Genomic DNA, 48516 nt, shown 5'->3' on the forward strand with positions numbered 1-48516 from the left:
GGTATCCAAGTTTTGGAATGGATAATTTTAAAAGTCAACTTGGAACCCTATATAGGGAAACAAGCTCCAATTTAAATTTATTCAATAATCTTAAAATATTTTCATACAAAATACAGTGTTGAATTTGAGTAATTCGGAGTATGTCTCAATGTTTTGGGTATCCAAGTTTTGAAACCCTATAATAAATCTAATAATTTGATATAAGTAAATAAAATTTTCTAAAAGGGCTAAGTAGGCATTAAAAAACATTTTAAGTGAATTTAGAAAGGAAAGTATAGATTGAAAATCTATTTTATTGGGAGATGAGATTTTGTATTTTTTGGGTATAGATGGAGGGGGAAGTAAAACAAAAGCAGTATTATGCGATGAATATGGAAAAATGAAATATACGATGTATAAAGGAAGTTTAAATTATTATCAAATAGGAAAAGATGGTATAAAAACAGTACTACATCAGTTGTTGGAAGAGATTCTATGTAATGTAAATGATATAAAGAGAGATGATATTGTTGTAGGTTTAGGAATACCAAGTTATAAGGAGGTATTCAATATAACAAAAATTATAGATCAAATAGTTAAAGATGAGTTTTATTGCGTTAAAAAATATATAGTTGAAAATGATGGAATAATAAGTATCAATGGATCTCTTGCTGGAAAAGATGGTATTCATATTGTAAGTGGAACTGGTTCAATTGGTATTTCTTTAAATGAGGAGGGCGTAATAACTCGAGTTGGTGGTTGGGGACCAGTGTTTGGTGACGAAGGCTCAGCATATTGGATAGGAAAGAAAACTTTAGAGACTTTTTCAAAGCAGTGTGATGGAAGGCATGAAAAGACCATGTTATATTATTTGATTAAAGAATATTTTAATATAAGTAATAATTTTGACATTATAGATTATTTTGGTAACAAATTAATAGATAGAAGAAAGGAAATAGCAAAAATATCTAAATTGTGTTGTGAAGCAGCAATTAGAGGGGATGTTTTCTGTAAAAACATATTTATTGAAGCTGCCTTAGAGTTAAGTATTATTATAAAGGCACTTATTAAAAGTCTGAAAATGGATAAAGAAATACTTTTGTCTTATTCAGGGGGAGTATTTAAATCAGAAAGTTTAATACTTACGCCATTAATGAATAATTTATGCTATGAAAATATTACTTTAGTAAAGCCGATACTATCTCCAGAATTAGGAGCTTGTTTAATGGCTTTTAAAAGTGTTAATAGTGATGGCAATAAGGTCAATGATTTTATTAATAATTTAATGTTATGTAAGCAAAATAAATAGATTATATATAGGAGGAATATATGAAGAGAGCAGGAATTTCATTAGAAAAATTAAAACAAAGAAACTCTTATTATACACTAAAAGAAATATTTCAACAAAGTAAGGCGTGGATGCAAAGTTTATATGATATAGAAAATCAAGCATGTGAAATAAAAGAGTTTTTAAAGAAATTTAATAATAAAGAAACCAGAATAATTTTAACTGGTGCTGGTAGTTCTGCTTTTGCTGGACAAGTCATTGGGCCATATTTAAATAAAAGGTTGAAAAAATCTGTAGAATGTATAGCTACAACAGATATAGTATTAAATCCATTAGAATATTTGTATGAGGATACAGAAACTATAATGGTATCTTTTGCAAGGTCTGGGAATAGCCCTGAAAGTATTGCAGCAGTGAGCATTGCTGAAAAAGTAGTGAAAAATTTAAATCAACTAATTATAACTTGCAATGAAAATGGAAACTTATATAAAAGATTTGAAAATAGTGATAAGGATTTGATTGTATTAATGCCTCAACAATGTAATGATATAGGATTTGCAATGACTAGTAGCTTTACTACAATGCTTTTAACAGCAATTGGAATATTTGATATTAATAATATAGATAATATTATGGATAGCATTAAATGTTGTATAAATTCAAATGAAAAGTTTATAGAAGATAATATAAATTATATAAAAAATATAGCAATGAAAGATTTTGAAAGAATAGTTTATATAGGAACAGGAGTTTTAAAAGGAATAGCCAGAGAGTCTGGACTTAAAATGCTAGAGCTCACTAATGGAAAGGTAAATTCTAGTTATGATACTGCATTAGGATTTAGACATGGTCCAAAGTCAGTTATAAATGATAAAACGGTAACTGTTTTTTATATTTCAAAAGATAAGTATAAAAGAAAATATGAAATTGATTTATTAAAAGAAATGCATAGTGAAAAGAAAGAAAATATTATAATTGCAGTGGGAGAAGAGTTAAATGAACTAGAAGGATTTTGTGACTATTCATTAAATTTTAATACTCATATAGAAGATAATTATACTGATATTATACAACCACTACAATATATAATAGTTGGACAACTTTTAGCTTTTTATAAATCATGGAATTTAGGAATAACTGTTGATAATCCTTGTCCAAGTGGAGTGGTTAATAGAGTTGTAAAAGGAGTTAATATATATGAATTTGACTTTAAAAGGTGAGGTTATATAGGAAATAAGTTCAAAATAAAATTTATTCAATTTTGGGCACCCAAGCTTTGGAATGAGTAATTTTAAAACTTAACTTGGAACCCCATATTTTGAAAAATAAAAAATTAAGTTGAAGGTTTATGAGGTGTTATATGGAATTTATTAATAGTAAGAAGTTGCTTTTAGATGCAAAAAAAAATGGTTATGCTATTCCAGCTTTTAATTTTTATAATATGGAAACACTGCAAAGTATAATAAAAGGATGTGAATTTTTAAAGTCACCAGTAATTTTAGCTATAAGCCCATCAACTATAGAATATTGTGGAAAGGATTATATACTGGGATTAGCCAATAGTGCTATGAAAAAAAGCACTATACCAATGGTATTTCATTTGGACCATCATGAAGGCATAGATGACTTAAAAGAAAGTATAGATTTAGGATTTAAATCTATTATGATAGATGGTTCTAAATTAAATCTAGAAAAAAATATAGCTGTAGTGAAGGAGATAACAGATTATGCACACTTAAAAGGTGTAACTGTTGAAGCAGAACTTGGAAGAGTAGTTATGACTAATGATTTAGAAAAACTAGAAGGAGAAGAATTTTTTACCAATGTAAAAGAATCTATAAAATTTGTTAGTGAAACCAATATAGATTCTTTAGCTATTTCTATTGGAACTGCTCATGGATTATATATAAAAGAGCCCAAATTGAATTTTCAACGATTAAAAGAAATAAAAAGTAATGTAGATCTACCACTGGTACTTCATGGTGCATCAGGAATAAATGAAAAAGATATAAGAAAGTCTATATCTTTAGGAATAAGTAAAATAAATATAGCAACTGAATTAAAAGTCCCTTTTACAAATGCTATAAAGAATTATTTATTTAAAAATCCTAATTGTATAGATTTAAGAAAATATGTTCCTTATGGCAAAGAAGCAATTTGTAATGTTGTAAAAGAAAAAATAATTCTTTGCAATAGTTATAATAGGATATAAAAGTTATGATAACTATTATAACAATGAATCCTTCAATTGATATTTCTTATTTTATTGATGATTTAGAAATCGGACAAGTTCATAGATGTTTAAAATATTACAAAACACCAGGGGGCAAAGGAATAAATGTTGCAAAGGTTTGTAATGAAATAGGTGAGAAGGTAAGCTGTATAGGTTTTTTAGGCGGAGTGAATGGTAATATAATAAATAATCAGTTAAAACATAAAAAAATAAATACAAATTTTGTAAAAATCAATGATAATACAAGGCAATGTATTAATATTATCACTGCTAAGGGAATATCTACAGAAATATTAGAAAGTGGTCCAACTATAACAGTAAGAGATAGAGAAAAGTTTGAAAATGTATTAGAAGCTGAATTGATTAAAAGTGATATATTAGTAGCATCAGGAAGTTTACCTAAAGGGTTACCTGAAAATTATTATAGAAATATAGGAGAAAAATGTAAAGAATATAATGTAAAATTTATTTTAGATACAAGTGGAAAATTTCTTGAATATGGATTGAATAGCAAACCATTTTTCATAAAACCTAATAAGAAAGAATTAGAGCAATTACTTAAAATAAAAATAAATTCAATTGAAGAAGTAATTAATGGCGCTAATATTGTGAAAAGTATGGGAGCAAAAAATGTGGCGGTATCTTTAGGTGAAGAGGGAATGATTTTCGTAGGTGATTTAGGAAATTATTTAGTAAAAATACCTAAGATAAATATAACAAATACTGTTGGTTGTGGTGATGCTGTTGTTGCTGGATTAGCTGTAGGAATTGAAAATAAATATCCTATTGAAGATATCTTAAAATTAGCTAATAGTTGTGGAATAAGCAATGCTATGTATTTAGAAACAGGAAAGGTAGATTATAATATGGTAAATAAAATAAAAAAAGAAATAGATATAATAAGACTTTAGTTTTTCACTTATATAAAATTGCTTTAGCTTTAAATTGAAGATTCTCTAACTATAGAGATACAATCACAGGAGTGAAGATAAGTCTGAAAATTCCAAATTTATAGTACTAAAAAGTAATAATGAAAAAATTTAAAATGCTAGTCTGTGAAAATTTCAAAGAAACTCTAAATAGATTTTTATCTGATTTTTATGACTACCCGGAGAAGTGACGTCATTGGATTAGGTCAAAAAAATCAAACAAAAATTTATAAGAGCTTCTAAATCAATTTTCAATGAATAGCTTATTTAAAATCTTTATTATTACATAATGTATTAAAAGCTTAAAAGAAAAATATTTTATTGGAATAAAGTGGCTTAGCTTTATGCACATGGGGATGCAATCTATAACTTAAATTTATACATCAAATTTTTGTTATCAGTTGAAAAAAATAAGTACAAATATAGTTAGTTAAGAACCACAACTGTTCACTATTCACTCTTAACTTTTAACTAAAATAATCTGTTAGTTATTGATAGAAATATTAATTTGAGTTTTCTCATTTGATAAATGGATAATTTTAAAAGTCAACTTGGAACCTTATAATACATGGAGGTGCGTTATGAGTAAAGTCATAAAAAAAGGTTATATATACACAATGTATGGATGTATAAGTAAATATGGTGAAAAAATCGAAATACCTAAAAATTGTATAGCTGTGCCAGGATTCATTGATATTCATACTCATGGTGGATTTAATAAAGATGCTATGGACGGTGATGTTGATGGGTTAAAATGTATTGCTAAAGAAAGTTTGAAAAGTGGCACTACATCTTTTTATCCTACAACATTAACAGAAAGTGAAGAAAACATAGAAAAATCCTTAAAGACAATAGATTATTATATGAAAAATTTTAATGATTATGGAGCTGAAATATTAGGAGTTCATTTAGAAGGGCCATTTTTAAATAAAAGTTTTAAAGGAGCTCATGATGAACACTTAATAGTTAATCCTAATATAGAGGATTTTAAAAAATTTGAGGAGGCATGCAAAAATATAAAAATAGTAACTTATGCTATAGAAAATGATATTGACTTTCTATTTACCAAATATCTTAAAAGTAAAAACATAGTTTCTTCAATAGGTCATAGTGATTCTAATTTTGAGAAAATTAGTGAAGCATTAAAAATAAGGGATTTTAATATAACTCACTTTTATAATGGATGTAGTAGTCATAGTCATAGAAATCCAGGGGTAGTTACAGCAGGTTTATATTTTGATAACATCATGATAGAGATGATATGTGATGGGATACATGTAAATAAAGATGTAGTAAAAACAACATTAAAATTAAAAGGTAGTGATAAAATTATATTGATAACAGATTCTATGAGAGCTAGAGGGCTTAAAGATGGAATATATAAATTAGGTGGATTAGATGTTATAAAAAAAGGTAATGAAGCAAGATTAAAGTCAGGCAATTTAGCAGGAAGCACAATTTCAATGAATGATGCTTTTAAAAATATAATTAATTACACAAACTGTTCTTTAGAAGACGCTGTGGCGATGACAAGTACTAATGCATCAATAAGATTAGGTATAAATAATAGAAAGGGAACTTTAGATTTAGGAAAAGAAGCTGATATTTGTATATTAGATGAAAATTTAGATGTGATTAGAACATATAAAAAAGGAAAAGTTGTATTTCACAAATAAAGAAATATCATTTATGACATAATTTTGTTTTAACATTGGGGGAATTATAATGAAAAAGGTCAAAGTGGCATTGATAGGTGCCGGGGCAAGAGGTATGTATGCATATGCACCATATGCAAAAGAAAATGAAGAACTTTTAGAATTTGTAGCAGTAGCTGAGCCAAATCATATTAGAAGAAATCAATTTAAAGAAGAATATAAAATAAATGATGAAAATACTTTTTTACACTGGAAAGAATTATTTGAAAAAGAAAGATTGGCAGATGCAATAATAATAGCAAATAATGATGAATCCCATTATGAGCCAACTAAAATAGCTTTAGAAAAAGGTTATAATGTATTATTAGAAAAGCCTATGAGTAATAAGTTAGAAGACATTATAAAACTTGGAGAACTTGCCAAAAAATATAAAAACCAAATATTTATGATATGTCATGTATTAAGATATACACCATTTTTCAGCAAGCTAAAGGCAATTATAGATTCAAAAGAATTAGGTGATTTAGTAAATATACAACATAATGAAAATATAGGTTATTGGCATTTTGCACACAGTTTTACAAGAGGAAATTGGAGGAACAGTAATGAAACTAGTCCATTAATACTTGCAAAAAGTTGTCATGATATGGATATACTTTTATGGTTTTCTAATTCAAACTGTAGAAAAATAGCATCATTCGGTGAGTTATCTCATATGAATAATTTAAATTTTAAAGAAGGAATGGCTGATAGGTGTATAGATTGTAAATATAAAGAAGAATGTCCATACTCTGCAGTGAAATTATATTTAGGGGAAAAACCTATATTTAAAACTGTAGTACATCCGGTACCAACAAAAGAAAATTTAAAAGAAGCTTTAAAAAGTGGACCTTATGGAAGATGTGTCTATAAGTGTGATAATAATGTTGTTGACCATATGGTAACTATATTAGAGTTTGAGAATAATATAACAGCGACTTTTAATCTAAGTGCATTTACACAGGATTGTAATAGAACTTTAAAGCTTATGTTTACTAATGGTGAAGTAAGAGCTCATGATGGTAAAAATGTAATAGAAGTTAAGAAATTTACAGAAAATCATTGGAAAACTATAATTCCTGAGGTTGTTGAAAGTGGTCATTTAGGCGGCGATACAAAAATAATGGAGGATTTTATAGCATTAGTAGGAGGTAAAGGTGGTCAAGCAAAAACCCCTGCTATAAAATCTGTAGAGAGCCATGTTATGGCCTTTGCAGCAGAAGAATCTAGGGTAACAGGGAAAGTTGTTAATATGAATGAATTTTGGAATAATAAAATAGAAGGTATATAATTAATATTTAATGTATAAGTTATTTTAATAACTTAAATATAAAAGTGGAGCTGTTGTAAATTTAACTGATATAGGTTAAATTTACAACAACTCCATTTTTGTGTGAAAGCGAAGCGTATAATATGAAGCTATTTATTTTAAAATGCGCAAAAAATAATACTTATTTAAAGATTATATTTTTTATATTTGGTAAGAATTAATATGAATAGACTTAATTTATAAGAGGTGAATTTTATGAGATTACCAAAACATATAGGTATAATCCCAGATGGAAACAGGAGATGGGCAGTATCAAATGGTCTTAACAAAGAGGATGGATATGAATCTGGTATAAACCCAGGATTAGCGCTTTTTAAGACTTGCGAGGAATTAGGAATAGAAGAAATTACTTATTATGGATTTACAACGGATAATACTAAAAGACCTGCAAATCAAAAAAAAGCTTTTATAGATGCATGCATAAGTGCTGTAAACATATTGTCAAAAGAAAATGCAGAACTTTTGGTAGTTGGTAATACTGAATCGCCTGTATTTCCAAAAGAATTGGTACCTTTTACTAAAAGAAAAGTTTTTGGAAAAGGTGGAGTAAAAGTAAACTTTTTGGTGAATTATGGATGGGAATGGGATTTAAATGAATTAAAAATAGCAGATATAAATAGAAAAAATATTAATAATAATATTAAATCAAAAGAAGTTTCAAGAATTGATCTTATAATACGTTGGGGTGGAAGACGAAGGCTTAGTGGTTTTTTACCAGTTCAATCTGTATATGCTGATTTTTATGTTATAGATAAATTTTGGCCAGAATTTGAAAAACAACACTTTTTAGATGCATTAAATTGGTATGATACACAAGATGTGACTTTAGGTGGTTAATTTATAAATAAATTCTATTAGTAAGAAGGTTTTTTTATGAGTGAAAAAGTAATAGTTATAGGTGGTGGAATTGGAGGATTAGCAACTGGTTTAAGGCTATTGAAAAATGGTTATGATGTCAAAATTATAGAAAAAGAATGCAGGGTGGGAGGAAAAGTTAATTTATTAAAAGAAAAGAATTTTAAATTTGACTTAACAGCTTCTATATTAATGATTATAGAACCTTATAAGGAGCTAATAGAATATATTGACAAGGATTTTAGTATGTTTTTTAATGTAAAAAGTATAAATCCTATATATAGGGTATTTTCATATGAAAATAAATATTATGATTTTAATAATGAGTTGTATAAACTTATGAATACATTAGAAGATTTTTCACAAAAGGATTCTTATGGATATATTAAATTTTTAGGGGATACATATAAACATTATATAGCTGCAAATAACTATTTTTTATGTGAAAGCCAAATAAATAAATTTAAAATTTTAAAACCTAAAAATATTAAAGTTATAGAAAGTTTGAAAACTAGTAAATGTTCATATCATTATATCAAGAAGTTTATAGATAATAATATACTTACAGAATTTTTAGCTTTTCAAAGTATGTATGTTGGAATATCTCCTTTTGATGGACCTAGTATTTATACATTAATTCCTATGATATCTCAGCTTCATGGATTATGGCATATTGAAGGGGGAATGTATAGGTACGTAGAAGTATTAGAAAAATTTATATTAGAGTTAGGTGGAGAAATAGAGTGTGGAAAAAATGTAGAAAAAATACATATAGAGGATAATAAGGCTGCTGGTGTAATAACAAACAAAGGATTAGAAAAGTGCGATATAGTAGTTTGTAATAGTGATTTTTCATATACAATAAAAAAACTTTTGAATGAAAATAATTCACAATTAAAAATTGGAAAATATACTATGAAAAAAATACAGTATACTTGTTCTACTTTTATAATGTATTTAGCATTAAATAAGAAATATGATATTTTAAAAGTTCATAACATATATTTAAATAAAAATTTTAAAGATAATACGCAAAAGATATTTATAGGTGAATTACCTATAGACCCATCCATTTACATTTATTGTCCTAGTAAAATAGATAATACAATAAATAAAAATGGAGAAGAAATATTAAATATTATAGTTAGAGTTCCGAATTTATGCGAAAATTCTGTAGAATGGAATGAAAATACTATAATACTTTTGAAAGAAAAAATATTATCTATTTTATTATCTATAGATGGTTTAGAAGATTTGAAGGAACATATAATATATGAAAATTATTTAACGCCAAAAGATTTAGAAAGTAAATTTAATTGTTTTAATGGCTGTGCTTTTGGGATTAGTCCTACATTAAGTCAGACAAATTGGTTTAGGCCACAGTGTAAAATAGAAAAATTAAAAAATTTATATTTTGTCGGTGATTCAATACACCCTGGAGCGGGGGTAGCAATGGTTTTAAAATCAAGCAAAATAGTTACTGATGAAATTTTAAAAGATTTTAAAAATTATAATTAAACAATAAAAAAGCTGCCTTATTAGACAGCTTTTTTGTTATGCAATAACTTTTTGTTTTATTAATATAGAATTAGCTAATTCTACAGCTTCATTTAAGGATACTGTAATATTATTTTTATCAAGTCTTTTTAATAAGCCCATATTAGTAATAACCTTCATAGGTTGTTGATGAACTTGAGATAAAATAAGTCTAATCTTATTCTCAGTACAAAACTCTTCTATAGATTCTAAAGCAGTATATGCTGTAATATCCATAAGTTTAGATTTATCCATGTTAAGTATTAATATTTTTTTAGAGCGATGTTTTCCTATTATATTGTTTATACTATCATGAAAAGTATCAGTAACACCAAAAAATAATGGTCCATCTATATCATAAATCATTATGTGATCTTTTAAAGAATCATGTACACTTTCTTCTATTGGTAAATGATTTACTTTGGTATGTAGCGACATTTTTCTTATAAATAAACACATAGTTATAACCATTCCTACTTCTATAGCTATAACTAAATCAAAAACAACAGTTAAGATAAATGTGGTAAATAATATTAAAATATCACTTTTAGGTGCTTTCAGCATTGATTTAAAGCAACTCCAATCACCCATATTATAGGAAACAATCATAAGAATAGCAGCAAGAGTTGTTAATGGTATAAATTTAGCATAAGGCATAAATATTTTCATTATTAAAAATAAAGTAATTGCATGTATTATTCCAGAAATTGGAGTTCTTCCGCCGTTTTTAACATTTGCGGCAGTTCTTGCTATAGCTCCAGTAGCTGGAATTCCACCAAATAAACCTGAAAAAATATTTGCAACACCTTGTCCTATAAGTTCCATGTTTGAATCATGTTTATCATTAATCATTTTATCTGAAACAACAGCAGATAAAAGAGATTCTATTCCAGCAAGTATAGCAATTGTAAATGCTGGTTTTATAAGACTTAAAATTGTGTTTAAGTTAACATTTGGTATTGATGGACTTGGAAATTTAGAACTTATTTGACCAAATTGACTACCTATTGTTGCTACAGGCAAATCAAATATACATACTACTAATGTTGTAATAATAAGCGCGATTAATGAACCAGGAATGGTCTTATTTATTTTTGGCCATAAAAGGATTATAGCAATAGAAGCAATTCCTAGTAATAATGCTGTAAAATTTATAGTATTTATATTTGATATAAAGGAAATTACCTTAGGTATGAACTCAGAAGGTACTTTATCAATAGAAAGTCCTAGAAAGTCTTTGATTTGAGTAGTAAACAAAGTTACTGCAATACCAGCTGTAAACCCTACTGTTATAGGATATGGTATGAATTTAATAAGAGAACCTAACTTTAAAAGGCCTAATATTACAAGAATTATACCAGACATCAGTGTAGCAATTATTAATCCTTCAATGCCATATTGTTCAATAATTCCATAAACAATTACAACAAATGCTCCTGTAGGTCCACCAATTTGGACACTGCTACCCCCTAAGAAAGAAATAAAAAAACCTGCTATTATTGCGGTTATGAGACCCTTTTCAGGACTTACACCTGATGATATACCAAGGGCTATAGAAAGTGGTAATGCTATAATAGCTACTATTATTCCAGCTATCATATCTTTGAAAAGTTGCTCTTTAGAAAAACTTTTTTTTCTAAAAAGATGTAAAAGTTTAGGTTGTGTCATTTAACTGCCTCCTTGTGGTTATTTAAATAAAAGGAATTAAATCCAATTAATTCAAACTGTAATACAAAAAATATATGATTTTAACAAACCATATATTATTATAGTCCTTTCAAAAAAATCTTCAAGAGAAATTTAAAAAAATACTTAATTTAAAGCAAAAATTCAAGCTATTAACTTTAAAAATCAGCAATTAATATGAAAATAACTTAAAATTTTATAAAAATAAACTAAAATTTTAGTTTGAATCATTATTAATAATATGTCATTACACTACACAATATTAAATAAAGATAATATATTGGTAATAAGAGGTAATGAATTGTAATATTAATTTAATTTTATCTTATAAATTTATATGTAGGAGGTTATATTTTTTTATGAAAATAGGTATGGTTCTAGCTGGTGGTGGTGCTAAAGGTGCTTATCAAATAGGGGTTTGGAAGGCCTTGAAAGAACTGGAAATAGATAAATATATTAATATAATTTCAGGAACATCAATCGGCGCTTTAAACGCAGTTTTATTTATGCAAAATGACTTAGAATTAGCAGAAAATATGTGGAGAAATATAACCAAGGAAAAAATATTACCGATAAATGATAAGGATTTAACTAAAAAGGGTATATTGTTAGCTTTAGGGTTGAAGAATATAGCATTTATAAAGAAACATATGCCTAAAGTTATAGTAGGTGGAAACATATCTAGAGATGGACTTATAGAAGTCATGGAAGAAATAAATTTTGATTTAATAAAAAGCAGTAATAAAAATTGTTATGTTGCATGTACAGAAGTTTCCACATTAATGCCTAAATATTTTTATATAAATAATAGAGAAAAAGAAGATATAAAAAAAATATTATTAGCAACATCTGCATTGCCTATGATATATGAATGTGAAGAAATAGAATATACTCAATATTTAGATGGAGGAATAGTTGATAACTTGCCTATTCAACCTGTGTATGGCGAAGGATGTGATTTGATAATTTTAGTCCATCTATCTAAGGAAAATATGGTGAATAAGAGTGCATTTCCTAATACTTCAATAATAAATATAGTTCCATCTGTTATTGAAGAAGGGGTTTTAGGTGGAACTCTAGATTTTACTGTAGAAGGGGCACAAAAGCGCATTAAACTTGGATATGAAGATACTATAAATATATTTAATCCAATAATGAACCTTACTAGATTTATAGAAGATAAAAGTATAGTAAGAAAAATAAATGTAGATAGTGATGTGTTAGAGAAAAATAATAATCCTAATAAGATTAATAAAATCATTGGAAATGTGAAAAATATTTTAGGAATGTATGAAAAAAATAATAATTCAGATGTATAAGGATATTTTAAGACACATATTAAAAAAAGTAAAAATTAAAGGCGAAAAAAATTTCCCCTTTAATTTTTACTGCTATAAGTTGTTATATCTAATAATACCATCTATCATAGTTAATAAAACTGAGGTGTCTTTAATGTATTCCTTATCAATTTTAAATATATTTTTACTTAATACAACCAAATCTGCTAATTTACCTTTTTCTAAAGAGCCTTTGATTTTATCGTCAAAAGAAGCATAAGAGCCATTTATGGTAAAAGATTTTACAGAGTCTAAAACAGATAAACATTCATTGTTAAACCAACCATTTTGGGGAAATTTACATAGATCTTTTCGATTTACAGCACAGTAAATTCCATGTAGAACATTAAAATGTTCTACAGGAGCGTCAGAACCACTTGAAATATTTATACCAAGGTTGTTCATAGTGTTAAAAGCATAGGTGAATTTAGCATTATCATAGCCTATGCGATTTTCCACAATATGAATATCATAATTAAGAAAAATTGGTTGAATATATGCTAAAGTATTTAAATCAACCATTTTTTTTAGTGACTTTTCGGTAGTCAATTGGCAATGAATAATTCCATGTCTAAGGGGATTATATTTTTCTGTAAACTTATCGTAGGAATCTAAAACCCAATCTATTGCTTTATCACCTATTGCATGTACTGCTATTTGAATTTTATTTTTATTAGCAAAGTTAACAAATTCATCTAATTCTTCTTTTGATAAATTTGAGATACCATAGTTATTTAAATCATCTTTGTAAGGATTATTTAAATAAGCAGTTCTTCCACCAAGAGCACCATCTAAAAGTAATTTTAATGGCCCTAGTTTAAAAAAATTATTTCCACTATGAAATTGTAAATCTTTATTATTAACTAGGGTTTTAAATTCATTTATATTAGAGAATAGACATTGCTCATAAACTCTTACAGGGAGTTTGTCTTCTGAAGCTAAGTCATGAAAAGCTTGTAAAACTAATTTGCAATCACGATTTGGAAGAGCACAAAAATCATCACTTTGAACAGAAGTTATACCGTTAGTTATAAGTTCATCACAAGTGGATAAAATCATCTCTTTTAATTCATTTAATGTAGGATTTTCAACAAGTGTATTTAATATAGTTAAGCCATCTTCTTTAACAATACCAGTTTTGAAATCTAAATTATTTTGTAAAATATTTTTATTGAAATTGTTACATAATAAATTTAATGCTTCAGAGTTACAAACGGCTATATGACCACAGGCTCTTGTAAAAATTATAGGAATGTTTGTGGAGATTTTATCTAAAATTTCTTTAGTGGGTATTAACTTTTCAACTAAATTGTCTTGATTCCATCCTCGACCTAAAATTACTTTAGGTAAATTATACTTATTTTTTGATATATAATTTTTGGAAGTCTTAATAATTTCATAAAAGGAATCACATTTATTTAAATTAATTATATGCTTAGCATAACCATAACCTAAAAGATGCATATGACTATCATTAAAGCCAGGAACCATCAGTTTTCCATTAAGGTCTATTATAGAATCATAATTAGCTTTAATATCTTTAATATCGCTGTTATAACCTAAAAAATCAATAGTATTTTCTCTTATACCAATAACTTGAAAAAAATCATTATTTTTATTAGCAGAAAAAATTTCCCCATTAATAAATAAAGTATTCATAAACATTTCCCCCTAAAAATTTAATAAAATTTAAAGTGCAATAGTATATAGAGTTCCAAGTAGACTTTAAAATTTATTAATCCTAAACCTTTATATCTATATAATTAAAGTTTATTGTTAAAATTCATGTATATGTATATTATAGTTGTTTTTTATATAAAGTAAATTTTAATTGTGATATAATTTATAATACAATAATCTAAGTTAAAATGGAGGAATATATATGGAAGTGATTATAAAATTAAAAGATAAAAAAGATCCTGTAATATATATAGGGGATAGAATAGATGTATTAGACTTTACTATGAATGGAACAAAATACAAACAAATAAGATGCTTTAAAAAAGGATTTAGTAAAAGTGAATTAATAGATGAAAAGTTAATAGTTAAAATTACAAATAAAGAAGAAAATTAGAGTTCATGTTATAGAACTCTTTTTTAGTATAAGGAATTTAGATTTTTATAATATATAGTCACATTTAATAAAATTTATAAAAGGCGTAACATATGATACCGACCTTTATCTTTATAGACTCTATAATAAAGCCATAAAGTAATTGCAAATTAAATAAACAATGAAAATAAATCTATAAAATATTTAGATAAATTAAAGAAATTAGGAGGCTGAAAGATATGGGTATGTTTTGTTATCAATGTCAAGAAACAGCAGGATGTAAAGGCTGTACAATAAAAGGAGTATGTGGAAAAAGTGAAAAACTTGCTAATATTCAAGATTTACTAGTATATGTTGTAAAAGGTATTTCTGTAGTAAGTGAAATAGGAAGAGAACTAAATATTGAAAATGAACTTGTAGACAAATTTATAGTAGAATCATTATTTGCAACTATAACAAATGCAAATTGGGATGAAGATGTTTTTATAGAGAGAATAAAATACGGCATAGAATTAAGAGAAAATCTAAAAAAAGAAATAGAAAAAAGTGGTGGTAAATTACAGGGATTACCACAAGCAGCTTGTTGGAATTATGTATCAGAGTATGAAATGTTAGCTAAAGCTAAAACTGTTGGAGTGTTATCTACGGAAAATGAAGATATAAGATCTTTAAGAGAAATGATAACATATGGTATTAAAGGATTGTGTGCTTATGTTAAACATGCTAGCCAATTGAACTATTACAATAAAGATATAGATGCATTTATTAGTAAAGCATTAGCTTCAACACTAAATGATAAGTTAACTATAGATGAATTGATAGGATTAACTTTAGAAACAGGTAAATTTGGTGTAGAAGGAATGGCTTTATTAGATAAGGCTAATACTGAAAGTTATGGTAATCCTACAATTACCAAAGTAAATATAGGTGTTAGAAATAATCCGGGAATATTAATAAGTGGACATGATTTAAAAGATATTGAAGAATTATTAAAGCAAACTGATGGCACAGGAGTGGATGTTTATACTCATAGTGAAATGTTGCCGGCACATTATTATCCACAACTTAAAAAAAATTCTCATTTAATAGGTAATTATGGAAATGCATGGTGGAAACAGACCGAAGAATTTGAAAAATTTAATGGACCAATATTAATGACAACAAATTGTTTAGTTCCACCAAAAGAATCATATAAAGATAGAGTGTATACTACAGGTATAGTAGGGCATACAGATTTAAAACATATAAATGAAAATAATGATGGGGTTAAGGACTTCTCACAAATTATAGAGCATGCTAAAAAGTGTAATAGTCCAACAGAAATTGAAACAGGAGAAATTATTGGTGGATTTGCACACAATCAAGTATTTCAACTTTCAGATAAAATTGTTGAAGCTGTTAAAAGTGGATCAATTAAAAAATTCTTTGTAATGGCAGGATGTGATGGAAGAGCAAAATCAAGAAATTACTATACTGAATTTGCAGAAAAATTGCCGAAGGATACTGTTATATTAACAGCAGGATGTGCAAAATATAAATATAATAAACTTAATCTTGGTGATATAAATGGAATTCCAAGAGTACTAGATGCAGGTCAATGTAATGATTCGTACTCTCTTGCATTAATAGCTTTAAAATTAAAAGAAGTATTTGAACTAAATGATATAAATGATTTACCTATATGCTATAACATTGCATGGTATGAACAAAAGGCAGTAATAGTATTACTTGCATTATTACATTTAGGTGTTAAAAATATACATTTAGGACCAACATTGCCAGCATTTTTATCACAAAATGTAGCTAACGTTTTAATAGAAACATTTAATATTGGTGGAATAACAAGTGCTGAAGATGATTTAAGTATGTTTTTAAACTAAGTGTTTATAATTAAACAATCTGGAATCTTATAAGAATAAAAAACATTGAAAGATAAAAAATCTTTCAATGTTTTTTATTCTTATTTAAAGGTGAATTATTATATGAAATTTACTGAATTAATAGAAAAACTGTAAAATAAGTACCTTAAACAAGGTTGTATCATAATATAAATTATAAAATTAAAAATAATATAGTTAAAACTTTATACAACAGTTTGTATTCATGGTGCAAATTGGCTTAGGAGGGATACTATGACTGCAGAAATAGCTATTATGAATAAAAAGGCAATAGCATTAGCAGCAGATAGTGCAGTAACTATTGGAGATAGAAATAAATTTTATAATACTGCAAATAAGCTTTTTAGGTTATCCAAATATGAGCCATTAGGTATAATGATTTATAATAATGCAGAATTTATGGGAATACCTTGGGAGATTATAATAAAAGATTATAAAATAAAATTAGGAGAGATAAAAAAGGACTATCTTATAGAATACGGTGAAGATTTCATAAGAAAGTTAAAAAATAATATATATGAATTTGAAAAATATGAGAAAAAATATTATTTGCAAATGGTAATACCGCTTATAAAAGAAATAAATTCAAAAATAGAAAAAAATTATTTTGAAAAAGTTGAGGGTTTAGAAAGACCATTAGAAGAAAGTGAATTAAAAAGCATTTCCCATAAGGTTATAGATTTTTATTATGAAAAAATAGATAAAGCAAAAGTATTGGACGAGGCACCGGAGGATTTATCTGTTTTAATAGGAAATTCATATAATGACCTTTGTAAAAAATATATAGATGAATACTTAGGAAAAGAGTGTATGGATGAAACGCATCTCCAAAAAGTAATAGATATGTGTAATATGATGTTTGAAAAAGATATATTTTTAAGTAATTATACAGGAGTAGTAATATCAGGATTTGGAGATAAAGACATTTTCCCAGTATTAGTATGCTATAAAATTTCAGGTTATATAAAAGGGTTTTTAAAATATAAAGTGGATATGTATGAAAAGGTTGATTTACAAATGGATCAATGCATAATTCCTTTTGCACAAGTAGATATAGTAAATACGTTTTTAAGGGGAATAAGTTTAGATTATATAAATATAATTGAAAAATCATTTAATTATAATATTTTAAATTTAATAGATGAAATAGATGAAAATAAAGTTTCTAAAGATGAAAAAGATGAACTGAAAAAAGAAATGAATTGTAGATTTGAAAAAGTTATTAAAAATGTAATAGAGTATTCTCAACAAGAATATTTAGTGCCTGTACTCAGAGCTATAAGATATTTACCAATTGAGGAATTATCATCTATGGCAGAGTCTTTAGTAAACTTAACATCGTTTAAGCGTCAAGTAGCATTAGATGAAAAAGCATTAACAGTTGGTGGACCAGTAGATGTAGCAGTGATATCAAAATCAGATGGATTTATTTGGATTAAGAAAAAACAATATTTTAAGCCAGAATATAATCATCATTTTTTTGAAAATTATTATAGAGAAATAACTAAATGCTGTAAGGAGGAATAATGTAATGCATAGTAAAAACAATAAGGAGTATTTTGTAAATTATTTAAAATTTAAATATAAAAAATGCTACAAGCAAAATAGGGGGGGGGGAGTGATAAGATTATAAAAACTATAGAAAAAGAAATAACAGAGAATAAGTAATTCTAATTTATATAGTAAAAAGCAATTGAAATAATGAAAAAGGTAACTATTCATTATTTCAATTGCTTTTTTTGAAAATAAACAACAATTATTCGTATTTAGAAAAATAAAAATAGGATTACAAATAAATATATTGATTTAAAGAACATACCGTTGTTTTATGAATAAAAGTAATTTTATTTATACACAATGAATTAGATATAAAATTTTTAGTTATACTATATGTAAAAATTAAAAAGTCGAAAAAACTATAAAAAGATAAAAAAATAAAAAATATTACCAATAATTATTATAATAATTTAATCAAATAAAATATAAATAATATAAAATGTTTTGATTAATTTTAAATATGTGTTAAAATTTTTTAAAGAAATCTTTAAATTTTAATACAAAAAAAGGAGTTGGAAAAAATGAGTGATAATGAAGGAGAAAAGTTAAGGTGGTATAATCTTGGTTTAATGGGGTTTGTTTCTGTTTGGGGATTTGGTAATGTAGTTAATAATTATGCAAATCAAGGATTAAAAGTTATAGTGTCATGGGTACTTATTATAGCTTTATACTTTATACCATATGTTTTAATGGTTGGTGAATTAGGTTCTGCTTTTAAAGATGGTAAAGCAGGAGTTAGTACTTGGATAAGAGAAACTACAGGAGCTAGTGGAAGGAAATTAGCATACTTTGCAGGATTTACTTATTGGGTTGTTCATATACCTTATCTAGCTCAGAAACCTCAATCAGTATTAATAGCATTGGATTGGGCTATATTTCCGGATAGTAAATTTATGGATTCATTTAGTACGTTAGTTGCTCAATTTCTAATTTTAGGAATATTTATATTTTTTATGTGGGTTGCAGCTAAAGGTATAAATTCAATAAAAAAAATTGGAACAATAGCAGGAACAGCTGTCTTTGTCATGTCCCTATTGTACATATTGTTAGTTGTTACAGCACCTATGTTAAGAGGCGTTGAACCAGCAACTACAAATATAACATTTAAATCTATAATGCCTGAATTTAATTTTGCTTATTTTACTACATTATCAATGTTAGTATTTGCAGTAGGTGGAGCAGAAAAGTTATCTCCATATGTTAATAATACTAAAAATTCATCAAAAGAATTTCCAAGAGGAATGATGATTTTAGCAGGTATGGTTGCAATATGTGCCATACTTGGTTCAATAGCAATGTCTATGATGTTTGATGCAAATAACATACCAGCAGACTTAAAAATGAATGGTCAGTATTATGCTTTTGCTATACTTGGAGATTATTATGGATTGGGGAATACATTCGTTGTATTATATTCAATAGCAAACTTATTAGCTCAAATATCTGCACTAGTATTTTCAATAGATGCACCATTAAAAGTATTCTTAGCAGAAGCTGATGAAGAATATGTGCCAAAAAGCTTGTTAAAAACAAATGAAAATGGAACACCTATAACAGGATATAAAATAACATTGATATTAGTAGGAATATTAATTATAGTTCCTGCATTAGGAATAGGTGATATGAATTCATTATTTAACTGGTTATTAGACCTCAACTCAATTGTAATGCCAATGAGATATTTATGGGTATTCTTAGCATATGTAGCACTTAGAAAAGCAAAAGAAGGCACATTTAATTTAGAATATAAATTTGTTAAAAATTCTAAATTAGCAATGGTGATAGGTTCATGGTGCTTTATATTTACTGCATTTGCATGTATAATGGGAATGTTCCCTAAGGGTGTAGAGGTATTCTCATCACAATGGATATTCCAAATAACATTAAATGTATTAACTCCATTTATTCTTATTGCATTAGGATTTATATTTCCAACATTGGCTAAAAAAAATAAATTAAAATAAATTTAAGAATTGCCTTATGATATAAAGTCTATATTATAAGGCAATTCTTATTTAAAAAAATATATAGTTAATATTTTGTAAATAATTTCAAAAATATAGAATAATATTGTAATATATAATAATATAAAAATAAGGAGAACACTTATAGATAGGAGGTAAAATATGGATATAACAGCAAGAGAACTTAAGGTGTTAAATGAAAAAGATTTAAGTATTTTTTGTGATAATACAAAAAAAGAAAGAAAAAAAGTATTTCTATTTTATATACTATGGGCAATAGGGAAAAAATTTGGAATTCATAATTTTTATTTAAATCGACCTAAAGTAGCTATAGCGCAATTAAGTATAACTATTGTGAATTTAATATTAGAAAATATACTAAAGCATAACAATATTGCTGTGGAAAGAATGGTAGATATGGCTATGAGTAATCAAATAACTATTGAAAATTTAAAAAATTGTTTTTTTGGTTTCTTTAACTTAAATTCAATACTAGGTTTAATAGTGTTAGCGTGGGTTACTGTAGATTTATTTTTAGCTAAAAACATTATAGATAACATAAATGAAGATTCAGAAAATAGCATATACAATAGTTTAAATAAGGAGTGATATATTTTGATTACAGCTCAAGAATTAAAAGTGTTAGATGAGAAACAATTAAAGATTTATGAATATTTGGTGGAAAAGGAAAGGGTTAAACTTCCGTTAGTTTATATATTATGGGTACTAGGCGGAATGCTAGGATTTCATAATGCATATTTAGGAAGAAAAGATGTTGCAAAATCACAATTAATAACAACTATTGTAAGTGCAGTAGCTTGTTTAATAATTATTGGTTTATTAGGATTACTTGTAGTTCTAATATGGATAATAGTTGATTTGTTTTCTATAAATAAGTATGTAGAAGAGGCTAATAACGAAATAGAGAGAAGAATATATAACGAAATAATTAATAATTAATAAGATAAAAAGGGCATTCTCGAAGTTAGTCTTAAGGAGTATGCCCTTTTGATTATAGTAAATTTTATTTGAATTTATAATAACTATCATAGGAAAATAAGCTCCTATTTAAATTTATTCAATAACTTTAAAGTATTTTCATACAAAGTGCAATGTTGAATTTGAAGTGATTTGGAGCATGTCTAACTATTTTGGGTATGCAAGTTTTGAAATTAATAATTTTAAAAGCTAACTTGTAGCCCTATATGAAATTGTAACAAAGGAATACTATATACATATATAGAAATAAGTAAAGGATTTAACTATATTTGTAGGGGGGCAAATTAAATGAAAAAAGGAAGATTAGATAAAGAAAAAATAAAAAAAGTTATTAAAAATTGTGTTATATTTCATAATATAATAAATATGAAGGAGTTCATTTGGAAAAATGAAAAATATATTCCAAATGGGAAAATAGAAGAAATCAATTTTCAAGAAGTAATTGATGCAGAATCAAGATTAGAAAGATTTGCACCATACATTAATAAAGTCTTTTGTGAAACTAATGAATCTAACGGAATTATAGAATCAAGATTAATAAATATAAATAAAATGAAAGTTTTTATGGAGAATTATTATAATGAAATTGTAATTGGAGATATATATTGCAAATGTGACAATGAATTGCCCATATCTGGATCTATTAAAGCTAGAGGTGGAATATATGAAGTTTTAAAATATGCAGAATACTTAGCTATTAAAGATAATCTTATAAATGTTCAGGATGATTATTCCAAATTAGATAGTGAGGAATTTAAAAAATTTTATTCTGGATATAATATAATAGTTGCATCAACAGGAAATTTAGGTTTAAGCATAGGGATAATATCTTCTAAATTAGGATTTAAGGTTGATGTGCATATGTCATACGACGCTAAAGGGTGGAAGAAAGAGCTTTTAAAAGGTCTAGGAGTAAATGTAATTGAACATGAAGGAGATTATAGTAAGGCTATAGAAATTGCAAGAAAACAAGCTAATTTAAGTAAAAATTCATATTTTATTGATGATGAGAATTCTAAAGATTTATTTTTAGGTTATGCTGTTGCCGCATTAAGGTTAGAAAAACAATTAAAATATAAAAATATAATAATAGATGAAAGACATCCTTTATTAGTTTACTTGCCCTGTGGTGTAGGTGGAGCGCCAGGAGGTATAACTTTTGGTCTAAAAAGTGTTTTTGGTGAGAATGTTCATTGTTTTTTGGTAGAACCTACTCATGCCCCTGCTATGATTTTGGGGCTTATGACTGGACAGCATGAAAATATATCCGTAAAAAAATATGGGATAGATGGTAAAACTGATGCTGATGGATTGGCTGTAGGTAAACCATCAGGATTTGTTGGAAAATTACTTGAAAAATCAATAGCAGGAGGGTACACATTAGAAGATAAAGAACTGTATAAGTTATTAGCTATAGCCAATAATGAAGAACATTTACAATTAGAGCCTTCAGCTGCAGCGTCTTTTATTGGCCCGTTAAAATTAAGTAAAGAAAATTATATTAAAAAAGATATTGTTCCAACTCATATAGTATGGGCAACAGGTGGAGCAATGGTTCCACAGGATATATGGAAAAAGTATTATGAAAAGGGATTAGATTTACTAAAAAAGGATGAAATTATTTAAAATAAAATATAACTTTAATAGGCATATTTTTATAAAAATATGCCTATTAAAGTTATAGCAGATAGTATTTGGATTATTCCTATGAATAATCCATATAATGAGACTGATTTTCCATGTTTTATAAGTTCTTTAAAATTAACTCTAAGTCCGATAGCTGCAAGTGCTATTATTTCAAGGTTATTGCTTAAAACTTTAAAGGATTTTGATAGAGAAACTGGTATAATGTTAAAGCTAAATAGAGCACAAGTAATGAAAAAACCTATAACATACCAAGGAATATTAAATTTTTTCTTTTTAGGATTTATATTGTTATCTTTATTAGTTTTTTTGTTCTTAAGAGTTTCAAGGAATAATACAACTACAACTAGTAATATTATACGTACAATTTTAAATATAGAGGATAAATCTTTTACAGAATCATTAACCATAGCACCACTGGCAACAACTTGTCCTACTGATTGAAGAATACCACCTATCATAGCAGAGGTTTTAAAAGTTTCATGATTGTATAAAAGTCCTGATATTAAAGGCAATGAAATCATTAAAATTACACCAGTTACATTTACTATAGCTATTGAAATGCCTTTTTCATCATCAGTTGCATTTATAGCAGGGGCTGTAGCCCCAATTGCAGAAGAACCGCATACAGCATTCCCGCTAGCCATTAAGAATCTAAAATTGTCGCTAAAACCTAATTTTTTACCAATCATAAGAGCAGCAAAAATAGTTACAGACATTTGGCATACTATAAATGCAATACCGGAAAGTCCTAAATTTAATATTGTAGACACACTTAATGTACCACCTAAAAGTACTATTGAATAAGCTAATAAGTCTGTTTCTGCAAATTTATATCCTTTTTGAAAACTTTTTTTATGTAAGCATGTGTTACCTAAAGCCATACCTAGAAAAATAGATATTGAAGATGCTCCAAGTTTAGGTAAAAATTTTGATAAAGCAATACTTATATAAGCAACTATTATAGAAATCAAAAGTCCAGGCAAAATCTCAAAACCTTTATCTATAAAATTATTAAATCTTTTATTCATTATAACAACCCTTTCTATGTAAAAAGTATTTTATTAAAATAATTTATTAGTAATTTCAAACTATATAAAAAGTATAATACTGAAAAAATCATAAGTAAAATAAATATATATCATAGTAATCATTAAAAAAAATAATGATTATATATTTAATTTTTTGTTAAATAATATATAATATTGTATAGTAAATATTTTTGGGTGATAAAAAATATATTATTGTTAGGATGTAGATAAATTATGTTAGAAGAATTAAAAACATTTATAGCTGTTGTTGAATATGAAAACTTTACAAAGGCAGGGGAAAGTATAAACCTATCACAACCAAGTGTTAGTGTTCATATTAAAAATTTAGAAAGCTATTTTAATACAGAACTTATTACTAGATCTGTAAAGAAAAAAACTATAGTAATCACTGAAAGTGGAGTTTTGCTTTATAAAAGAGCAAAAGAAATTTTAAAGCTTTTAGAAAATACTAAGGATGAATTAAAAAATGTATCGAACACAATAAAAGGACATTTGAAAATAGGAGCAAGTCTTACTATAGGAGAATATTTTTTGCCAGGTTTTTTAGGTGAATTTTCTAAAGAATATCCAGATGTTGAGATAGAGTTACTTATTGAAAATACAACTAACATATGTGATAAGATAAAGAATTTAAAAATAGATATTGGGCTTATAGAAGGGGTTGCGCCATCTTTTGATTTTAATCAAAATTATTTTTTAGAAGATAGAATGGTACTTATGTTGCCTTACAATGACCCAATGGTTTCAAAAGAATTTTCTTATACTTTACTTAAAGATAGAAGATGGATTGCTAGAGAAAATGGATCAGGAACTAGGGAGTATTTAAATATGTTTTTAACAACTAAGGAAATTATACCTAAATCCATGATGGTGCTTGGGAGCAATTATTCAGTTAAAGAAGCTGTTAAAAATAATTTAGGTATAACTCTTATATCAAATTATGTAGCTGAAGAAGGAGTGAAAAATAAAGAATTGTCTGTAATAGAATTAAAAGAAAATTATAAAAGACATTTCTCTTATATAACGCCAAAAGATATGATGATTTCTAAGGCTACCGATGTTTTTATAAAAAAACTTATAGATTATTCAGCTACTATAAATTATCTTAAATAAAATATAGAATTTTAAACTCTAATTTATACATTTACAAGATAAGAAAAACATATTAGTGGATTTATCCGCTAATATGTTGAAGAAATAAATCCTAAGTATTTTTGATGTTTTAATTGTTAAAAAAAATTCAAACTATTTTTAAATTTTAATTAAAAAGTTTTAATGTAAATAATAATGTTGCAAAATTGCGAAAAAAATTTAAAGTATTCACATTTTACTATAAAAGTTGTACAATGTGTTTAATGAATTGAATGTTAAAATATTAACAATTTTAAAAACGAAGCTTGATAAAAAATTAATATATTTAGATTTAAGGAGAGATTAAAATGTCAATCAAATCAAGAAAAGTAGCAATTATTGGAACTGGATTAGTGGGTTCTAGTTGTGCTTATGCATTAGTTAATCAAGGGATATGCGAAGAAATAATAATGATAGATATTAATAAGGATAGAGCTAAAAGTGAGGCATTAGATTTAATGCATTCTGTAGAATATATGTCTTTAAGAACTAAAATTAGAGTTGGAAGTTATGAAGATTGTAATGATGTAGATGCGGTTGTAATAACTGCAGGACCACCTCCACAACCAGGACAAACAAGACTAGATACTTTAGAAGTCAGTGTTAAAATATGTAATTCCATAGTGGAGCCGGTTATGAAATCAGGATTTAATGGATTCTTTATATTAGCATCAAATCCAGTTGATGTAATATCATATCATGTATTAAAGTTATCAGGACTTCCTAAAAATAAAGTGATAGGAACAGGAACGGCTTTAGATACAGCTAGATTAAAATCAATAATATCAGAAAAATTAGGTGGAATAGATACAAAATCAATACAAGCATTTGCTATGGGAGAACATGGGGATTCTCAAATGGTTCCATGGTCATGTGTAACTGTTGCAGGAGAGTCTTTCTTGAAATTAGTTAGCAATTACAATAAAATTGAAGAGGATAATCTAGATGATATTGTAAAAGAAACAGCTAAAGCTGGTTGGGAAATAATAAACGGTAAGGGCAGTACTTACTATGGTATAGGAGCCACTGTAGTTGGAGTTCTTAAAGCTATATTCCATGATGAGAAAAAAGTAATTCCAGTTTCTGCTTTATTAGAAGGTGAATATGAACAAAATGATGTATATATGGGAGTTCCTAGTATCTTAGGCAAAAATGGAATAGAAAAAATAATTGAATTAGATATGAAAGAAAAAGAAAAATATGAATTTAATAATTCAGCCAATATTCTAAAAGAGTACATAGCTAAATTAGGTTATTAAAATAATAAGACTATATTAAAGTTTATAAAAGTTCTTTGATATAGTCTTTTGAATATGATTAAAAAAAGCAGGATAATATTTACTAAAAGATAGTCAATATTAAACAATATAGTGTATAATGTATTTAAGGGGTGAGTTAAATGAATAAAATAAAAGATGTTTATGGAAAACAGTCGGAATATTCTATACAAGAAATTATGAGCAAGTATAGCAATTCTAATATTAATTCTGCAAAGCCTATGGCATGGAATGGGTTTAAGGAATTTATAGTAGTTAAAAAGATTAGAGAAAATAATGATGTGATTTCATTTTATTTTAAACCAAAAGATAAAAGTAAGCTTTTGAAACATAAGCCAGGGCAATTTTTTACTATAAAATTAAATAGTAAAGATGAAAAGTATAAAGATGAGATAAGAACTTATAGTTTATCAATGATGCCAAATGAAGAGTTTTATAGAATAAGCGTAAAGAAAGTGCCTAGCGGACTTATAAGCAATTATTTGCATGATAAAGTAGAAGTAGGTGATATTATTTATGGGATGGTTCCTATGGGATTGTTTACGATAAATGAAAATAATAAAGAAAAACCGCTTATATTAATATCAGGAGGAATAGGAATAACTCCACTTATATCTATGCTTTATGAAGAGGTAGAAAAGAGAAAGGAAATATTCTTTGTTCAGGCTATACAAAATTCTGATGTTGAAACCTTTAAAGATGAAATGAAAGAAATTATGAAAAATAGAGATAATGTAAGGAATATAGTTTTTTATAGCAATCCTAAGGATGATGATAGTTTAGGCAAAGATTATGACTTTAAAGGGAGAGTAGATTACAGTTGGATTAAAAACAATCTACCGTTAAATGGTGATTTTTACTTTTGTGGACCACCTCCATTTATGAAAGGAATTTATAAAGCATTAAAAGAATTAGGTGTTAAAGAAGAATATATTAATTTTGAATTTTTTGGACCTAAACAAGATATGATTGACTAAATTTAAAACAAAAAACATTCCTTTAATGAATAAACCACTGTCAAGTAGACTTTTCATTAAAGGAATGTTTTTTGTTTTAAAATTCAAATTTATAATAAGTAATTAGTAACTATTTGAAAATATTATAACAATAGAAAAAAATGGTTAAGTATAATAATATGATATATAGAAGTAGAAAAAAATAGAAATATGAAAAAATTTATTTATTATATATAAAATATGGGGGAAAAAGAATGAATAATTTACCAAGTATTTTTGAAGAGTTTAGTGAAGCAAGAAAAAATGGATTTATAAAGGTTAAGAATTTTAAAGAAAGTGGAAAAAATGTAGTAGGTGTATTTTGTACATATACTCCATACGAAGTTATATATGCATCAGGGGCTATTCCAGTAGGACTTTGTGGTATGAGTGATGAACCAATACCAGATGCAGAAAAACATCTTCCTAAAAATTTATGTCCACTTATAAAATCAAGCTATGGATTTGCTTTAACAGAAAAATGTCCATATACATATTTTTCAGATTTATTAGTTGGAGAAACTACTTGTGATGGGAAGAAGAAAATGTATGAATATTTAGGCAAAATAAAGCCTATGCATGTAATGCATTTACCGCAAGCTCAGGATAGAGAACATGCATTAAAGGTATGGAAAAATGAAATAGAATATTTAAAAGAATGTTTAGAAAAACAATTTAATGTAAAAATTACAGATGAAAAATTAAGAGAAGCTATAAAAATAAAAAATGAAGAGAGAAAATTACTTCAAGAATTTTATTCATTATCAAAGTTAACTCCACCACCAATAGGAGGACTTGAAATGTATAAGGTTCTAGAAGGAACTGGATTTAGTTTTGATAAAATAGAACAAAATAATAATATGAGAAAAATGATTGATGAGATAAAAGAAGAATATAGTAAAAATGGAAGTAAAATATCAAAAAGTGCAAAAAGAATCTTAATTACAGGATGTCCTATTGGAGGAGCTATAGAAAAAGTTGTAGGCACCGTGGAAGAAAATGGTGGAGTAGTTGTATGTTTTGAAAATTGTGGTGGAGTAAAAGAAAAGGCTCAGCTTGTAGATGAAAATAAAGAACCAATTGAAGCTATTGCAGAGAAATATTTGAAAATACCATGCTCTGTAATGTCAAACAATGATGGTAGATTAGAACTTTTAGATGGGCTTATAGATGAGTATAAGGTAGATGGTGTTATAGATGTTACACTGCAAGCTTGTCATACTTATAACGTAGAGTCAATGAAAGTAAAAGAGTTTGTTAAAAATGAAAAAAATGTACAATATATGAGCTTAGAAACTGATTATTCTAAAACAGATTTAGGTCAAATAAAAACAAGAATAGCAGCATTTATTGAAATGCTTTAGTAAACTTATAAAGTGATAATAACTAAAGTGAAAGGTTTAAAAAGGAGTAAAAAATGTATTATATAGGAATAGATATAGGATCAACAGCAGCTAAAGTTGCAGTTTTTGAGGAAGACAAGCTTATAGATACATTGTTAATGAAAACTGGATGGAACAGTAAAGAAACTGCAAGTGAAATAGAGGAAATACTTAATTCAAAAGGTATAACAAAAGAAAAAAGAAAAGTTGTAGCAACTGGATATGGTAGAGTTTCTGTACCATATTCAAATAAAGAGATCACTGAAATTACATGTCATGGGAAAGGTGCTGCATACTTAATGAGCGATAAGGCTATAGTTATAGATATAGGTGGACAAGATACTAAAGTTATATCAATAGAAGAAGGTATGATAACTAATTTCCTTATGAATGATAAATGTTCAGCAGGTACAGGAAGGTTTATAGAAATAATGGCAAATATTTTAGGCTTAGGTATAGAGGAGTTATGTAATTTTGCTGAAGGTGGTAGTGGTGTAACTATAAGTTCTATGTGTACAGTGTTTGCTGAATCAGAGGTCATAAGTTTGATTGGTAGTGGTGAAAAAAAAGAAAATATAGCTTTTGCAGTTATAGATTCTGTAGTTAATAAGGTTTCATCACTTTGTAATAAATTTGGAGATGGAGAACAGTATTATTTAACAGGTGGTCTTAGTAATTGCCCTTATGTAGTTAAAAGTTTAGGCAAAAAGCTTGGGAAGGATGTAAAAACTCATACTCTTGCACATCATGCAGGGGCAATAGGGGCAGCACTTTTGGCCAAAAATATTAAATAGTTATAATGAATTATTATATTTAGGTTGTTAGTAAATAAACTTTCAACTGAAGTTCTAGGAAATTAATTTTCTATAGGACTAAAATTTCTATTTCTTATTATATAAATTAAAAGAAATGCTTTAAAATGATTTACTCGTCATTTTAAGGCATTTCTTTTGCTATTATTAAAATATTATATTTGTGTTGAAAATTTTTTAATTGAAAAATAATTAGAAAATTTGTATGATATATAAGACTTATCGTTTATAAATGCTTTGCACATTAAAACATGTAAAATATAAAAAAGATATTAAAATATTATTTTAAATTAAACAACATAGGAGGAATTTATGAAAAAGAAAGTTATAATTGATTGTGATCCAGGAATAGATGATTTTTTAGCATTATTGCTAGCTTTAAATTCAGAAGAATTAGAAGTGTTAGGTATAACTATAGTAGGAGGAAATGTAGATTTAAATACTTGTGGAGAAAATGCATTAAAAGCACTAGAACTTACTAATTCTCTTCATATACCTATTTACTTAGGAAATGACAAGCCTCTTTATAAAAAGTTAGAAAAAGCAGAAAATGTACATGGAGCTGATGGGTTAGGTAATACTAATCTACCAAAAGTTAAAAATGGAGTATTAAATTATGGCGCAGAAGATTTTATAATAGAAACTTTACATAACAATGAAAAAGTATCTATTATAGCATTAGCACCACTTACTAATATAGCTAAAGCTATAATGAAAGATAAGAGCGCATTTGAAAATTTAAATGAATTTGTTTCTATGGGAGGAACCTTTAAAGAATGTGGGAATTGTACACCAGTTTCTGAATTTAATTATTATGTCGATCCCCATGCTGCAGATTATGTATTGAAAAATTTAGGTAAAAAAGTACATATTATTGGATTGGATGTTACTAATAAAACAGTTTTGACCCCAAACATGGTTGAATTTATCAGAATGATTGATGGAAAGTTATCAAAAGTAGTTTCTGAAATAACAAAATTTTATGGCGAGTTTTACTGGAGATTTGATAAAATAATAGGTTCAGTTATAAATGATCCATTAGCTGTAGGATATTTTATAGATAAAAGTATATGTAAAGGATTTTCTACTTACACAGAAATTTGTAAAGAAGGCATTGCAGAGGGGATGTGTATAGTAGATAAAAATAATTTATGGCAAAAGGAACATAATTCTATAATACTTACAGAAGTGGATGCAGAGAAATTTTTAAAAAAATTTATAAATTTATTATTAAAAGATAAAGAAGAAGAAGTGGAGAAATATATAGGTTTATTATTTTAAAATTAAATGATAAATGGTAAAATTTAGAAAATTAAATCTATTCTTGAAAATTCAAAATTTATAGAAATACATTACTTTATAATATAAAATAATACTTATGAAGTATTAATAAATTTAAAGGTATGGTGATAAATTATGTGTTTAGGGTGTAGATTGGCTAATAATGAATTAGGGGTTTATAAAGTTTATGAAAATAGCTTTTTTTCTGTAATTCTTGACAAAGCTCCATTTAATGAAGGACATTTATTGATTTTACCTAGAAGGCATGTTAAAGAAATTTATGATTTAACTTTGGAAGAATTAAATAATCTTTCTGATATTTTAAGAAGTATGAGTAAACTATTACAAGAGACATTTAATCCAGATGGCATAACTATAATTCAGAATGGTGGAATTTTTAATGATTTATCCCACTTACATGTAAATGTAATTCCTAGATATGAAAATGACGGATTTAATTATGGTGATCCAGAGAATAAGTATTGTGCAAATTTAATTTTAAATAAGACTCAAAATAAATTAATAGAAAAAATTAAAAAATTAAAAATATAAATATTCATTATAAAAAGCAAGTCTAAAATATAAGACTTGCTTTTTTCGTGAAGTTGAAAGAAATATATATAATAAATGTTAAATTTATCATAATTTATGAGAACATGTAAAATAACTATTTGTAAGGCTGGAGAATATATGCCAATGTAAAACAATTAATAAATCGTTAAAATATAATTATTCATAAAAGTAAATAATGACTCAAAATTGAATAAAAAAATAAGAAAAAATTCATTTTATACACAATAAAGTCGTCAAAAAAATATAAAGTATAACATTTTGCGAAGAAAAACGAAAAATATACTGTACTTTTTATAAAAAAGTGTTATACTAATAACTGTCAGAAGAAAACATAAAAAATTATAAATATAAAAAAAATATAGCAAATATATTTAAAATTAATAAATTTAGTGTTAATAAATAAAAAAAATACATATAATTTACGAGGTGTAAATTAATTAAATATAAAATTATTTGGGGGAATATTAATGAGTATTAACTTAGAAAATTTAAAAATTAAAACATCAGAGAATATATATAGAAATTTAGCAGTATCACAATTAGTTGAGTTTGCACTTGAAAATGGAGAAGGTAAACTTTCACAAAGTGGAGCTATTGTTGTTGAAACAGGAAAATATACAGGAAGATCGCCTAAAGACAGATTTATAGTTTGTCAAGAAAGTATAAAATCATTAGTTAACTGGAATGATACTAATCTTTCAATAGATGAAGAAACTTTTAATAAACTTTACAACAAAGTTATTAATTATTTAGAAGACAAAAACCTGTATGTATTTGATGGATACGTAGGAGCAGATGAAAAATATAAAATGGACATAACAGTTGTAGCGGAATACGCATCTCAAGCTCTTTTTGCAACTCAGTTATTTAGAAGACCTACAAAAGAACAATTAAATAAGCATAATACAGAATTTACAGTAATAGCAGCTCCAGGATTTAAAGCTAATGGTAAAGAAGATGGTATAAATTCAGAAGCTTTTGTTTTAGTAAATTTTGAAAAGAAGATTATATTAATAGGGGGAACTCAATACTCAGGAGAAATTAAAAAATCAATATTCTCAGTAATGAATTTCTTATTACCTCAAAAAGGTGTATTCCCAATGCACTGTTCTGCTAATATAGGACAAGATGGAGACACAGCAGTGTTCTTTGGACTTTCAGGAACAGGAAAAACAACGTTGTCAGCTGTTCCAGATAGAAAATTAATTGGTGACGATGAACATGGATGGTCTGATGATGGTGTATTCAATTTTGAAGGTGGATGCTATGCAAAAACTATAAGATTAGATGCAGAAAAAGAAGCTCAAATATATAATGCTTTAAAATTTGGAGCAGTTTTAGAAAATGTAATCTTAGATGAAAAAAGAAATCCAAATTTTGATGATGAAAAGTTAACAGAGAATACTAGAGGAGCATATCCAGTAGAGTATATAGATAATGCTGAATTAAGTGGAAAAGGTCAAAACCCAAGTACTGTAATATTCTTAACTGCAGATGCATTTGGTGTTATACCACCAATATCAAAATTAACAAAAGAAGCTGCAATGTATCACTTTATGTCAGGATACACTAGTAAATTAGCAGGCACAGAAAGAGGAATAACAAGTCCAAAAGCAACTTTTTCAGCATGCTTTGGGGAACCATTTATGTTAATGAATCCTGAAGTATACGCTAAATTATTAGGTGAAAAAATAATTAAACATGATACAGAGGTTTATTTAGTTAACACTGGATGGTCTGGTGGGGAATATGGTGTTGGAAAAAGAATGAACTTAAAATATACAAGAGCAATGGTAAAGGCTGCTTTAAATGGAGACCTTAGAAAAGCTGAATTTGAAGAACATGAAATATTTAAAGTGTTAGTTCCAAAAGATATAAAAAATGTACCAAGTGAAATTTTAAATCCTAAAAATACTTGGGAAAATAAAAATAACTATGATGTAAAGGCAAAAGAGTTAGCTGGAAAATTCCAAGATAACTTTAAAAAATTTGAAAATGTTAGTAAGGACATATTAAACGCCGGTCCTGAATATAAATAAATTCATATACAATTGTTACCAAACAAAAGGATTATTTTAACTTTTAAAGAGGTTGTACAAAACTTAAATTTTGTATAACCTTTTTATTTTAGTATTTCAAAAATATAATTATGTATAAATATAAAAAAATAATTACAATAACTATTAATAAATTAAAATTAAGGGCGATAAAAATATTAAGAAATATTTTAGGAGGACTTAAAATGAGTAAGGGCCCAAAAAAAGGTAAAATAGTAGGCTTGTTAATGATAATTGTATGTGTTGGAATATTTGTTATACTTAATAAAAATAAACTTGCCTATTATGATTATAAATACAATGTTAAAATAACAAATTATAATAATATATATGAAGGAAATAATATAAAATTTTACTATATGGATGGAGAAAGCGATTATCAAAAAAGTATAAAAAAAGAATATAAATTTGATGATATAGTAAAAAAATCAGGAAATGATATAGAAAAAGCTTTTGCTATAATCAATTGGATTAATGAAAAAGCTCAATTTAATATTAGTGCTATGAAAAATGGAGATACAACAAAAGAAATATTAGAAAAAATGACAACTACTAAATCACTGTCTGATGATGGATATTCTATAATTTTAGAAGAATCGTTATCAACATTAGGAACATATGTAAGGAAAGGTTCATTAGCTACTAAAAACGATATGAAACCTAAGCCTCGACAAGGATTTAAAGTAGTTGAAGTATGGAGCAATGTACATGGAAAATGGGTAATGATAGATGGTGGCAACAGTTGTTATATGACACTAAACGATGTTCCGCTAAGTGCTGTTGAAATTATAGAAAATGGATTAGAAAATGTAAAGATTGTTGGTTTAAATTCAGAAAAAGAAATAAAACAATATAAAAAAGATATGGAAAAGTATTTTAATACTTATACAATTGCCATAGATAATAATAAGTTTATATCGCCTAAAAGTAATTCTTTTGTAACATTTATTAAAAATCCGGAGGATATTCAAATTGAAAATCAAAGTGGATATATAAGTCCAACTTTATTTGTAACTAAATCCGATGTGTTTAATTTGAATCCACAAATAATTAATGGTGATAAAAATAAAGATGAAATTCCTACATTAATAATATCTAAAAAAGATAAAAAAGAAGATACGGACGGAGCAATTAAGTTTACAGTAGGAGTATTTAATGATAGTATTATGATGAAAAAATACTATATAAGTTTAAATGATGGAACTTACTCGGAAGTTAATGATTATTATGACTTATCAATTTTAGAAGGAAAAACTAAAATATCTCTTTCAATAGATGGAAAAAAACCTATAAGAGAAATATTTTTTGAAAGAAAATAAAATAGGAAGCATTAAATTGCTTCCTATTTTGCTTTGAAAAATTTTTGCAAAAATAGTAATAGGTTTAAATTTTTGATATAATATTAATCGTGGTATTAATTATAAAACAATTTTTATGAAATACTAATTAGAGAAATTTTGTATTTATCAAGGAGGAAAAGGATTTGGAATTAAATTTGATATTAATACTTAAGGCAGTAATTATTGCTATAGTAGAAGGAATTACTGAGTTTATACCAGTTTCATCTACAGGACATATGATTATTGTTGGAGATTTAATAAATTTTAAAGGAAACTTTGCTAATATATTTTCTATAGTAATACAACTTGGTGCTATACTTGCAATAGTTGTATTATATTGGGAAAAATTATTCAGTTCAGTTAAAGAATTATTTATTGCTATAGGGACTATATTTGGCAATATTATGAATAATATTACCAAAAAGGGAAGAGTGAAAAATTTAAATTATAAGCAAAGAACTAGTATAAAGTTTTGGAAAAACATCATTGTAGCAACTATACCTGCAATGATATTAGGTTTATTATTTGATGATTTAATAGACAAGTATTTGTTTAATTCACTTACTGTGGCTATAGGATTATTTGTTGGAGGTTTTTTACTATTATTAACAGAGAAACCATTAAAAAAGAAACAGAAAACTATGGACATAGATGGGATAAATTCGGCACAAGCGTTAAAAGTAGGCGTGTTTCAATGTTTAGCAATGTGGCCAGGTATGTCTAGATCTTCATCTACTATAATTGGAGGATGGTTTGGTGGAATTTCTACTGTGGCAGCAACGGAATTTTCTTTTTTCTTAGCTATACCAGTTATGGTTGGTGCTTCAGGGTTAAAGATATTTAAAAATTTAAATGGAATAACTAGTGGAGAGTGGCTAGTATTAGCTATTGGGTTTTTAGTTGCGTTTATAGTAGCATTAATAGTAGTAGATAAATTTGTTAATTACTTAAAAAAGAAACCAATGAAAACTTTCGCTATATATAGAATATTTGTTTCTATAATATTATTTGTATTAATTTTTACAAATGTAATAAGCCTATAATATTGATTAAAAGAGCATCTTTGAAATAAATATAAGAAAGATGCTCTTTAAATATTTGGTTTATAAAATATAGGACTTTAGATTAACTTTAAAGGTTGTTTGCTACAAAAATTTTATATCTATAGGGAAACAAGCTCCAATTTAAATTTATTCATTAAATTTTTATTATCAGCTGATAAAAGTAAGTAATAATCACCACAACTTTTAACTAAAACAAACTGTTAATTATTGGTGAAATATTAATTCAAGTTTTCTCACTTGATAAATTAATAACTTTAAAATTTATTTTAGAACCCTATATATATTATAGAATTAAATTGTTAAGATTTTTCTTTTTTTATTTTTATAGAGTTTTTATCACAAATTAAGGTTATAGAACCGTTTAAATCTGTTCTATAAAGTTTAATATTTCTATCTAATAAATTGTTTAAAAGTGTTTTATTAGGATGACCATAATCATTTCCTAGTCCACAGGAAATGATAGCAATATCAGGATTAACTTTATCTAAAAAAGGTTCAATAGAAGATGTTTTGCTTCCATGATGTCCAATTTTTAAAATATTAGATTTTATATCTAAATTTAAAAGTTCATTTTCAATTTCTTTTTCAGCATCTCCAGTAAATAAGAAATTATAATTTTTAAAGTTTAATTTAAACACTAAAGAGTAATTATTTAAGTTATCATAATAATCTTTGGTTGGAGAAAATACTTCTATTTTAATGTTTTTATTTAATTTCATTGTTTTTGGAGCTATAAGAGGATCGATTTTGATATTTTTTGAATTTAATTCTTTTGCGAAATTTTTAAAAATAGGGGTATTGGCTGTGATTTTAGGAGAAAATATTTTGTCTATTTTCATGTTTTTTAATATATAAGTAATACCACCTATGTGATCATCATGAGGATGAGTTAGAAAAACATAGTTTAGATTATGTACATTTTGTTTTTTTAGATAGTTTAATAGTTTGGCAGAAGTATCTTCAGTACCACTATCTATTAAAATGTTTAAATTTTCATTTTGTATTAATATACTTTCACCTTGTCCAACATCGATATAATGAACAAGTAATTCCTTATCATATCTATTTTTAGGGATAAGTAAAAATAAAGAAAATATAATACATATAAAAATAATAATATAATTTTTGTAAATACATTTTTTCAAATAGCTACACCTCTATTATATAGTGATATTAAAAAGTTTATCCAAAAGGTAATAAATTAAACAAAACTAATAAAAACATGTTTACATATAGACTTTTTTTTTATAATATTGGTATAATAAAAAATAGAGCTTAGTTAGATAAAGGTATAATTTATGTAAATTTTAAAGAGTAGGTGATATAAATGAGAAAATTTTGGTTTTTATTACAAACTGTAATTTATACAGCATTTTCGGCTATTTTTATTCCTAAAGCTGAAAAGTTAAAGAAAAAATCAAAAAAGGAATATGAAGACTACACAAATGTTAAGGGAAAGGAATGGTCTAAATTTCTTTTAAAAGCAACTGGACTTAATATAATAGTAAAAGGCAAAGAAAATGAGATAGAAGGTCCGTGTTTATATGTATCTAATCACCAAAGTATAGTGGATATACCATTAATATTTTCAGTAGTAGAAAAACCATTAGGAGCTGTTGCTAAAAAAGAATTGGAAAAGATACCGGTATTATCATATTGGTGTAAGGCAATAGGGTGTGTATTTTTAGACAGAGAAAATCCGAGAGAAGGTATAAAAGCCATACAAAGAGGAACTGAAAATTTAAAGAATGGACAGTCTATGCTTATCTTCCCAGAGGGAACAAGAAGTAAGAATGGACAAATAGGTGAATTTAAAAAAGGTAGTCTTAGGATGGCAATAAAGTCAGGTATGCCAATTATACCAGTTACAGTTAAAGGTACGTATAAGATTTATGAAGGATACAAAGATGCTAAAAAAGAAAATAAAGATTGTATTTGTATAATTCATGAACCTATATATACAAAAGACTTATCTAAAGATGAGTTAAATGGGTTAGTAGAAAAATGTCAGGATATTATAGACAATACTTTAAAAAAACTATAGGGAAACAAGCTCGAATTTAAATTTATTCAATAACTTTAAAATATTTTCATACAAAATGTAGTGTTGAATTCTAAGCGATTCAGAGCATGTCTTACTATTTGGGGTATCCAAGTTTTGGAATGGATAATTTTAAAAGTCAACTTGGAACCCTATATAGGGAAACAAGCTCCAATTTAAATTTATTCATTAAATTTTTGTTATCAGTTGAGAAAAATAAGTACAAATATAGTTAGTTAAGAATTAACTCTTAACTAAAATAATCTGTTAGTTATTGATATAAATATTAATTTGAGTTTTCTCATTTGATAAATGAATAAGTTTAAAACTTAATTTGGAACGCTATATAAAAAAGCAACTTTAAAGTGAATTTTATTTTAAAGTTGCTTTTTAGTTTAAATATTAATAACTATAGATTTTAATCTACTCATAGCTTCTATACTATACCTTATTCCTTGTGTTCCCATACCGGAAGATTTTACACCAGAGAAAGGGAAATGGTCTGGTCCTCTTTCTGTTTTGCTATTAATTTGAACGGTGCCAACGTTCAGTTTGTTTGCGATGTTGAAAGCATCATTTATATCTTGGGTAAATATAGAAGATTGAAGCCCATACTGCGATTTGTTCGCTATACGTATAGCTTCTTCTTTAGAACTTACTCTTATTATAGGGAGAACAGGACCAAAAGGTTCTTCCCAAGCTAAGTCCATATCTAACGATATGTTATCTAATAATGTAGGATATATTATATTGCCAGATCTTTTATATCCGGTAACTAAATTAGCACCTTTGTCTAAAGCATCTTTTATTAAATTCATAACAAAATCACATGAATTACTATCAATTAATGGTGTTACTTCACAATTGTCTTGAGGTAATCCAACTTTAAGTTGGTTTAATTCATTTAAAAGAGCATCAACTAAATTATTGGCTATGTCTTCAATTACCAATACTCTTTTTATAGCAGTACATCTTTGACCAGAATAACTAAATGCTCCACTAATGATTTCCTTAGCAGTTTTTTCAATATCTGCATCTTTTAAAACTATTGCAGCATCTTTACCACCTAATTCCATCATAAGTGGAATCATATTAGAGATACTTGCTATATGATTACCTACTTTTGTTGAACCAGTAAAATTTATAAAATTTACATTTTCATGAGATACAAGATAATCACCAATCGATGAGGATTTTCCAGTAATAGTATTTAAAACACCATGTGGAAGACCAGCCATCATAAAAGCTTTGGATAAATATAATGCACTTATCGAGCCTTGTGTAGGTGGTTTTAATAAAACACTATTACCGGCCATTAACGCAGGAGCTATTTTAGATGCTGATAAGTTTATAGGATAATTAAAAGGAGATATAGCTAAAACTACACCTAATGGAACACGTGTTGCAAGACATAATTTATTCCTTGAAAAGCCTGGAAAACTATCTGATTGGATAAAGTCTCCATATAAGTTTCGGCCAGTATCAGCTGTATGTCTAATAAAATCAGCAGTACGTTTTACTTCAGATATAGATGATTTTTTATCTTTTGCAATTTCTAACATTAAAATCTCAGAAATTTCATCTATATTATCTTCAAGAATTTTAGCGGTTTTATATAATATATTAGCGCGCGAGTCTATAGAAGTTAATTCCCAATGTTTTTGACTAAGTTTTGAGTTTTCTAAAAACTTATTAACATCATCTTTTAACATTGCAGGAACCTTTCCTATTAGTTCTCCATCTATTGGAGAAAATATATCTATAGTATTATCAGATATAATCCATTTACCATCATATAAGTTATGATAAATATTATCTTTCTTTATAGAGTTAATCAAAATGTATCACCTCTTTATAAATTGTTTTTATTTAATAATCATAATCAAGTTTTAGTATTAGCAATTATTGAAAAATTTATAAAGAGAAATTTTTATATAAATTTAGTTGGTAGTATTAAGGCATAGTATTCTTAATACAATCTTCAGTAGAGTCTATTTTTTTCTCTAACATAAAGAGTTTATTTTTAGCATTTTTTATGGAGTTATTTAGTGTGTACTCCTCTAATTTTAATTGTTTTAAAGTATCATTTAATTTAGCATTTTCTTCTGTTCTTTTTTTTATAGACGGTTCATACATTTTTTTAATAGTATTTTGTTTATTAAAATAAAATAATAGTTTATCATAATAAGTAACTAAAAAAATATTTATTTTTTTAAATGTAATTATAAGAAAATCAACCAATCTACTTAACAATTTTTCTAATTCTTCCATTTAAAAATCACCTCAATAATATTGTATATATATTAAGAAAAGAAAGGCAAGATAAAAATATGTTTAATAGTAAAAAATATATAAAAAAAATAAATAAATATATTAATAAACTAGACAATGAGAATTTAAATATAGAAAAAAACATAGAATTTACTAAAAAAAATATAAATTATAAAAAACAAAATTTAGAAAAAATAGAAAAAGAAATAGAAAATATGGAACTTAAATATAAGAAAATAAGAAAAATGCTAATTGAAAAAGGAATCACTTTCAATTTAGAAGGTGATTTAAATTTAGAACAATGGGATAATTTATTTTTGGAAAAAAAGGGGAAAACATATAATATTATAGATAAAAATAAAAACACAATAAAAAATCTAGATATAGAAATAAGCAAAATAATTGAGGAATTATTAAGGGAAAATGTTGTTTATAGCATATTAATTATAAGAAAAGTTGGTAATAATCTATTAGTACAAATTAGATTTACTCAATAATGTTAGAAATGGATTTATTTAAATTTGAAATATCAATTTCTTCTTTTGAGAAAAGTGCAGATACACAAGTAACATATTGAGAAGAAGATTCCTTACTCCATTGAATTTCAATATTAAGTAATGATTTTAATATATCTGCAACATCAAAACCTAGTGCTTCTAAAGAGTATTTTAAGTTAGTTTCATTTAAACATTTTAATCCATATTCCTTTTGACACACTTTGCAGAATAAACATCTTCCAGAGAAAATAGCTAAAGATGATTGGAATTCTTTTTCTAAACTAAGCAGAAGCTTGTCTAAATGCAAACGTGCACTATAATATAAGGTTTTAAAAATTTTATCAAAATCATCATTATATTCAGTTACTTCAGGTATAAGTCTTTTTATAGAATTAAAATCATTTTCTATATTGCTTTGTGCATTTATATTAATTCTGTATGCAATTATATAAGCAAATTTATAATTGTTTATGTAATTCATAGTATCAAAGCTGAAAGTTGGACAAGACCAAACTTTATTATATTTTTCACATTTTTTGCAATAATTATTAATTGTTTCAGGTTTGTAATAATTTAAAAGTTCCGTAATAGTTGCTTTTTTAATATTAAAGTTTTCTTTTAACATCTTCATATGAATTTTTATAGGAAAGTATTTTTGATAAATAACATTCCTTAACCCCCTTCTATTTTAAGCGTTAATAAAAATAAAAGTGAATATGATATATTAAAGTTTTGTATCATATTCACTAATGTAGAGATATTAAATATCTCTATGGGAATCGTTTGTTTTAGCAAAGAATGAAATTGCATATAAACCACATAATCCAACTAAACCATAGATTATTCTGCTAAATCCACTTATTGATCCAAAGGCACTAGAGCCAGCAAATAATGCAGCTACTAAATCAAAACGAAATAATCCTACTAGTCCCCAGTTTACTGCACCGATTATAACTAATATAAGAGCTATTGTGTCTAATACTTTCATTAATAGTCACTCCTTTTATTTATTATTTAAATGTTATTATTTCCTGAAAATATTAATTTATTCAGAAAAATGTATGTAATAATAAAATAAAAGGAATGTTAGAAATATCTATATCAAATTTTTTATAGTGTTATAGGGAAACAAGTTTAAATTCAAATTTATTCAATAACTTTAAAATTTTTTGTATTTAAAGCATTTGGAATATGTTTCACTATTTTGGACATCTAAATTTTGATGTAAATAGTTTTAAAAGTTAACTTGAAATCCTATAGATAAATTTTAACATAAATTATAAAGATTAAAAATAAAAATCTGTTATAAAACTTGTTACTTTGTTAATAAGACTATATAATTGTAGTATTGAAATCATTAAAAATATTGAAAGAGGGAGAATAAAATGGCAATAGTAACTATGATATTAGAAATAATACTTTTTTCAATTATTTCTTTAATTGCATACAGTGCTTTAAGAGTATATGTATTTTCAAAATTAAAAATTAATAAATGGGTAGTTTTAATTTTAGCACTAGCTATATTTCTAATTCCCAATTTTTTATGGCCAACAATGCCTATTGTTGTTAACAAATATATAATACCAACAATATTTGTAATATTATTCTTATGGTTTATGGATCTTTGTGGATTCTTAAAAGGATTTGATAATGTAAAAACAGATAATGATAGTGGTTATAAAAAATACAATAAAAGTAACAACAACGTTATAAAACCAAAAGCAAAACCAAATAGAGTGAAAAATAAGAAATAGTAAAAATTTAAAACCTTTTGATTTAAAAATCAAAAGGTTTTAAATTTTTTATAGTTTATACATATATATATAAATTAAAAAAGAATTAAAATATAAAAATAGTATTTTTCAACTCTTTAGATATAAAAGTGATTTTATTACATATAATTGTAATAAAATATTAATTTAAATATATAAGAAGTAATTATCAATAAAATAAGGAGTGATAACTTGAAAACTCTTTTAGTATTTCATTCATGCAACGGTTTATTAAAAGAAGTTTCACATAGGATAAAGAAGGAGTTAAATTGTGAAATTATAGAATTACAAAATATAGAGCCTGATTTAAAAAATAACAATAAGTATATTAAATTTTTTCAGGATGTATTATTAGTGAAAAAAATAAATGAAGAATTTAAGGAATATGAATGTTTAATATTACTTTTTCCTAGTTGGTTTTATAAATCTTATTTTGGTATAAAAAGAAGTAGCTTTGGTAATATTTTAAATGGGAAAAAAGTTATTTTAATTACATTAGGTACTGATGAAAATTTATGTTTTGATAAAGAAAGTTTATTTTTAGGATGTCATATAATAGGTGAGAAGTATATAAATACAAAAGAGATAAAAACAGAAAATTTTTATATTAGTTTAGTAAATTGGATAAAAAATATATGTAAATAGTAAAATATAAAAATACAGAGAGTTAATATACTCTGTATTTTTATATTTTAGTATACTAAACTAATTTATTAAATATTATTGTAAATTTATCTCAATGTGATACAATTTAAATAAGTTTAATATTGAGAGTTAATGTAAAATAATATAAAAACATTAAGATTAAATAATAGAATTAAAGTGATTATTATTGATTAAAAACCTACAAAAAGGAGAGTTGAAAATGAGCTTTTATGTATACAATACAATAACAAGAAAAAAAGACGAATTTATTCCTGTAGTTCCAGGGAAAGTTGGTATGTATACTTGTGGACCAACAGTTTATAATTATGCCCATATAGGAAATTTAAGAACATATATATTTGAAGATGTACTTAAAAAGTCTTTAGAATATGCTGGTTATAAAGTTAAACATGTAATGAATGTAACAGATGTGGGACATCTTCAATCAGATGGTGATGAAGGCGAAGATAAAATGGCCCTTGGTGCTTCAAGAGAAAAGAAAACAGTTTGGGAAATAGCAAAATTCTATGAAGAAGCATTTTTAGATGATTGTAAAAAATTAAATGTTAAAAGGCCTAATGTGGTTTGTAGGGCAACTGAACATATAAAAGAGATGATAAATTTCATTGAGGTTTTGGAAAAAAAAGGGTATACATATCAATCTAATGGAAATGTATATTTTGAAATAGATAAATTTAAGGACTATACAAAACTTGCAAATTTAAGTATTGAAGAATTGGAAGCAGGAAGTAGAATAGAAGTAGATCCAAATAAGAAAAATCCTCTTGATTTTGTACTTTGGTTCACGAACTCTAAGTTTAAAAATCAAATAATGCAATGGGAATCTCCATGGGGTAGAGGTTTTCCAGGTTGGCATTTAGAATGCTCAACAATGTCAATGAAATATTTGGGAGACAGAATAGATATACATTGTGGAGGTATTGATCACATACCAGTGCATCATACTAATGAAATAGCCCAATCAGAAGCATATAGTGGGAAAAAATGGGTCAATTATTGGATGCATGGTGAGTTTTTAGTATTAGATGGTGGTAAAATGTCCAAATCAACTGGAGATTTTTTAACGGTAAAGAGATTAGAAGAAGAAGGTTTTTCACCACTAGATTATAGATATTTCTGCTTACAATCAAGATATAGAAAGCAATTAATATTTAGTTTCGAAAATTTAGATGCAGCTAGAAAATCTTTTAAAGCGCTTAAGAAAAGAATTGCTACAATATTAGAAAATGTTTGTGAAAATGATAGATTTAACAATGAAAATATAAATATCTATAATGAAAAATTTAAAAAACAAATAAGCGATGACTTAAACATTCCAAATGCATTTACTGTGCTTTTAGATGTTTTAAAAGATGAAAATCTAACAAATTTAGAAAAGAAATTTTTAATAGAAGATTTTGATAAAGTATTATCTTTAGAATTAACATCTGTAGAAAAAGATTTATCAAATATAGATGTTGAATCAATAGAAAATCTTATAAAAGAAAGAAATGAAGCGAGAAGTTCTAAAAATTATGCTAGAGCAGATGAGATAAGAGATCAATTGCTAAAAATGAATATAGAAATATTAGATAGTAAAGAAGGAACAACTTGGAGATTAAAATAAGAAAAGGCATCTCAAAATGATAAAATCATTTTGAGATGCTTTTTTTTATGACAAAAATTTAAAAGTTTATATAAAAATAAGACATTAAAAGAACTATAAAAACCATAAACTGTCAATAATTATGATGTATTGTAATAAAAAAATATATATAGATTACAGAATAATTGAGATTTTGCTGGAATAAAATGGTAAGATATACCTAAGTTAATTTAAAATTAAAAGTAATCTATGTAAATTTTGATATATCATTATTGAAGTATGGAGGTAAAATTATGTTTGAAAAGTATTTTAAAAACTACAAAATTGTATTGATAATATGTATTTTGTTTACTTTTATTGTTTGCGTGAAATTGGATTTAAATGTTGAAGCTATAGAGTCATCTAATATTGTAGTAATAGAAGATAAAGAAATATTTACTACAGGAAAAGTAGACTATAACATAAAAAGTCCTAAACTTTTAGGGTTGCAAGATAAAAATTTAGAACAAAATATAAACAAAATAATACATGATGATATAACTTTTATAAAAAAAGATATAGAAGCTTTAAGCGTAGATGATCATGAATATGCTGAATTAAATGATTATGATTTGAAAAATTATAGATGTAAGGTGGATTATGACATAAAAACAGGAAAAGAAATAATGAGTATAGTACTTAATATATATAAGTTTACTGGTGGGAATTATGAAATAAAAGAGAAGAAAGCGTATAACATTGATTTAAAGAAAAACAAATTATTAACTTTGGAGGATTTAGTAAGTGATGAACAGTGCAGAAGATTAAAAACACAACTAAGAAAAGAAATTCATAAAAGTAAAGATAAGTATTATATAGAAAAAATTAATTCAAATGAAAATTTTAATTTTTATTGCGACGGAAAAGATGTAGTTATATATTTTGATATGAATGATATAGGTCCATACACTTTAGGAATACCACAATTTAAAATACCTTTAAAAAGCATATAAATATATATGATGAATATGTTAAGAAATTTTTTGCAAAATATAGGATGAAAGCTTTTGTAATTAGTTCATATTGTAAGATAGTATTGAAAATTCCACCTCAAATAGTATAAATACAAATGATATAGAAATTTTAAAAACGGGAATAGAAAGTTTAGAAAATTACATTAAAAAAGATAAGGGATAGATATTTTATAGTATAAGGTATCTACCCCTTATTTTTTATTATAAATAAAAAATGTTTTATGTGGTTATACTAATGTAAGCGTAATTTCAATATAATTTTAGAATAATTAAAAGTATATTGAAAAAATATCCCAAATAAAAATAAAAAACTATTGACATATAAAAAACAAAATGATACCATAAAAAAGCAGTCTAGAAATGACATAAAAAAACATATTTTGTTCTTTGAAAATTGCACAGTGATAAAAAGACATTGTTAGACCTTTAAATAAAGATATAACAATTTCGTCAAGACAATAAAACCTTAAAATATAAACTATTTTATGCGAATTTTTGTATAAATGACAATGAAAAAAGTTGGCAAAAACGAACAATGCTAGGAAACGACCGAATGAGAAACGGAGCTTACTAAGGTAAGTGAGTATCGGAATGAGGAAAGTTGACGAAGCAGTGTGAAGTTTATGACAAGCTTTAGAAAAGTTTTTAGAAACAAGTAATGTTAGGAAACGACTGAGTGAGAAGTGGAGTTTACTTATGTAAATGAGCATCGGAACGAAGAAAGTTGACGACACAGTACGTAGTTTATAAAAATCTTTTAGGTCAAGCTACAAAGGGCGCAGGGTGAATGCCTTGGCACTAGGAGCCGAAGAAGGACGTGATAAGCTGCGATAAGCTTTGGGTAGGCGCAAATAGCCTGTGATCCAGAGATTTCCGAATGGGGAAACCTACTTAATTATATTAAGTACCATATGCTGAATACATAGGTATATGGGGGTAAACCCGGGGAACTGAAACATCTAAGTACCCGGAGGAAGAGAAAGAAACATCGATTTCCTAAGTAGCGGCGAGCGAAAGGGAAAGAGCCCAAACCAAAGCCTTTGGCTTTGGGGTTGTGGACAGAACATAAAAGTGTGAAATTTTTAGTTGAAGATAGCTGGAAAGCTACTCCGTAGAAGGTAATAGACCTGTAAGCAAAAGGAATTAAGCATAAGTTCTGATCCAGAGTACCACGAGACACGTGAAACCTTGTGGGAAGCAGGGAGGACCACCTCCCAAGGCTAAATACTACCTAGTGACCGATAGTGAAGCAGTACCGTGAGGGAAAGGTGAAAAGAACCCCGGAAGGGGAGTGAAATAGAACCTGAAACCCTGTGCCTACAACCGGTCGGAGCACTTTATATGTGTGACGACGTGCTTTTTGTAGAACGAGCCAACGAGTTACGATATGTAGCGAGGTTAAGTACTTAAGGTACGGAGCCGAAGGGAAACCGAGTCTGAATAGGGCGCAAAGTTGCATGTCGTAGACCCGAAACCGGGTGACCTATCCATGGCCAGGATGAAGCGACAGTAAAATGTCGTGGAGGTCCGAACCACGTTGGTGTTGAAAAACCATGGGATGAGCTGTGGATAGCGGAGAAATTCCAATCGAACTCGGAGATAGCTGGTTCTCCTCGAAATAGCTTTAGGGCTAGCGTCGATTAACTGAGTACTGGAGGTAGAGCACTGAATAGGCTAGGGGGCATACCGCTTACCGAACCTTATCAAACTCCGAATGCCAGATACTTTTATTTCGGCAGTCAGACTGCGAATGATAAGATCCGTAGTCAAAAGGGAAACAGCCCAGACCATCAGCTAAGGTCCCAAAGTGTAAGTTAAGTGGTAAAGGATGTGGGATTTCTAAGACAACTAGGATGTTGGCTTAGAAGCAGCCACTCATTTAAAGAGTGCGTAATAGCTCACTAGTCAAGAGATCCCGCGCCGAAGATGTCCGGGGCTAAAACTTACCACCGAAGCTATGGATTCACATTTAATATGTGAGTGGTAGAGGAGCTTTCTGCATTGGTTGAAGTCGTACCGAAAGGAGCGGTGGACGATGCAGAAGTGAGAATGTTGGCATAAGTAGCGAGAGCCAGGTGAGAATCCTGGCGGTCGAAAACCTAAGGTTTCCTGAGGAAGGCTCGTCCGCTCAGGGTTAGTCGGGACCTAAGGCGAGGCCGAAAGGCGTAGTCGATGGACAACAGGTTGATATTCCTGTACCGTTAGCAGACGTTATTACAAACGGGGTGACGCAGGAGGATAAGATGTGCACACTATTGGATGTGTGTCTAAGCATTTAGGAAGTTTTAGCAGGCAAATCCGCTAAAACAATTCTGAGATGTGATGGGGAGCTAATTATAGCGAAGTATCTGATTCCACGCTGCCAAGAAAAGCCTCTATGGAGGAAGCTAACGCCCGTACCGCAAACCGACACAGGTAGGTGAGGAGAGAATCCTAAGACCAGCGGAAGAATTGCTGTTAAGGAACTCGGCAAATTGACCCCGTAACTTCGGGAGAAGGGGTGCCTACGCAAGTAGGTCGCAGAGAATAGGCCCAAGCAACTGTTTAGCAAAAACACAGGTCTCTGCTAAAGCGAAAGCTGATGTATAGGGGCTGACGCCTGCCCGGTGCTGGAAGGTTAAGGGGATTGCTTAGCTTAGGCGAAGGCATGAACTTAAGCCCCAGTAAACGGCGGCCGTAACTATAACGGTCCTAAGGTAGCGAAATTCCTTGTCGGGTAAGTTCC

Annotated in this window: 40 protein-coding genes and 1 rRNA gene; 33 read left to right on the forward strand and 8 right to left on the reverse strand. The window is 26.8% G+C overall.

Features of this window, described 5'->3' with window-relative positions:
- The first annotated feature begins 310 nt into the window (after positions 1-310).
- From AZI32_RS11265 to crtI, 8 genes are all read left to right on the forward strand, one after another.
- Entirely contained in the window at positions 311-1288 is a 978-nt protein-coding gene (locus AZI32_RS11265) for a BadF/BadG/BcrA/BcrD ATPase family protein (RefSeq protein ID WP_061995934.1), read from the forward strand.
- Positions 1289-1308: 20 nt separating this feature from the next.
- On the forward strand, positions 1309-2487 hold the full coding sequence (locus AZI32_RS11270; protein WP_061995935.1) for an SIS domain-containing protein: 1179 nt from the start codon (positions 1309-1311) through the stop codon (positions 2485-2487).
- 140 nt (positions 2488-2627) lie between these two features.
- Complete coding sequence (locus tag AZI32_RS11275) at positions 2628-3479, forward strand: ketose-bisphosphate aldolase (protein WP_061995936.1); 852 nt, start codon at positions 2628-2630, stop codon at positions 3477-3479.
- 5 nt (positions 3480-3484) lie between these two features.
- Positions 3485-4411, forward strand: coding sequence for a 1-phosphofructokinase (gene pfkB / locus AZI32_RS11280; RefSeq protein ID WP_061995937.1), 927 nt, complete (start codon positions 3485-3487; stop codon positions 4409-4411).
- Between the two features lie 599 nt (positions 4412-5010).
- Positions 5011-6105, forward strand: a complete 1095-nt coding sequence (nagA, locus tag AZI32_RS11285) for an N-acetylglucosamine-6-phosphate deacetylase (protein WP_061995938.1) — start codon at positions 5011-5013, stop codon at positions 6103-6105.
- Between the two features lie 49 nt (positions 6106-6154).
- Positions 6155-7414, forward strand: coding sequence for a Gfo/Idh/MocA family oxidoreductase (locus AZI32_RS11290; RefSeq protein ID WP_061995939.1), 1260 nt, complete (start codon positions 6155-6157; stop codon positions 7412-7414).
- Positions 7415-7648: 234 nt separating this feature from the next.
- Positions 7649-8290, forward strand: coding sequence for an undecaprenyl diphosphate synthase family protein (locus tag AZI32_RS11295; RefSeq protein WP_061995940.1), 642 nt, complete (start codon positions 7649-7651; stop codon positions 8288-8290).
- 36 nt (positions 8291-8326) lie between these two features.
- Positions 8327-9826, forward strand: coding sequence for a phytoene desaturase family protein (gene crtI, locus AZI32_RS11300; RefSeq protein WP_061995941.1), 1500 nt, complete (start codon positions 8327-8329; stop codon positions 9824-9826).
- A 36-nt stretch (positions 9827-9862) separates the two neighbouring features.
- Here the strand turns inward: crtI and AZI32_RS11305 are convergent, their stop codons facing one another.
- Positions 9863-11512, reverse strand: a complete 1650-nt coding sequence (locus AZI32_RS11305) for a SulP family inorganic anion transporter (RefSeq protein ID WP_061995942.1) — start codon at positions 11510-11512, stop codon at positions 9863-9865.
- Between the two features lie 377 nt (positions 11513-11889).
- On the opposite strand from AZI32_RS11305, the gene AZI32_RS11310 reads away from it, so the two are divergent.
- On the forward strand, positions 11890-12849 hold the full coding sequence (locus tag AZI32_RS11310) for a patatin-like phospholipase family protein (RefSeq protein WP_061995943.1): 960 nt from the start codon (positions 11890-11892) through the stop codon (positions 12847-12849).
- A gap of 72 nt (positions 12850-12921) precedes the next feature.
- Here AZI32_RS11310 and AZI32_RS11315 read toward each other — a convergent pair whose 3' ends face one another.
- Positions 12922-14526 (reverse strand): amidohydrolase, encoded by a 1605-nt coding sequence (locus AZI32_RS11315; RefSeq protein ID WP_061995944.1) that lies wholly within the window; start codon positions 14524-14526, stop codon positions 12922-12924.
- A gap of 223 nt (positions 14527-14749) precedes the next feature.
- On the opposite strand from AZI32_RS11315, the gene AZI32_RS11320 reads away from it, so the two are divergent.
- The 7 genes from AZI32_RS11320 to AZI32_RS11350 all read left to right on the forward strand — a co-directional run bounded on the left by AZI32_RS11320 (position 14750) and on the right by AZI32_RS11350 (position 22964).
- A complete protein-coding gene (locus tag AZI32_RS11320) occupies positions 14750-14941 on the forward strand; it encodes a hypothetical protein (protein WP_061995945.1) in 192 nt (63 codons plus the stop codon).
- A 218-nt stretch (positions 14942-15159) separates the two neighbouring features.
- Entirely contained in the window at positions 15160-16800 is a 1641-nt protein-coding gene (hcp, locus tag AZI32_RS11325) for a hydroxylamine reductase (protein ID WP_061995946.1), read from the forward strand.
- A gap of 252 nt (positions 16801-17052) precedes the next feature.
- The gene (locus AZI32_RS11330; RefSeq protein WP_061995947.1) at positions 17053-18345 is read left to right on the forward strand and encodes a hypothetical protein; all 1293 of its coding nucleotides are present in this window, start codon (positions 17053-17055) and stop codon (positions 18343-18345) included.
- Between the two features lie 551 nt (positions 18346-18896).
- The gene (locus AZI32_RS11335) at positions 18897-20339 is read left to right on the forward strand and encodes an amino acid permease (protein WP_061995948.1); all 1443 of its coding nucleotides are present in this window, start codon (positions 18897-18899) and stop codon (positions 20337-20339) included.
- Between the two features lie 162 nt (positions 20340-20501).
- On the forward strand, positions 20502-20948 hold the full coding sequence (locus tag AZI32_RS11340; RefSeq protein WP_061995949.1) for a TM2 domain-containing protein: 447 nt from the start codon (positions 20502-20504) through the stop codon (positions 20946-20948).
- Positions 20949-20954: 6 nt separating this feature from the next.
- The gene (locus AZI32_RS11345; RefSeq protein ID WP_061995950.1) at positions 20955-21299 is read left to right on the forward strand and encodes a TM2 domain-containing protein; all 345 of its coding nucleotides are present in this window, start codon (positions 20955-20957) and stop codon (positions 21297-21299) included.
- Between the two features lie 327 nt (positions 21300-21626).
- A complete protein-coding gene (locus AZI32_RS11350; protein WP_061995951.1) occupies positions 21627-22964 on the forward strand; it encodes a D-serine ammonia-lyase in 1338 nt (445 codons plus the stop codon).
- Positions 22965-22993: 29 nt separating this feature from the next.
- Here the strand turns inward: AZI32_RS11350 and AZI32_RS11355 are convergent, their stop codons facing one another.
- Positions 22994-24013 carry a putative sulfate exporter family transporter gene (locus AZI32_RS11355; protein WP_061995952.1) on the reverse strand — a complete coding sequence of 340 codons (1020 nt, stop codon included), beginning with the start codon at positions 24011-24013 and terminating at the stop codon, positions 22994-22996.
- A 234-nt stretch (positions 24014-24247) separates the two neighbouring features.
- Here AZI32_RS11355 and AZI32_RS11360 point away from each other — a divergent pair, with 234 nt between their 5' ends.
- The 10 genes from AZI32_RS11360 to AZI32_RS11405 all read left to right on the forward strand — a co-directional run bounded on the left by AZI32_RS11360 (position 24248) and on the right by AZI32_RS11405 (position 35925).
- Complete coding sequence (locus AZI32_RS11360; RefSeq protein ID WP_061995953.1) at positions 24248-25147, forward strand: LysR substrate-binding domain-containing protein; 900 nt, start codon at positions 24248-24250, stop codon at positions 25145-25147.
- 326 nt (positions 25148-25473) lie between these two features.
- A complete protein-coding gene (locus AZI32_RS11365) occupies positions 25474-26424 on the forward strand; it encodes an L-lactate dehydrogenase (RefSeq protein ID WP_061995954.1) in 951 nt (316 codons plus the stop codon).
- Positions 26425-26564: 140 nt separating this feature from the next.
- Positions 26565-27419 carry an FAD-binding oxidoreductase gene (locus tag AZI32_RS11370; RefSeq protein WP_061995955.1) on the forward strand — a complete coding sequence of 285 codons (855 nt, stop codon included), beginning with the start codon at positions 26565-26567 and terminating at the stop codon, positions 27417-27419.
- 233 nt (positions 27420-27652) lie between these two features.
- Positions 27653-28801 (forward strand): double-cubane-cluster-containing anaerobic reductase, encoded by a 1149-nt coding sequence (locus AZI32_RS11375; protein WP_061995956.1) that lies wholly within the window; start codon positions 27653-27655, stop codon positions 28799-28801.
- 53 nt (positions 28802-28854) lie between these two features.
- Positions 28855-29613, forward strand: coding sequence for an acyl-CoA dehydratase activase (locus AZI32_RS11380; RefSeq protein ID WP_061995957.1), 759 nt, complete (start codon positions 28855-28857; stop codon positions 29611-29613).
- A gap of 330 nt (positions 29614-29943) precedes the next feature.
- Positions 29944-30912, forward strand: a complete 969-nt coding sequence (locus AZI32_RS11385) for a nucleoside hydrolase (protein WP_061995958.1) — start codon at positions 29944-29946, stop codon at positions 30910-30912.
- A gap of 135 nt (positions 30913-31047) precedes the next feature.
- The gene (locus AZI32_RS11390; RefSeq protein WP_061995959.1) at positions 31048-31464 is read left to right on the forward strand and encodes an HIT family protein; all 417 of its coding nucleotides are present in this window, start codon (positions 31048-31050) and stop codon (positions 31462-31464) included.
- A gap of 488 nt (positions 31465-31952) precedes the next feature.
- Positions 31953-33524, forward strand: coding sequence for a phosphoenolpyruvate carboxykinase (ATP) (gene pckA / locus AZI32_RS11395; protein WP_061995960.1), 1572 nt, complete (start codon positions 31953-31955; stop codon positions 33522-33524).
- Positions 33525-33727: 203 nt separating this feature from the next.
- A complete protein-coding gene (locus AZI32_RS11400; RefSeq protein ID WP_061995961.1) occupies positions 33728-34861 on the forward strand; it encodes a hypothetical protein in 1134 nt (377 codons plus the stop codon).
- Positions 34862-35025: 164 nt separating this feature from the next.
- On the forward strand, positions 35026-35925 hold the full coding sequence (locus AZI32_RS11405) for an undecaprenyl-diphosphate phosphatase (protein WP_061995962.1): 900 nt from the start codon (positions 35026-35028) through the stop codon (positions 35923-35925).
- Positions 35926-36245: 320 nt separating this feature from the next.
- Here the strand turns inward: AZI32_RS11405 and AZI32_RS11410 are convergent, their stop codons facing one another.
- The gene (locus AZI32_RS11410) at positions 36246-37091 is read right to left on the reverse strand and encodes a ComEC/Rec2 family competence protein (RefSeq protein ID WP_061995963.1); all 846 of its coding nucleotides are present in this window, start codon (positions 37089-37091) and stop codon (positions 36246-36248) included.
- A 182-nt stretch (positions 37092-37273) separates the two neighbouring features.
- Here AZI32_RS11410 and AZI32_RS11415 point away from each other — a divergent pair, with 182 nt between their 5' ends.
- The gene (locus AZI32_RS11415; RefSeq protein ID WP_061995964.1) at positions 37274-37990 is read left to right on the forward strand and encodes a lysophospholipid acyltransferase family protein; all 717 of its coding nucleotides are present in this window, start codon (positions 37274-37276) and stop codon (positions 37988-37990) included.
- Between the two features lie 392 nt (positions 37991-38382).
- Here the strand turns inward: AZI32_RS11415 and AZI32_RS11420 are convergent, their stop codons facing one another.
- Both AZI32_RS11420 and AZI32_RS11425 read right to left on the reverse strand, forming a co-directional pair.
- On the reverse strand, positions 38383-39825 hold the full coding sequence (locus tag AZI32_RS11420) for an NADP-dependent glyceraldehyde-3-phosphate dehydrogenase (RefSeq protein WP_061995965.1): 1443 nt from the start codon (positions 39823-39825) through the stop codon (positions 38383-38385).
- Positions 39826-39940: 115 nt separating this feature from the next.
- On the reverse strand, positions 39941-40258 hold the full coding sequence (locus tag AZI32_RS11425) for a hypothetical protein (RefSeq protein WP_061995966.1): 318 nt from the start codon (positions 40256-40258) through the stop codon (positions 39941-39943).
- 59 nt (positions 40259-40317) lie between these two features.
- Here AZI32_RS11425 and AZI32_RS11430 point away from each other — a divergent pair, with 59 nt between their 5' ends.
- Positions 40318-40755, forward strand: coding sequence for a hypothetical protein (locus AZI32_RS11430; RefSeq protein ID WP_061995967.1), 438 nt, complete (start codon positions 40318-40320; stop codon positions 40753-40755).
- Here AZI32_RS11430 and AZI32_RS11435 read toward each other — a convergent pair.
- Positions 40745-41380 carry a DUF2284 domain-containing protein gene (locus AZI32_RS11435; protein ID WP_061995968.1) on the reverse strand — a complete coding sequence of 212 codons (636 nt, stop codon included), beginning with the start codon at positions 41378-41380 and terminating at the stop codon, positions 40745-40747. The genes AZI32_RS11430 and AZI32_RS11435 overlap by 11 nt on opposite strands.
- A 135-nt stretch (positions 41381-41515) precedes the next feature.
- Positions 41516-41743: a DUF378 domain-containing protein gene (locus AZI32_RS11440; RefSeq protein WP_010298401.1), complete on the reverse strand. Its 228-nt coding sequence runs from the start codon at positions 41741-41743 to the stop codon at positions 41516-41518.
- Positions 41744-42140: 397 nt separating this feature from the next.
- Here AZI32_RS11440 and AZI32_RS11445 point away from each other — a divergent pair, with 397 nt between their 5' ends.
- The 5 genes from AZI32_RS11445 to AZI32_RS11465 all read left to right on the forward strand — a co-directional run.
- Complete coding sequence (locus tag AZI32_RS11445) at positions 42141-42509, forward strand: hypothetical protein (RefSeq protein ID WP_061995969.1); 369 nt, start codon at positions 42141-42143, stop codon at positions 42507-42509.
- A 210-nt stretch (positions 42510-42719) separates the two neighbouring features.
- Complete coding sequence (locus AZI32_RS11450) at positions 42720-43172, forward strand: hypothetical protein (protein WP_061995970.1); 453 nt, start codon at positions 42720-42722, stop codon at positions 43170-43172.
- Between the two features lie 220 nt (positions 43173-43392).
- A complete protein-coding gene (gene cysS, locus AZI32_RS11455; RefSeq protein ID WP_061995971.1) occupies positions 43393-44799 on the forward strand; it encodes a cysteine--tRNA ligase in 1407 nt (468 codons plus the stop codon).
- Between the two features lie 272 nt (positions 44800-45071).
- Entirely contained in the window at positions 45072-45770 is a 699-nt protein-coding gene (locus tag AZI32_RS11460) for a DUF3298 and DUF4163 domain-containing protein (RefSeq protein ID WP_061995972.1), read from the forward strand.
- Positions 45771-46551: 781 nt separating this feature from the next.
- Positions 46552-48516, forward strand: a 23S ribosomal RNA gene (locus AZI32_RS11465); the annotation flags it as partial.

The organism is Clostridium sp. ATCC 25772, assembly GCF_001573875.1.
In the GTDB taxonomy this organism is placed as follows: domain Bacteria; phylum Bacillota; class Clostridia; order Clostridiales; family Clostridiaceae; genus Clostridium_J; species Clostridium_J senegalense.

Bases quoted from the DNA above. Each gene is read 5' to 3' on its own strand.
- crtI (WP_061995941.1), top strand. From the start codon at position 8,327: ATGAGTGAAAAAGTAATAGTTATAGGTGGTGGAATTGGAGGATTAGCA.
- AZI32_RS11340 (WP_061995949.1), top strand. From the start codon at position 20,502: ATGGATATAACAGCAAGAGAACTTAAGGTGTTAAATGAAAAAGATTTA.
- pfkB (WP_061995937.1), top strand. From the start codon at position 3,485: ATGATAACTATTATAACAATGAATCCTTCAATTGATATTTCTTATTTT.
- AZI32_RS11305 (WP_061995942.1), bottom strand. From the start codon at position 11,512: ATGACACAACCTAAACTTTTACATCTTTTTAGAAAAAAAAGTTTTTCT.
- AZI32_RS11460 (WP_061995972.1), top strand. From the start codon at position 45,072: ATGTTTGAAAAGTATTTTAAAAACTACAAAATTGTATTGATAATATGT.
- AZI32_RS11385 (WP_061995958.1), top strand. From the start codon at position 29,944: ATGAAAAAGAAAGTTATAATTGATTGTGATCCAGGAATAGATGATTTT.
- AZI32_RS11270 (WP_061995935.1), top strand. From the start codon at position 1,309: ATGAAGAGAGCAGGAATTTCATTAGAAAAATTAAAACAAAGAAACTCT.
- cysS (WP_061995971.1), top strand. From the start codon at position 43,393: ATGAGCTTTTATGTATACAATACAATAACAAGAAAAAAAGACGAATTT.
- AZI32_RS11355 (WP_061995952.1), bottom strand. From the start codon at position 24,013: ATGAATAAAAGATTTAATAATTTTATAGATAAAGGTTTTGAGATTTTG.
- AZI32_RS11365 (WP_061995954.1), top strand. From the start codon at position 25,474: ATGTCAATCAAATCAAGAAAAGTAGCAATTATTGGAACTGGATTAGTG.
- AZI32_RS11390 (WP_061995959.1), top strand. From the start codon at position 31,048: ATGTGTTTAGGGTGTAGATTGGCTAATAATGAATTAGGGGTTTATAAA.
- AZI32_RS11350 (WP_061995951.1), top strand. From the start codon at position 21,627: ATGAAAAAAGGAAGATTAGATAAAGAAAAAATAAAAAAAGTTATTAAA.
- AZI32_RS11360 (WP_061995953.1), top strand. From the start codon at position 24,248: ATGTTAGAAGAATTAAAAACATTTATAGCTGTTGTTGAATATGAAAAC.
- AZI32_RS11290 (WP_061995939.1), top strand. From the start codon at position 6,155: ATGAAAAAGGTCAAAGTGGCATTGATAGGTGCCGGGGCAAGAGGTATG.
- AZI32_RS11425 (WP_061995966.1), bottom strand. From the start codon at position 40,258: ATGGAAGAATTAGAAAAATTGTTAAGTAGATTGGTTGATTTTCTTATA.
- AZI32_RS11430 (WP_061995967.1), top strand. From the start codon at position 40,318: ATGTTTAATAGTAAAAAATATATAAAAAAAATAAATAAATATATTAAT.
- AZI32_RS11335 (WP_061995948.1), top strand. From the start codon at position 18,897: ATGAGTGATAATGAAGGAGAAAAGTTAAGGTGGTATAATCTTGGTTTA.
- AZI32_RS11380 (WP_061995957.1), top strand. From the start codon at position 28,855: ATGTATTATATAGGAATAGATATAGGATCAACAGCAGCTAAAGTTGCA.
- AZI32_RS11310 (WP_061995943.1), top strand. From the start codon at position 11,890: ATGAAAATAGGTATGGTTCTAGCTGGTGGTGGTGCTAAAGGTGCTTAT.
- AZI32_RS11320 (WP_061995945.1), top strand. From the start codon at position 14,750: ATGGAAGTGATTATAAAATTAAAAGATAAAAAAGATCCTGTAATATAT.
- nagA (WP_061995938.1), top strand. From the start codon at position 5,011: ATGAGTAAAGTCATAAAAAAAGGTTATATATACACAATGTATGGATGT.
- AZI32_RS11330 (WP_061995947.1), top strand. From the start codon at position 17,053: ATGACTGCAGAAATAGCTATTATGAATAAAAAGGCAATAGCATTAGCA.
- AZI32_RS11370 (WP_061995955.1), top strand. From the start codon at position 26,565: ATGAATAAAATAAAAGATGTTTATGGAAAACAGTCGGAATATTCTATA.
- pckA (WP_061995960.1), top strand. From the start codon at position 31,953: ATGAGTATTAACTTAGAAAATTTAAAAATTAAAACATCAGAGAATATA.
- AZI32_RS11375 (WP_061995956.1), top strand. From the start codon at position 27,653: ATGAATAATTTACCAAGTATTTTTGAAGAGTTTAGTGAAGCAAGAAAA.
- AZI32_RS11440 (WP_010298401.1), bottom strand. From the start codon at position 41,743: ATGAAAGTATTAGACACAATAGCTCTTATATTAGTTATAATCGGTGCA.
- hcp (WP_061995946.1), top strand. From the start codon at position 15,160: ATGGGTATGTTTTGTTATCAATGTCAAGAAACAGCAGGATGTAAAGGC.
- AZI32_RS11435 (WP_061995968.1), bottom strand. From the start codon at position 41,380: ATGTTAAAAGAAAACTTTAATATTAAAAAAGCAACTATTACGGAACTT.
- AZI32_RS11275 (WP_061995936.1), top strand. From the start codon at position 2,628: ATGGAATTTATTAATAGTAAGAAGTTGCTTTTAGATGCAAAAAAAAAT.
- AZI32_RS11295 (WP_061995940.1), top strand. From the start codon at position 7,649: ATGAGATTACCAAAACATATAGGTATAATCCCAGATGGAAACAGGAGA.
- AZI32_RS11315 (WP_061995944.1), bottom strand. From the start codon at position 14,526: ATGAATACTTTATTTATTAATGGGGAAATTTTTTCTGCTAATAAAAAT.
- AZI32_RS11445 (WP_061995969.1), top strand. From the start codon at position 42,141: ATGGCAATAGTAACTATGATATTAGAAATAATACTTTTTTCAATTATT.
- AZI32_RS11400 (WP_061995961.1), top strand. From the start codon at position 33,728: ATGAGTAAGGGCCCAAAAAAAGGTAAAATAGTAGGCTTGTTAATGATA.
- AZI32_RS11415 (WP_061995964.1), top strand. From the start codon at position 37,274: ATGAGAAAATTTTGGTTTTTATTACAAACTGTAATTTATACAGCATTT.